The 53,609-nt window shown below is 57.8% G+C and carries 51 protein-coding genes and 4 pseudogenes; 42 read left to right on the top strand and 13 right to left on the bottom strand.

Annotated elements, in window-relative coordinates; translation table 11 throughout:
- Positions 1-1,439: Tn3 family transposase (locus DMZ65_RS16450; protein ID WP_157960648.1), on the top strand; the 1,439-nt coding region annotated here is incomplete at its 5' end.
- Positions 1,440-1,495: 56 nt separating this feature from the next.
- On the opposite strand, the pseudogene DMZ65_RS20205 reads toward DMZ65_RS16450, so the two are convergent.
- Positions 1,496-1,955 (bottom strand): annotated as a pseudogene (locus tag DMZ65_RS20205) (transposase family protein).
- Positions 1,956-2,125: 170 nt separating this feature from the next.
- Between DMZ65_RS20205 and DMZ65_RS16440 the strand changes: the two are divergent.
- Positions 2,126-2,380, top strand: coding sequence for a type II toxin-antitoxin system HicA family toxin (locus DMZ65_RS16440; protein ID WP_084355133.1), 255 nt, complete (start codon positions 2,126-2,128; stop codon positions 2,378-2,380).
- Positions 2,377-2,709, top strand: coding sequence for a type II toxin-antitoxin system HicB family antitoxin (locus tag DMZ65_RS16435; protein WP_084355134.1), 333 nt, complete (start codon positions 2,377-2,379; stop codon positions 2,707-2,709). Before DMZ65_RS16440 ends, DMZ65_RS16435 begins: the two co-directional genes overlap by 4 nt.
- A 159-nt stretch (positions 2,710-2,868) precedes the next feature.
- Here DMZ65_RS16435 and DMZ65_RS16430 read toward each other — a convergent pair whose 3' ends face one another.
- Both DMZ65_RS16430 and DMZ65_RS16425 read right to left on the bottom strand, forming a co-directional pair.
- Positions 2,869-3,099: a recombinase family protein gene (locus tag DMZ65_RS16430; protein WP_438942743.1), complete on the bottom strand. Its 231-nt coding sequence runs from the start codon at positions 3,097-3,099 to the stop codon at positions 2,869-2,871.
- 95 nt (positions 3,100-3,194) lie between these two features.
- Complete coding sequence (locus tag DMZ65_RS16425; protein ID WP_084355141.1) at positions 3,195-3,776, bottom strand: recombinase family protein; 582 nt, start codon at positions 3,774-3,776, stop codon at positions 3,195-3,197.
- Positions 3,777-3,970: 194 nt separating this feature from the next.
- On the opposite strand from DMZ65_RS16425, the gene DMZ65_RS19530 reads away from it, so the two are divergent.
- Together DMZ65_RS19530 and DMZ65_RS16420 are read left to right on the top strand one after the other, a co-directional pair.
- On the top strand, positions 3,971-4,678 hold the full coding sequence (locus tag DMZ65_RS19530; protein WP_143514696.1) for a helix-turn-helix domain-containing protein: 708 nt from the start codon (positions 3,971-3,973) through the stop codon (positions 4,676-4,678).
- A 141-nt stretch (positions 4,679-4,819) separates the two neighbouring features.
- Positions 4,820-5,113 (top strand): annotated as a pseudogene (locus tag DMZ65_RS16420) (transposase); the annotation flags it as partial.
- A 370-nt stretch (positions 5,114-5,483) separates the two neighbouring features.
- On the opposite strand, the gene DMZ65_RS16415 reads toward DMZ65_RS16420, so the two are convergent.
- Positions 5,484-5,744, bottom strand: coding sequence for a type II toxin-antitoxin system HicB family antitoxin (locus tag DMZ65_RS16415; protein ID WP_084355136.1), 261 nt, complete (start codon positions 5,742-5,744; stop codon positions 5,484-5,486).
- A gap of 66 nt (positions 5,745-5,810) precedes the next feature.
- Between DMZ65_RS16415 and DMZ65_RS16410 the strand changes: the two genes are divergently transcribed.
- The 4 genes from DMZ65_RS16410 to DMZ65_RS16395 all read left to right on the top strand — a co-directional run bounded on the left by DMZ65_RS16410 (position 5,811) and on the right by DMZ65_RS16395 (position 7,507).
- On the top strand, positions 5,811-6,062 hold the full coding sequence (locus DMZ65_RS16410; protein WP_179141569.1) for a type II toxin-antitoxin system Phd/YefM family antitoxin: 252 nt from the start codon (positions 5,811-5,813) through the stop codon (positions 6,060-6,062).
- Positions 6,059-6,325, top strand: coding sequence for a Txe/YoeB family addiction module toxin (locus DMZ65_RS16405; RefSeq protein WP_084355137.1), 267 nt, complete (start codon positions 6,059-6,061; stop codon positions 6,323-6,325). Before DMZ65_RS16410 ends, DMZ65_RS16405 begins: the two co-directional genes overlap by 4 nt.
- Positions 6,326-6,470: 145 nt before the next feature.
- Entirely contained in the window at positions 6,471-7,196 is a 726-nt protein-coding gene (locus DMZ65_RS16400) for an AAA family ATPase (protein ID WP_084355138.1), read from the top strand.
- On the top strand, positions 7,193-7,507 hold the full coding sequence (locus DMZ65_RS16395; protein WP_084355139.1) for a hypothetical protein: 315 nt from the start codon (positions 7,193-7,195) through the stop codon (positions 7,505-7,507). Before DMZ65_RS16400 ends, DMZ65_RS16395 begins: the two co-directional genes overlap by 4 nt.
- Here DMZ65_RS16395 and DMZ65_RS16390 read toward each other — a convergent pair.
- Positions 7,504-8,568, bottom strand: a complete 1,065-nt coding sequence (locus tag DMZ65_RS16390; protein ID WP_084355140.1) for a replication initiator protein A — start codon at positions 8,566-8,568, stop codon at positions 7,504-7,506. The genes DMZ65_RS16395 and DMZ65_RS16390 overlap by 4 nt on opposite strands.
- A gap of 348 nt (positions 8,569-8,916) precedes the next feature.
- Here DMZ65_RS16390 and DMZ65_RS16385 point away from each other — a divergent pair, with 348 nt between their 5' ends.
- The 15 genes from DMZ65_RS16385 to DMZ65_RS16320 all read left to right on the top strand — a co-directional run bounded on the left by DMZ65_RS16385 (position 8,917) and on the right by DMZ65_RS16320 (position 25,967).
- Entirely contained in the window at positions 8,917-9,945 is a 1,029-nt protein-coding gene (locus DMZ65_RS16385) for an IS110 family RNA-guided transposase (protein WP_116599911.1), read from the top strand.
- A 380-nt stretch (positions 9,946-10,325) separates the two neighbouring features.
- The gene (locus tag DMZ65_RS19525) at positions 10,326-10,487 is read left to right on the top strand and encodes a hypothetical protein (RefSeq protein WP_157960662.1); all 162 of its coding nucleotides are present in this window, start codon (positions 10,326-10,328) and stop codon (positions 10,485-10,487) included.
- 520 nt (positions 10,488-11,007) lie between these two features.
- Positions 11,008-11,205: a hypothetical protein gene (locus DMZ65_RS16380; protein ID WP_084354998.1), complete on the top strand. Its 198-nt coding sequence runs from the start codon at positions 11,008-11,010 to the stop codon at positions 11,203-11,205.
- Positions 11,206-11,246: 41 nt separating this feature from the next.
- Positions 11,247-12,245 (top strand): UDP-glucose 4-epimerase GalE, encoded by a 999-nt coding sequence (gene galE / locus DMZ65_RS16375; RefSeq protein WP_116599910.1) that lies wholly within the window; start codon positions 11,247-11,249, stop codon positions 12,243-12,245.
- Positions 12,246-12,262: 17 nt separating this feature from the next.
- Positions 12,263-13,318, top strand: coding sequence for a UDP-glucose--hexose-1-phosphate uridylyltransferase (locus DMZ65_RS16370; RefSeq protein WP_084354999.1), 1,056 nt, complete (start codon positions 12,263-12,265; stop codon positions 13,316-13,318).
- A complete protein-coding gene (gene galK / locus DMZ65_RS16365; RefSeq protein WP_084355000.1) occupies positions 13,308-14,411 on the top strand; it encodes a galactokinase in 1,104 nt (367 codons plus the stop codon). The genes DMZ65_RS16370 and galK overlap by 11 nt, the downstream gene beginning before the upstream one ends.
- Positions 14,412-14,790: 379 nt before the next feature.
- Entirely contained in the window at positions 14,791-16,779 is a 1,989-nt protein-coding gene (locus tag DMZ65_RS16360) for an ABC transporter substrate-binding protein (protein ID WP_157960661.1), read from the top strand.
- 79 nt (positions 16,780-16,858) lie between these two features.
- Positions 16,859-17,857, top strand: a complete 999-nt coding sequence (locus DMZ65_RS16355; RefSeq protein ID WP_084355002.1) for an ABC transporter permease — start codon at positions 16,859-16,861, stop codon at positions 17,855-17,857.
- Entirely contained in the window at positions 17,854-18,954 is a 1,101-nt protein-coding gene (locus tag DMZ65_RS16350; RefSeq protein WP_084355003.1) for an ABC transporter permease, read from the top strand. Before DMZ65_RS16355 ends, DMZ65_RS16350 begins: the two co-directional genes overlap by 4 nt.
- Before the next feature lie 7 nt (positions 18,955-18,961).
- On the top strand, positions 18,962-20,632 hold the full coding sequence (locus DMZ65_RS16345) for a dipeptide ABC transporter ATP-binding protein (RefSeq protein WP_084355004.1): 1,671 nt from the start codon (positions 18,962-18,964) through the stop codon (positions 20,630-20,632).
- Positions 20,629-22,143 carry a sulfatase-like hydrolase/transferase gene (locus tag DMZ65_RS16340; RefSeq protein ID WP_157960660.1) on the top strand — a complete coding sequence of 505 codons (1,515 nt, stop codon included), beginning with the start codon at positions 20,629-20,631 and terminating at the stop codon, positions 22,141-22,143. The genes DMZ65_RS16345 and DMZ65_RS16340 overlap by 4 nt, the downstream gene beginning before the upstream one ends.
- A gap of 16 nt (positions 22,144-22,159) precedes the next feature.
- On the top strand, positions 22,160-23,530 hold the full coding sequence (locus DMZ65_RS16335; protein ID WP_084355006.1) for an alpha-glucosidase/alpha-galactosidase: 1,371 nt from the start codon (positions 22,160-22,162) through the stop codon (positions 23,528-23,530).
- Positions 23,523-24,242 (top strand): glycerophosphodiester phosphodiesterase, encoded by a 720-nt coding sequence (locus tag DMZ65_RS16330; RefSeq protein ID WP_084355007.1) that lies wholly within the window; start codon positions 23,523-23,525, stop codon positions 24,240-24,242. Before DMZ65_RS16335 ends, DMZ65_RS16330 begins: the two co-directional genes overlap by 8 nt.
- The gene (locus DMZ65_RS16325) at positions 24,239-25,030 is read left to right on the top strand and encodes an inositol monophosphatase family protein (protein WP_328588534.1); all 792 of its coding nucleotides are present in this window, start codon (positions 24,239-24,241) and stop codon (positions 25,028-25,030) included. The genes DMZ65_RS16330 and DMZ65_RS16325 overlap by 4 nt, the downstream gene beginning before the upstream one ends.
- Before the next feature lie 115 nt (positions 25,031-25,145).
- Entirely contained in the window at positions 25,146-25,967 is an 822-nt protein-coding gene (locus DMZ65_RS16320) for a helix-turn-helix domain-containing protein (protein ID WP_084355009.1), read from the top strand.
- 137 nt (positions 25,968-26,104) lie between these two features.
- Here DMZ65_RS16320 and DMZ65_RS16315 read toward each other — a convergent pair whose 3' ends face one another.
- Positions 26,105-26,953 (bottom strand): LysR substrate-binding domain-containing protein, encoded by an 849-nt coding sequence (locus DMZ65_RS16315; protein WP_084355010.1) that lies wholly within the window; start codon positions 26,951-26,953, stop codon positions 26,105-26,107.
- A gap of 134 nt (positions 26,954-27,087) precedes the next feature.
- Here DMZ65_RS16315 and DMZ65_RS16310 point away from each other — a divergent pair, with 134 nt between their 5' ends.
- The 5 genes from DMZ65_RS16310 to DMZ65_RS16290 all read left to right on the top strand — a co-directional run bounded on the left by DMZ65_RS16310 (position 27,088) and on the right by DMZ65_RS16290 (position 33,662).
- Complete coding sequence (locus tag DMZ65_RS16310) at positions 27,088-28,275, top strand: 2-aminoethylphosphonate--pyruvate transaminase (protein WP_084355011.1); 1,188 nt, start codon at positions 27,088-27,090, stop codon at positions 28,273-28,275.
- A gap of 19 nt (positions 28,276-28,294) precedes the next feature.
- Positions 28,295-29,554, top strand: coding sequence for a phosphonoacetate hydrolase (phnA, locus tag DMZ65_RS16305; protein ID WP_084355012.1), 1,260 nt, complete (start codon positions 28,295-28,297; stop codon positions 29,552-29,554).
- A complete protein-coding gene (phnY, locus tag DMZ65_RS16300; protein WP_232825040.1) occupies positions 29,551-31,008 on the top strand; it encodes a phosphonoacetaldehyde dehydrogenase in 1,458 nt (485 codons plus the stop codon). The genes phnA and phnY overlap by 4 nt, the downstream gene beginning before the upstream one ends.
- Positions 31,009-31,134: 126 nt before the next feature.
- Entirely contained in the window at positions 31,135-31,977 is an 843-nt protein-coding gene (locus DMZ65_RS16295; RefSeq protein WP_084355013.1) for an EamA family transporter, read from the top strand.
- Between the two features lie 32 nt (positions 31,978-32,009).
- On the top strand, positions 32,010-33,662 hold the full coding sequence (locus DMZ65_RS16290) for a Na/Pi cotransporter family protein (RefSeq protein WP_332871584.1): 1,653 nt from the start codon (positions 32,010-32,012) through the stop codon (positions 33,660-33,662).
- 79 nt (positions 33,663-33,741) lie between these two features.
- Here the strand turns inward: DMZ65_RS16290 and DMZ65_RS16285 are convergent, their stop codons facing one another.
- The 6 genes and pseudogenes from DMZ65_RS16285 to DMZ65_RS16260 all read right to left on the bottom strand — a co-directional run bounded on the left by DMZ65_RS16285 (position 33,742) and on the right by DMZ65_RS16260 (position 37,902).
- Positions 33,742-33,921: a hypothetical protein gene (locus DMZ65_RS16285; protein WP_084355015.1), complete on the bottom strand. Its 180-nt coding sequence runs from the start codon at positions 33,919-33,921 to the stop codon at positions 33,742-33,744.
- 78 nt (positions 33,922-33,999) lie between these two features.
- A pseudogene (locus DMZ65_RS16280) lies at positions 34,000-34,164 on the bottom strand (transposase); the annotation flags it as partial.
- A gap of 368 nt (positions 34,165-34,532) precedes the next feature.
- Positions 34,533-34,946 (bottom strand): annotated as a pseudogene (locus tag DMZ65_RS16275) (IS66 family transposase); the annotation flags it as partial.
- Between the two features lie 32 nt (positions 34,947-34,978).
- A complete protein-coding gene (locus DMZ65_RS16270; RefSeq protein ID WP_089852579.1) occupies positions 34,979-35,590 on the bottom strand; it encodes a recombinase family protein in 612 nt (203 codons plus the stop codon).
- An 81-nt stretch (positions 35,591-35,671) separates the two neighbouring features.
- Positions 35,672-36,487 carry an AAA family ATPase gene (locus DMZ65_RS16265; protein ID WP_025031068.1) on the bottom strand — a complete coding sequence of 272 codons (816 nt, stop codon included), beginning with the start codon at positions 36,485-36,487 and terminating at the stop codon, positions 35,672-35,674.
- 2 nt (positions 36,488-36,489) lie between these two features.
- Positions 36,490-37,902, bottom strand: coding sequence for a TnsB C-terminal domain-containing protein (locus tag DMZ65_RS16260; protein WP_157960614.1), 1,413 nt, complete (start codon positions 37,900-37,902; stop codon positions 36,490-36,492).
- 184 nt (positions 37,903-38,086) lie between these two features.
- On the opposite strand from DMZ65_RS16260, the gene DMZ65_RS16255 reads away from it, so the two are divergent.
- Positions 38,087-38,686 carry a recombinase family protein gene (locus tag DMZ65_RS16255; protein ID WP_116599034.1) on the top strand — a complete coding sequence of 200 codons (600 nt, stop codon included), beginning with the start codon at positions 38,087-38,089 and terminating at the stop codon, positions 38,684-38,686.
- Positions 38,687-39,069: 383 nt separating this feature from the next.
- On the opposite strand, the gene DMZ65_RS16250 is transcribed toward DMZ65_RS16255, so the two are convergent.
- Positions 39,070-39,906, bottom strand: coding sequence for a helix-turn-helix transcriptional regulator (locus tag DMZ65_RS16250; RefSeq protein WP_116599033.1), 837 nt, complete (start codon positions 39,904-39,906; stop codon positions 39,070-39,072).
- A gap of 347 nt (positions 39,907-40,253) precedes the next feature.
- Here DMZ65_RS16250 and DMZ65_RS16245 point away from each other — a divergent pair, with 347 nt between their 5' ends.
- The 12 genes from DMZ65_RS16245 (at position 40,254) to DMZ65_RS16190 (ending at position 53,302) form a co-directional block, all read left to right on the top strand.
- The gene (locus DMZ65_RS16245; protein WP_157960613.1) at positions 40,254-41,204 is read left to right on the top strand and encodes a Rieske 2Fe-2S domain-containing protein; all 951 of its coding nucleotides are present in this window, start codon (positions 40,254-40,256) and stop codon (positions 41,202-41,204) included.
- A 21-nt stretch (positions 41,205-41,225) separates the two neighbouring features.
- Positions 41,226-42,188: a PDR/VanB family oxidoreductase gene (locus DMZ65_RS16240; protein ID WP_116599031.1), complete on the top strand. Its 963-nt coding sequence runs from the start codon at positions 41,226-41,228 to the stop codon at positions 42,186-42,188.
- Positions 42,189-42,210: 22 nt separating this feature from the next.
- Positions 42,211-43,242, top strand: coding sequence for a BMP family lipoprotein (locus DMZ65_RS16235; RefSeq protein WP_116599030.1), 1,032 nt, complete (start codon positions 42,211-42,213; stop codon positions 43,240-43,242).
- 91 nt (positions 43,243-43,333) lie between these two features.
- Positions 43,334-44,860: an ABC transporter ATP-binding protein gene (locus DMZ65_RS16230; RefSeq protein ID WP_116599029.1), complete on the top strand. Its 1,527-nt coding sequence runs from the start codon at positions 43,334-43,336 to the stop codon at positions 44,858-44,860.
- The gene (locus DMZ65_RS16225; RefSeq protein ID WP_116599028.1) at positions 44,857-45,978 is read left to right on the top strand and encodes an ABC transporter permease; all 1,122 of its coding nucleotides are present in this window, start codon (positions 44,857-44,859) and stop codon (positions 45,976-45,978) included. The genes DMZ65_RS16230 and DMZ65_RS16225 overlap by 4 nt, the downstream gene beginning before the upstream one ends.
- Positions 45,971-46,900, top strand: coding sequence for an ABC transporter permease (locus DMZ65_RS16220; protein WP_116599027.1), 930 nt, complete (start codon positions 45,971-45,973; stop codon positions 46,898-46,900). Before DMZ65_RS16225 ends, DMZ65_RS16220 begins: the two co-directional genes overlap by 8 nt.
- A gap of 21 nt (positions 46,901-46,921) precedes the next feature.
- On the top strand, positions 46,922-47,827 hold the full coding sequence (locus tag DMZ65_RS16215; RefSeq protein ID WP_116599114.1) for an aromatic ring-hydroxylating oxygenase subunit alpha: 906 nt from the start codon (positions 46,922-46,924) through the stop codon (positions 47,825-47,827).
- A gap of 14 nt (positions 47,828-47,841) precedes the next feature.
- Entirely contained in the window at positions 47,842-49,590 is a 1,749-nt protein-coding gene (locus DMZ65_RS16210) for a Rieske 2Fe-2S domain-containing protein (protein WP_116599026.1), read from the top strand.
- 10 nt (positions 49,591-49,600) lie between these two features.
- On the top strand, positions 49,601-50,239 hold the full coding sequence (locus DMZ65_RS16205) for a glutathione S-transferase family protein (protein WP_116599025.1): 639 nt from the start codon (positions 49,601-49,603) through the stop codon (positions 50,237-50,239).
- Positions 50,240-50,279: 40 nt separating this feature from the next.
- On the top strand, positions 50,280-51,392 hold the full coding sequence (locus tag DMZ65_RS16200) for an S-(hydroxymethyl)glutathione dehydrogenase/class III alcohol dehydrogenase (RefSeq protein WP_116599024.1): 1,113 nt from the start codon (positions 50,280-50,282) through the stop codon (positions 51,390-51,392).
- 3 nt (positions 51,393-51,395) lie between these two features.
- A complete protein-coding gene (fghA, locus tag DMZ65_RS16195) occupies positions 51,396-52,289 on the top strand; it encodes an S-formylglutathione hydrolase (RefSeq protein WP_116599023.1) in 894 nt (297 codons plus the stop codon).
- A gap of 5 nt (positions 52,290-52,294) precedes the next feature.
- Positions 52,295-53,302, top strand: a complete 1,008-nt coding sequence (locus DMZ65_RS16190) for a GlxA family transcriptional regulator (RefSeq protein WP_116599022.1) — start codon at positions 52,295-52,297, stop codon at positions 53,300-53,302.
- Positions 53,303-53,609: the final 307 nt, after the last annotated feature.

Genomic DNA, 53,609 nt, shown 5'->3' with positions numbered 1-53,609 from the left:
ACCCACAACCTATTCTGGCACCCCTCCGGAAGGCGCTGACACAACAATATCAGCGCACGAACGCCAATGCTGCTGCCAATCCACATCTGAAGGTACGTGCCGATGGCACCTTCCACATCGCTACCCCGGCAGCCGGGGCGGATGGTTCCAGCCCAACCAATGAACTGTTTCCTCAACGGCACGATGTACCGCTGGCACAGGTGCTTGAGACGATCAATAATCACTGCGCGATGCTCGGCGCTTTCGAACACTGGCAGCAGACCCACATTCGTCAGGCGGTCTCCCGCCCCGCACTCCTGGCTGGGATCATGGGCCTTGGATGTGGAATCGGCGTGCGCAAAATGGCAAGGATCTCGTCTCGCGTGACCGAGGGCGAACTGGAACACATCGTTAATTGGCGGTTTTCTCTCGACAATATCCGCGCCGCGAACGACGCTGTGGTCAAAGCTATGGATGAGATGGACCTGCCCAATATCTATCGGAACAAGGCGGACAAGCTGCACACCGCCAGTGATGGGCAAAAGTTCGAGGTTCGCGGCGAAAGCCTCGCTGCCAGCCGTTCGTTCAAGTATTTTGGCCAGGGACAAGGCGTCAGCGCCTACACATTCGTTGATGAACGCCACATCCTCTGGCATTCCCTTATGATCAGCGCTGCTGATCGGGAAAGCGCGTTCGTAATCGATGGCCTCATGTGCAATGACGTCGTCAAAAGTGACATCCATTCCACCGACAGCCACGGCTACACCGAAGCCATCTTCGGGATGACGCACCTGCTGGGCTTTTCCTTCGCCCCACGGATCAAAGGCATTGGAAAACAGACCCTCTACATCTTCAAGCCGGACCGCCCAAGGGATCATGATTGGATCATCGCGCCGGACAAAACCATCAATGAGACCCTGATCCGCGAAAACTGGGATGCTCTGTTACGTCTGGTCGCCACCATCAAGCTCAAGGAAAACACCGCGTCCGACATCTTCCGGCGGCTCAATTCCTATTCCCGGCAGCACGCGCTCTATCAGACTCTGAAAGCCTTCGGGCAGATCATCAAATCGCTGTTCATCCTGCGCTATGTCGATGACCTGAGCCTGCGGCAGGCCATCGAACGTCAGCTCAACAAGGTCGAACTCGCCAACCGCTTCACCCGCGCTGTCGCCGTTGGCAATCCCCGCGAGTTCACCCAAGCCGAAAAAGAGGAACAGGAGATCGCCGAGGCCTGCAACCGCCTCATCAAAAACAGCATCATCTGTTGGAACTACCTCTACCTCGCCCACCAACTCGAAAGGGCCCCGGATGAGGAAACCAAAGAAAACCTGCGTCGCACGATCGCCGCACACGCCCCAATGGCCTGGGCACACATCAACATGCTCGGCGAATACGACTTCTCTGATGATAAACTCCGCGACGCGCTCGGAATCCTCCCCCTGAAATCAGCCGCCTGACACACCCTCCAGATCAGGGGGAGATAAAACAGGAAAAATCACAACGAATTAACCGCTTACAGAGATCCCTGTGGGACCAAACGTTCCTTTATGCCGACGGACCCGATGAACTGGATTTCGCCAAGGACGCCCGGCTGCTTGTTGTAGATGTGACCCCGCTTGATGGTTCGGATTGTTTCGATCCCGCTCAAAGTCGCTTAGGTTGATCGTAAGGATCGAAAACTCTGGCGATAACCGAAAAGAACCGCGCCATTTGCCACCGACGCGGACGTAGGTCGCGTCCACGTGCCAATCGGTGCTCGCACGACGCAGATGTTTCCCGGTTCGTTTTGTTCATTCGAGACCAAATTGCTGCACCCATCTATAAACCGTTGATCGGTCAACCCTGATACAGCGTTCGGAGAGTAGCTCGACCACGTCTTGATAAGACGGCGGATAGCGCAAATACCAACGTACCGCGTAAAGGGTGATGTCACAAGGGAAGCGGTGGTGTTTGAACGGAATTTTGCGCGGTATACCTCACCTCAAAACCCCGAAACTGGCGAGGTTAGTCATTAATGCAACAAACGTGGTCTGACCCCGGACACCCTTTATATCGCTCCACTTTGGACGAGATTAGAGCTGACTGGTGCAGCGCACCACGTGGAACGCTTGCATTTTTCGCTAGCGAAGCCTATCTTATAGCGATGAACAGCAAGCACCGGAAAACCCTTGCCGCCGTCTTCACCGATCCGGTGTCTGGCACCATCGAATGGGCGGCAGTCGAAAACCTGCTGCTGGCCGCAGGGGCACGACTGATCGAAGGGCGCGGATCACGGGTGCGGTTCGAGAAGGATGGCGAGGTAGGGGCGTTTCACCGTCCGCACCCTGCCAAGGAAGCGAAACGATACCAGGTGCGCGATGCCCGCGACTTTCTGGAACGGATCGGGGTAAGACCATGAGCAACACAATGACCTACAAGGGCTATGCTGCCCGGATTGAATATGACGACGAAGACGGGATTTTTACGGGCCGGATTGCCGGTATTCGCGACGGGGTAGGTTTTCATTCCGATACCGTGGAAGGGTTGCGCGAAGCCTTCCACGAGGCTGTCGAAGACTATATCGAAACCTGCGCCAAGATCGGCAAGGAGCCGCAGAAAGCCTATTCGGGACAGGTCATGTTCCGGGTCAGCCCCGATGTTCATCGCAAGGCTGCTTTGGCTGCCGAGCTGTCGGGCAAGAGCCTGAACCAATGGGCCGAAGAAGTGCTCAATCGGGCCGCCGGGTAAGCCGCCGTAACTTCACACGGTTTCGATTTTAACCCCTTGCAAAACAGGGGAAAGGAGACAGTTTAGGGTACGAAGGTAATGTTCCTATTTCTTGCCATCTTCACACCCATCAAAACCCCCTTTTTAACATCGGCCCGAAGCGGTCGATGAAGGACCAGTTCACCGCGTGTTCGAACCTGTCGTGCTCGTCACAGAGGCGTTCACATTCCACACAACCAGAACATCGCCCTCACGCAATGCCTTGAGGCAGGCGTCCAGACCGGAGCGGTCATCTTTCTTTCCGGATGCCAGATCCGAGTAAATCTGGTTCTCTTCGACACCTGATGCGATCAGGGCATCCCGTTGCAAGTCGAGGGATTGGCTGCCGTCGACTTTTGAGAACGCGTGCATAGCCGATCAGCATGTTTCACAAACGTTCTTTTGAGATGCTTTGGAAACAGATCTGCTTTTATGACCTCTACCGCTATTTGGGCATTTTTTCGTCGTTAAACGACGCTCGCTGTTCGATTGAGCGCCCTGTAAACGGTTGGCCTTGAGACGGCGAATAGCTCGGCGAGGTCGCTGATTGAATAGTCGCCGGTGTCGTGCATGCGGCGCAGTTCCTTGTGTTGTTTGTCGGACAGCTTCGGTTTCTTACCCTTAAGCTTTCCCTTGGCGCGGGCGATGGCCATGCCTTCGCGGGTACGCATGCGGATCAGGTCGACCTCGAACTCGGCGAAGGTGGCAAGGATGTTAAAGAACATCTTTCCCATCGGATCAGTCGGGTCATGGATACTAGCTCCGATGGCGAGTTTGACGCCAGTCTTTTCAAGCTGATCCGCAATCGCACGGGCGTCAGGGACGGAACGCGCCAGTCGATCAAGTTTTGGCACCACGAACGTATCCCCTTCGCGCACCGCTGCCAGAGCTTGGGCCAGACCGGAGCGCTCCCGGTTTTTGCCAGTTAGGCCGTGATCGGTGTAAATGCGATCTTCCGGCACATTAAGATCGAGAAGCGCCGCACGCTGTGCGGCGAGGTCTTGTTTGTCGGTCGAGCAGCGTGCGTAACCGATGCGGGTTTCAGTCATGTGTACGTCCTTGGGCCAGAAATGGCCGAAGATTGTCTGGCCATGCAATGAGTGTAACGCAAAGGGCCCCTTCAATGATATAATAATCGTACCAATCAAATGAGACTCTCTTTTCCCAATAGATGCTGATGAGAGGCCGGCGGCGAGAAGCCGTCCGGTGATCGATCCCCTTTCGGACAGATCAGTGAAGCACAGTGGAGGAAGCAATACGCCGGTTCGCCGTTCTGCGGCCTCATCTGGAAGAAGACGCATCTCTTGTTGTCGTCGCCCGCGCGGCCGATATTCCGATCCGGACGGCACAACGGTGGCTGGTGCGCTACGGACTGGAAGGTCTGGGTGGGCTGGAGAGCAAAACACGATCGGACCGAGACATACGCAAACTACCCGAAAATCTGGTTGCTCTGATCGAGGGCTGGCGCTTCACAAACCCCGACCATCCTCTGCCGCAATCTGTCGGCGTGTTGACGCCGTTGCCAAGAGTCGGGGGTGGCCTGTCCCATCCTATGGCACCGTTCATTCCATCGTGCAGGCGCTCGATCCTGCGATGGTCACGCTGGCACAAGATGGACCATGTGCCTCTCGAGACCGCTTCGCGTTTGAAATCTTCACTATGTTTAGGTGCCATATCCGGTTTCCTCTATGGCAAGCATTGCTCGCAAGAAACCGAAACGGAAGTGAATCAAGTCAACCTGACAGTTTTGGGTGAAGTGGAACGGGAGAACGTCCGCCTTCGCAAGGAAGTCTGCCTGCTGCGAGAGAAGAGGGTAGTGCTAAAAAAACCGGCCGGTTTGGAGCCGCCTGTGCGCGGTAGAAACAGCCTGTGCTATCAACTCCGCCGGAGGGCTGTCAATCGGCATCCAATGTTGGATCTGAAGCAGATTTGGTGCAGCCCAACCTGCTAAGCGCTATATATCGGCAGGTTCTTCAGGAGGTTGCCGATAGCGTCACAGTTTTCACGGCGGGATTTCCTGCCAGCAGGTCTCAAAGCCAACCAGGTTGAGCTTGTCGGGAACACGGTTCGGATCCACTCGCGTTCCGCCAAAGCCACGGCGGCCCTCGCTGAAGCCCGAAGACTGACCGACCGGTTTACCGACATGGTACGCAATGCTCGCGAAGGCGCGCTGGAAGGATGGCTGAAAGAAGCGGAGGACGGGCTGCTCGGTGCCTTCGCTCGTGGGCTCCGGTGCGATCAAGCCGCGGTCGCCGCAGCGCTGAGGGAGCGATGGTCGAATGGCCAGACCGAAGGGCAGATTAACCGCCTCAAGACGCTCAAACGCCAGATGTATGGAAGGGCGAACATCAACCTGCTCAAAGCGCGGCTCGTTCAAGCGACCTGATCTGAGAGGGGCCGAAGTTGCACCAAAACTGAGTCAGAGCCACTTTTGGACGCCGATCACCCCAATACAGAGGTCAATGTTGCATGCTGATCCACGGCTTGGCACACGGCAGCTCTCGGAACTTCTCGACAATGCAGAAGAGTATTATTCGCGCAAGGCGGAACTGGTCCAGCTGCGCTCCGAACTCGCGCGAAATCAGCTGGAATGCGCGGTGCGCAGCGGACGATTGCGGAACGCGCATCTATGGTTATCCTCTGAGGTTCGATCCGATCTAATTGCGCTTTATGTGAGCGCCTCCGCTGCGCGGCTCCCTACCCTGCCGCGCGACCCATGATCTCTTGACCCACTGGTTCAGACTCTTGCCGGAGAACTAGGCCGCGAGCGCGGCCTTGCGGTACACTTCAGGATCGACCCGGAACATCACCTGACCAGAATAAGCCTTCTGCGGCTCCTTGTCGATCTTCTCGCAGGTTTCAATGTAATCCTCGACCGCTTCGTGAAAGGCATCCGTCAGCCCTTTTACAGTGTCGGCATGGAAGCCGACACCATCGCGGATACCCTTCCTACAAAAAATGAACCCCTTGACGATGTCGTCGGTGTGAATCCTTCCGTTCTCGTGAGTTTTACGCACCTTCTGCGCTTGACCTCTTTACTTGTACTCAATCTTGTACAGATAGAGGGGCGAAGGAAATTCGACATGGATGTTATGACCTACTCAGACGCACGTGCTCAACTGAAGAGCCTCATGGATCGAGCTATTCATGACAAGCAGGAAGTTGTCGTGACGCGCAAGAAGGGCGAGTCCGTTGTCGTCGTATCCTTGGACACCTGGAACGCCGTCAATGAGACGTTGCACCTCTTGTCCACACCGAAAAACGCATCTCGCTTGCGCGCGTCGATCGCGCAACTCGATTCTGGAACTGGCGAAGAGCATGAGCTGACCGAGTGAGGCTGGTTTTTTCCGATCAGGCCTGGGAAGACTATCAGTACTGGGTCAGCGCCAACGACAAGGTACGTGATCGGATCAACGAGCTGATCAAGCAATGCACGCGAACCCCTTTCAAAGGAACCGGAAAGCCGGAACCTTTGAAAGGAGATCTCACCGGCTGGTGGTCACGGCGGATTTCTCGGGAAGATCGAATAGTCTACCGGGTCAGTGGTACTGGCGACAGCCAGAGCCTAAAGATTGCGCAACTGCGATTTCATTACTGAAAACCCGTAGGGTTGAACGACCACGATGTGACGAGGTCGAACTTATCGAATCATTTATAACTATAACTATAACTATAACTTTAAATCTATAGCTATAGTCAACTATAGTGTTGACGTTAGAGTTAAACAAAAGCATTCTCCCCCCATGTATGTAATCACCTTCGCAAACCCGAAAGGCGGTTCGGGGAAAACCACGTCCGCCATGCTATTGGCCGAACAGATCGCTATTTCTGGCGGTCGTGTTGCTATTCTTGATCTGGACCCAAACGCAAACATCCTTGCCTGGTCGCAGACCCGCGAAGCCGAAGGTAGGGACGTTCCTTTCACTGTTCATGCACGACCGCAGGTTGAAGAGACCGTCGAGCTCATCGACAGCCTATCCAACGAGGCCGACTATCTCATCATCGACCTTGAGGGATCGAAGGATCAGATCGTCACGTTTGCGCTTTCGCGGACAGATTTGTGTATCATCCCCCTCGATGGTGCCCCCATGGAAGCCCGACAGGCAGCGCAAGCGGTTCGCTTAGTGCAAACCACAGCAAACATGATCCGCGCGCAAATCCACTACGCTCTGTTGTTCACACGCACCAACGCCGCATTCCAGACCACGGATGAGCGTGACGTGCGGCAAGAAATGCAGCTCAACAACATTCCGACGCTGCCAGTTCGGATAGCCAAGCGCGCGCCTTACACACGCATCTTCCGGGACGGTGTGCTCTTGTCGGAACTGCCGGGCATCGTGACACACGAAATGCAGGGCAAAACCGCGTCTGTGACCGATAAGGCCATGAAACAGGTGGCCGGAGCCATCGAGAATGCCCGCGACTACGCACAAACAGTCATTGCAACTCTCACGAAGGAGCAGGCATGAGTGGGAAATACGGTTTCTCCGGCGGGATCGACCTGCCCAAGACGACGCCAGCGCCTAAGCCTCGGCCAAAGCTCGATGACAGCTCATTAAGCGAGGCTGTGAAGGCCGGGGCCGATCTTGGCTTCATCAGCAGGGAGCCCGCGACGCGCCTTAAACCTGGCCCCAAACGCAAAGAGGCCCAGGACAAAGTTTCGATACCTGGCCCGAAGCGCGTAGTAGATGATTTCCGGGCTTTTTGTTCAACGCGCGATCTTACCCTGTGGCAGGGTCTAGAGCTGTTGCTTAAAGAACAGAAGGGAAGAAGCGGCTAAGGGTTGCCGCGTTTCTCAAAGATTTTCCGGCAGAACCCTAGGAACGCCCTGTCTGGGTTGGCCGGTGCATCGAGGCCACCGTCTGCCATCCATTCGCGCCATTCTTGCTCTAACGTGTAGATATCCCATCCCGGCGCAACCTTGCGAGCCTCCTGATACACGTCAGGGCTCAAACGGATTGCCCCGGATGCTGCAGCAAGAGCCTGCGGATTTTCCGCGTGACGGTTTGCAAATACGACCATGTTTTCGTCTAATCGGACTGAATAATCCGGCATGTGATTGTACGCCTCATCTTGAGCAACGATGTTGCCAACCAGCCGCTTAAATTCGCGCGGGGTCGAGGCCGATCCACACTTGTCTTGCAAAGCAGACAGACTGATTTTCCAATCTTTCTTAGAGCCACAGTGTTTGCGGGCGATCTCATATATGCGTCGCTCTAAGGGCTTGCGCAGCCGGAAATAATTCCGGTGGAGGGTAAGCACTTCGTGTGCTTGGATCGCGTTGAACACCCAATCAGAGAGCTGCACCTCGATTTCCTGCATCCGACCATCACGGGTTTCACGTACGATACGAGCGCGGTCGATGATGCTGAAAATATCCAATTGCTCGACATCGCCGGTCACGATGTTCGTCTCAATCTGTGTTCCTTGAAGGCGGGCGAGGGCGCTCCGTAGACCAATATAACCGCGCCCATCAGATGGTCGGTTTGTTGCTTTCAAAAGGTCGAACGCTTTCAAGCGAACTATTTTCGAAACCTTCTGACCCTTGTTGATAGCTCCCATGATTTGACTGATGCAGTAGATAAGCACATCGCGATCGTGGATCGTTGCCAGACCATCGGACGAAGGTTTCACTTCGAGATAGTTTCGCCCCGTCCCATCCTCGTATCGCCGCACTCGGTGATCTGGTTTTGTCGAAAGCGAGAAAATCGGATGCGCCATCGAAGCCATGTCACCCTTGGGTGCGGCATCAAAAATATCGCATACAAAAAAGTCGCCTTGTTCCTGCCGATCTGGCAGCAAGGGAGAGCGGTCGCTGTCTTTCGTGATTTCACACACCATGGCCTATGGTTCGTGATTTCACACACGCGGTCAAGCTCTTTCGTGATTTCACACACAAACACAAATCTTTCGTGTCTTTACACACGTTCTTTCGTGTCTTTACACACGATTTATCGTGACTCTACACACAGACTACTTCTAAAAGCCTAATAAGCTCATAGGCCTACGAACACTTATCCACAGCGTAACACTCTATATAACACATATTTAACACTAGGAAGTTTCCCATCATTTCACCCAAAGGGTCCCACCCCCAACATATCGGGGAGGGACTGATGCTGTAACCGCCCCCCCGACGTCACTCTTGTGTCAAGGTGGGTCATGTTTGATCCAATTAGGAGGACGGTTATGTCAACGCTTGTTATTGTTGGTCTCGATCTCGCAAAGGATGTGTTCCAAGTTCACGGTGCCGATGCATCTGGCAAGGTATTGTTTCGAAAAAAGCTGCGACGCGGTCAGGTTTTGGAGTTCTTCAATGAGTTACCAGCTTGTGTGATTGCAATGGAGGCTTGTGGGGGTGCCCACTTTTGGGGCCGCGAAATCGGCAAGTTGGGGCACGAGGTGCGGCTGATCCCGCCCTCCTATGTTAAGCCGTTCGTGAAGAGGCAAAAGAACGATGCGGCAGATGCCGAGGCGATTTGTGAGGCTGCGGTGCGCCCGACAATGCGGTTTGTTTCCGTGAAGAGCGAAGAAACGCAAGGCGCGGCAATGGTTTTCCGCGTCCGGGAACTTCTCATCCGGCAGCGGACCCAAACCATCAATGCCTTGCGAGGGCACTTGAATGAATTCGGGCAAATCGTACCCCAAGGCGTAGCAAATGCCTCGAAGCTCGTGGCACTCGTCGAGTGTTCAGAGTGTGAACTGCCAATGGAAGCCATTGCAACGTTTCAAGCCCTCATTGCAACACTCGGGCATTTTGAAACTGAAATTGCCAAGCTTGATGCCGAGATCACCCGCCGGGCCAAAGAAGACGATCTTGCGCGGCGCCTGATGACAGTACCAGGTATCGGCCCGCTGATTGCCACTGCAATTGCTACTCTTGCTCCGCCACCAGAAAACTTCCGGAGGGCGCGTGATTTTGCGGCCTGGCTTGGGCTGGTGCCGCGTCAACATTCGACGGGCGGCAAGCAAAGGCTTGGGGCAACGACTAAGATGGGAGAGCGAACTCTGAGACGATTGCTAATTATTGGTGCGAACAGTGTCATAATCAAACGACACATCCATCAAGAGGCTCAGCCAGGAACGTGGTTGGGTAATCTGCTGCTACGCAAGCCACCGATGTTAGTTCGGGTGGCACTCGCAAACAAAATGGCGCGCATCGTCTGGGCCTTGATGGCCCGTGGTGGTGTCTACCAGTCTCCGGTAGCGGCAGCATAAGGCTGCCGTGGCTGCGAGAACGTCGGAGCGTAAGAGGGCAAGGAGTAGTTTGGCGCAATAGTCGTGAGACAGGTTCAACAAGTCAGTATGCAACATGTGCCAATGAGCACGCGGGACTGATCTGACCTTGAACTTCGAACACCATACGGGCCCGCAGCATGTAGTGCGCTGCATCAGAGGCCGGATACATGTCAGCACCCGATAACGCGTCACTATCAGCTCCGAAATTACCTCTTGCGCAAGGGGCGGTTATACATGTTGCATTAATTGTCTGAGGGGGTGGAGATCACGGTCCGAGCCATTGATCATCGGGCGTTGCCTAAATCGAGCGCAGCGCCGGGAAGGTGCACTTTACAGCTTGGCGGCAGATCTGTCTCGAGGTGATCGAGGCCAACCTTGAGAAGCGGTCTCAAGCCAACCGCAAAGCGGTGCGGGATCGTTTCGAGCGCCAACTGGAGGGCGACTTCGAGCTCGACCAATTTTGCCGTTACAGCTGGCCCGCGCGGGCAGTGTTTACCAAGGTGCGCGACTTCTGGTCCTGATCCCCGAGGGGTTGCCAGAACAGATCATTTGACGCGTCGCGCGGGCGACGCCGAAGGCTGGAGCGGGGCAGGGCGGCCTCTCATTTGAAAAGGGAGCGCCACGCTGTTGATCAAACCCCGGAAGCGCTAATGGCGCGCCTGCCAAGGCAATCAGCAGACCGGTCGGCGATAGGTGATCAATCAGCGGGCAGGTCCGCGAGGGCCTAGGCGCACTTAAATGCCTTCACGAAGGCCTCGGATGTCCCGTTGGACTGAGGGCGCTTGTCCGTCGCTTCACAGCTTCGAGCAGCATGTCGCGAGAATCCGCCCCGCTGGTCAATCTGTGACGTGTATAGATTAGGCTTATTCTAATATAGGGATATTAGATTTTCAATTTTTTCGTGTCCATGGATACTCTGCAGCTGAATCGGTATTTGAGCGTGAGCGCAAATAGTGGCGTCACGGTTTTCGGAACGCTTCCGAGCGAAGCCGTCGCCACTGCTAGAAATCCAGCCTGCGAAACGGAGGACAGGGAACTAACATGAACTACACCAGAGAATGCAGATTCGAGGCACTCGACGGCGTTTCCTACGAAAAAACCCAAGACCACATCGACGAGCGGCGAATCGCAGAGAAACGCTGCGCTCATCGCTCAGCGCCCGACGCGCGCGTATTGCTCAGCTTCGATCCGGCCCGCGCCTACCTGTTTGACGCCGAGACCGAAGCGCGTACTCGCTGACATCACAACGGCGCATCGCGCGAAATCCATAGGATGCTCACTTGGCCAAGATACTTGTCTGTGGCGGTGCCGGCTATATCGGCTCGCACATGGTGCGCCAGCTTGTGCAGAACAACTACGATGTCGTGGTCTTCGACAACCTGTCGCAAGGCAACGCCGACGCGGTGGGCGACGTGCCGCTGGTGCAGGGCGACCTGCTGAACCGCGACGCGCTTGACGCCGTGTTTGCCGAGCACGATTTCGATGCGGTCTACCACTTCGCGGCGCTGATTGCGGTGGGCGAGTCTGTGGCGGCACCCGACATCTACTACCGAAACAACGTCACCGGCACATTGAACCTGCTGGACGCAATGCGGGTGGCCAGGGTGGACAAGTTTGTGTTCTCCTCGACCGCGGCGATCTTCGGCAATCCGCAGGCCGAGTTGATCGACGAAGGCCACCCCAAGGTGCCGCTCAATCCCTATGGCCGGTCCAAGCTGATGATCGAGCAGGTGCTGGCGGATTACGGCCATGCTTTCGGCATCCGTTCGGTCTTTTTCCGCTACTTCAATGCCGCCGGTGCCCATACCTCTGGGGAGATCGGCGAGGCGCACGATCCGGAGACCCACTTGGTGCCCAATGTGCTGCTGGCAGCCATGGGCGAACGCGACGGGCTGGAGATCTTCGGTGACGATTACGACACCCGCGACGGCACCAACATTCGCGACTACATCCATATCGACGATATCGCCTCGGCGCACCTCACCGCGCTCGACTACATGGAGAAGAACCCCGGCACCCATGCCTTCAACCTCGGCAATGGCAACGGCTTTTCCAACAAGGAGGTGATTAACGCCGCCGAAAAGGTGATCGGCAAGAACCACAAGATCCCCTACCGGATTGCGCCGCGCCGTGCGGGAGACGCCGCGGTTCTGGTAGCCGACAGCCGCCGCGCACGGGAAGAGCTGGGCTGGTCTCCGCAGACCCCCGACATTGAGACCATCATCGAGACCGCCTGGAACTGGCACCGCGCCCCAAAATTCGGGCCGTTCGCGAAATAGAGGAAAGGGAGGGTGCCATGGCAGAGCCCGAATTCACCGAAGATCCGCACCGCCGCTACAACCCGCTCAAGGGTGAATGGGTGCTGGTGTCGCCGCATCGCAACACGCGGCCTTGGCAGGGCCAGGTCGAGGCAGCCGCGGGCGACGACAAGCCTGCGCATGATCCCACGTGCTTCCTCTGTTCCGGCAACACGCGGGTCAACGGCGTGGTCAACCCGACCTACGACGGCCCCTTCGTCTTCGACAACGATTTTCCCGCGCTGCTGAGCGACAAGCCCAAGGCCGTGCAGGACGACGATCCGCTGTTCCGCGCCGAGACGGTGCGCGGCACTGCGCGGGTGATCTGTTTCTCCGAGCGTCACGACCTGACGCTGCCGGAACTGTCAGTTGCTTGCATTCGCCGGGTGGTCGATCTCTGGGCCGAACAGCTGGAGGACCTGGGCAAGGACCACGACTGGGTGGCGATCTTCGAGAATAAGGGCGCGGTTATGGGCTGTTCCAACCCGCATCCGCACGGCCAGATCTGGGCCAGCGACTTCATTCCCAACGAGGTCGCCTGTGAGGACCAGTGCCAGCGGCAACATGCCGAGGACACCGGCGAGACCCTGCTGGTCGCCTATGCCGCGCGCGAGGCCGCCGACGGCACCCGGACCGTAGTCGAGAATGAGCATTGGATCGCTGTCGTGCCATATTGGGCGATCTGGCCGTTCGAGACCATGGTGATGCCCAAGCGCCACGTGCTGCGGCTGACGGACCTCGACACCGACGAGCGCGACGCGCTGGCCGATGTGCTCAAGCGCCTCTGCACCCGTTGCGATAATCTGTTCAAGACCGAGTTTCCCTACACCATGGGCTGGCACGGTGCGCCCTTGACGGAGGGCGATCACGGCCATTGGCAGTTGCACGCACATTTCTATCCGCCGCTGCTGCGCTCGGCCACGGTGCGCAAGTTCATGGTCGGCTACGAAATGCTGTCCGAGGCGCAGCGCGACCTGACCGCCGAGACCGCCGCTGCGCGCCTGCGGGAGCAATCCGAAGTGCATTACAAGTCGGGGACAACACATGATCGATAACGCCGCCAACATCCTGCTGGCGCGGGTGGCCGAGGCCTACAAGGCGCATTTCGGCATTCCGCCCGAGGCGGTGGCTTTTGCGCCGGGCCGGGTCAACCTGCTGGGCGAGCACACAGATTACAACGGCGGCCTCGTCCTGCCGATGCCGCTCCGGCTGGGCACTGCGATGGCGGCGGGCCAGGGCGGCACGGCCGGCAAGCTGCGCGTGGCCAGCGCGGATTTCGAGAGCGAAGAGGTCCGCGATTTGTGCGAGAACGCCAGCGATGCCTGGTCGGACTACGTGCTTGGCAGCTTCCGCAACGCGCCCGGTCTGAAGGAAGGCTCCGGCCTCACCGCGATGGTCGTCAGCAACCTGCCGATGGGCGCGGGCCTGTCCAGTTCCGCGGCGATCGAGGTCTGCACTCTGCGCACCGCTGACATTCTGTTTGGCACGGAGACCGACCCGGTCACCGTGGCGAAGCTGGCCCGCAAGGTCGAGAACGAATTTGTCGGCATGCCCTGCGGCATCATGGACCAATTCGCTGTTTCGGTAGGTGAGGTCGCCCAAGCGGTCTTTCTCGACACGAGGACACTGCACCACGAACCGGTGCCATTACCTGAGGGCTACTCGTTCCTCGTGGTGCATTCCGGCGCGTCGCACAAGCTGACCGACGGTGGCTATGCCACCCGCGTCGCCGAATGTCAGGCCGCCTGCAAGGCGTTGGGGGTGGAGGCGCTGAGCAATCTCGATCTCGACGACATGGAGCGGATCGAGGCGCTGGACGAACCGCTGAACCGGCGCGCACGTCATATCGTGACCGAGAACGACCGCGTGAAGCGCGGCGCAAAGACACTGGAGGCGGGCGATGCGGCGGCATTTGCGAATTTGATGATCGCCAGTCACCACTCGCAAAGCGCCGATTACGCCGTATCCCTGCCCGAAATCGACAGGCTGGTCGATGGCGCTCTGGCGGCGGGAGCGATCGGCGCGCGGTTGACGGGGGGCGGTTTCGGTGGCTCGATCGTGGTGCTGGTGGCCGCAGAAAGGCTGGGCGACGTGCGCGACACTCTGACCAAGAATTTTCCGATGGTGCGTGTCCTGACTGCAGCCTGAATCTCAACATCCGGAGCGCGGGGTACGTAGCGCACCCTTGGTGCCTGTTTCTGCGCCGCGCAATGGGCGAGCGAGGTCTGTCGGAACGGCGCCTGTCGTATGTCGGCAGCCGGAAGGTCACTCAGAGGAAAAGGGAATGTTTACTAGCAGGTCTGCTCGGCGAGACAAGCACTGCCGTGCGGGCTGCCCCACACGGCACATCGCAGATGCTCGGCCCATATCTCACGAGCACCCTGGCAGGGAATCTAACTTTTCCGGATCAATTTCTCTCGAACATAGATGCCAGGGTCACAAAAGACTCGCAAACTCATGTCAAGTTCCGCACTCGAAGACAGAACATTATTGCATCGCGCTAAGGCCCCATCAGGGAGGAGAAACAATGCCCAAGCTTTCTTATTCTACTGTGTTTACCGCATCACTTCTGGCAACGACTGCAATGTCCGACCAATGCCCGACCGTGGCATCGCCCAGCGGCATCGCCCATCACGGACTTGATCAGGTGGAACTTTCGGCCTTTGAGGCGCAGACAGGAGACAGCCTTACTTTTCACGACAACCCTAATTTGGAGAAACTGGTAAATCGCGGCCCTCTGCCGCCTGTATCGGAACGTCTGCCTGCGGAGCCCTTGGTCATCCTGCCCTATGAAGATTGCGGGACCTATGGCGGCGAAATGCGCTACCTGGCGCGCAAGCTGGAATCGAATACGTCAGAGGGTCTGTCTTGGCGTCAGGTTCAGCTGGTACGGGTCGACGATGACCTGCGCACTATCAAGCCCGACGTCGCCAAATCGTGGGCGTGGAACCACGATTACACCGAAATTACCTTTACCCTGCGGAAGGGGCACAAGTGGTCGGATGGCACGCCCTTCACTGCACACGATGTCGCGTTCTGGCTGAACGACCTGATCAACAACGAAGAGCTCTATCCCACGACGCGCGCGCCTTGGAGTGTCGGATCTCGTGCGGAGGTAATCGATGAGGTGACGGTCAAGTTCGTTTTCGATGTCCCGCAACCGAATTTGCTGGAGCATCTGGTCACGCAGGGCCAATTCTATGCCGCCTTTGCGCCAAAACACGCGCTGATCCCTTTCCACGGGGATTTCGCCGAGGATGCGGATGCCAAGGCACAGGCCGCCGGGCATAACACATGGGCGGATTGGTTCCGGCTGCGCTGGGGCCACTGGATGGACCGCACGACGCATTCCGCGCTCGGGCTGGAGGTGCCGACGCTGGAAAGCCATATCATGGTCACCGCCCCGGAGGAGACGCACCGCGACTTTGTGCCAAACCCCTACTACCACCACGTTGACAGCGCGGGTCAGCAGCTGCCCTATGTCGACCGTCACCGGGAACGGTTCATCGACCCGAGCCTCTATGTGATCGAGATCATCAACGGCAACGTCGACCAGAAATCCCTGGGTCCGATCGAATCTTACTCGGCGCTCAAGGAAAACGAAGCCGGTGGCATCTACAAGGTAATCCTGCCTGAGGGGAACAAGGGACCCTATATCGCCTTCAACCAGACCCACCAGGACCCGGCCGTGCGCGCGATCTACGCCGACGTGCGGTTCCGCCAGGCGATGAGCATGGCAATCGACCGCGACGAGGTCAGCGAGACGCTGTTCCTGGGGCTGGGCACACCCGGCAGCGCCCTGCCTCATGGCACGCCCACCGAGAAGCCCGGCGACCAGATGCATTTTTCCGGGTTCGACCCCGAGGCCGCCGGCCAGCTGCTTGACGAGATGGGGATGAAGATGGGGCCGGACGGATTCCGCCTGCGCCCCGATGGCGAGCCCTTCTCGATCATCTGGGAGTATTCGACCCAGTTCACCGGCGCTCCGGACTTTCCGACGCTGGTTGCCGAGATGTGGCGCTCGGTCGGGATTGACACCCAACTGCGCGAGATCTCGTCGGTCGACCTGGGCGACAAGGGTCGTGCCAACGCGCTGGACATCACCATGATCTACGATCAGCCGACCTACCCGGTGCTGGCCGGCGGGGTCGACACCCTTGTCCCGCCGTTCCACATCAACGACCCGTTGATGGGCGTGCCGTGGATGGACTGGATCAACACGAACGGCTCCCAGGGCGAAGAGCCCCCGGCCTGGATCAATGATCTGGTCGCGCTCGGCCCGGAGATGGCAAGGGAAGCCCCCGGTTCCGAGGCCTGGAACGCCGCGCTCGACAAGATCACGGACATTCACCGCGAGCAGATGCCGATCATCGGGATCTTTTCATCGCTGCCGCGGGTCAGCGTGATCAACAAGGACCTGAAGAACGTGCCCGAAATCACGACCATCGGGAACACGTCCTACACCGGGTACCTTCAACCGTGGCGCGTGGATCAGTGGTATTACCCTGCTGATTGATCCCATGTGCTGACAAAGACCTGCTGGCGGTCCACAAGGTGGCACCGCCAACACCTGAAAACGCGAGGCAGCAGGGATAATGTTGTTTTTCCTATACAAAAGACTCCAGTCAGCAGTGGTGGTGCTCTTTGCATTCTCCTTTGTCGTCTTCTATCTGGTTCAACTTCCGCCGGGCGACTACGCTGACGCCTGGGCCGCGGCACGGGCCGCCGCAGGCGACCGGGTCACCCCCGACGAAGTCGAGAACATCCGTCAAACCTATGGCCTCGACCGCCCCTTCCTCGTGCAGTACGTCTCCTGGATCGGTAGCGTCCTGACCGGTGACCTGGGATATTCCTTCGAGTTCCAGAAGCCCGTTTCCCACGTGCTGTCCGAACGGCTTCCCCTGACCCTGGCGATTTCTTTCGGTGCCCTCTTTGTCGTGTATGCTGTGGGCATCCCGCTCGGTATCTACAGCGCGGTGCGGCGGCAATCGGTGGTCGATTATTCCGCAACCTTCATCGGCTATATCGGCCTCGCCACCCCGAATTTCCTGTTGGCCCTGATCCTGGTTTATTTTGGGCAGAGGTGGTTCGGCCTTTCCGCCGGTGGTGTCCTGTCGCCCGAATTCTTGGGCGAACCCTGGACCACTGCGAAAGTCGTCGATTTCCTGACACATCTGATCATCCCGGTCCTCGTTCTGGGTACGGCCGGTACCGCCGCTCAGGTGCGCACCATGCGATCCACCATGCTGGATGAGCTCAACCGGCCTTATGTGACTTCGGCCCGGGCTACGGGGCTGCCCATGCGCCGCGCCGTTCTTAAGTACCCAACGCGCGTTGCCCTGATCCCAATCGTGGCGACCATCGGATGGGAATTGACCAGCGTAATTTCTGGCGCGCCGATTGTCGGTATCGTGCTGTCCCTGCCAGATATGGGGCCGGTTTTCCTCCAATCACTCGTCAACCAGGATATGCCCTTGGCCGGATCGATCCTGCTGATCTACTACTTGCTCGTCGTGATTGGCACGCTCATCTCTGACCTGCTTTTGTTCGCACTGGACCCCCGGATCCGGCAAAGCGTGGAGAGCGCACGATGACCGCTATCGACATGAACCCGACCGAGCTGTCGCGACTCCAGCTGGCCAGGCGCGTTTTTCACGGCAATCGCCTCGCCTCGATCAGTCTGAAACTGTTTGCTCTGCTGATTGCCCTGGCGGTCTTCGCGGAATTCATCGCGCCCTATTCCCCACAAGAGCGCAACCGCGCTTACAGCGACGGCGCGCCGATGGGCATCACTTTCGTCAACGAGGAAGGAAGGCTGCAACCCTGGCCCCTAGTGCCGGCACGGATCACCAGCCGTGATCCAGTCACATTGAAACGCGTGGTGCGTACCGATGACACCGAACGTTGGAACCTTAAGTTCTTCGTACGCGGTTCGAACTATGAGCTTCTTGGCCTTTTCCAAAGCGATTTGCACCTGTTCGGTGTCTCCGGCGACGGATACCTGCACCTGTTCGGCACGGACCGCCTAGGCCGCGACATCTTTTCCCGAACCCTGTTTGCTTTCCGCACCAGCTTGTCTATCGGGGTTGCCGCGGTCCTCACGGCATTCGTCCTTGGGGTCGCGATCGGCGGTATGGCGGGCTATCTGCGCGGCTGGTTTGACACTGTCATCATGCGGATCATCGAATTTATTCAGTCGATCCCGACATTGCCCCTTTGGCTCACCGTTGCCGCCGCCGTGCCGCGCGACTGGACGGCGATGCAGGTCTATCTGGTAATGACCGTCATCCTCGCGCTGATCGGTTGGACGACGCTGGCGCGCAGGGTGCGATCGCGGGTGATTTCGATGCACACCGATGAGCACGTCCTCGCCGGCAAGCTGGCGGGATGTTCGTCAACGCGGCTTTTCCTGCGCCACATGTTGCCCGCCTTCACAGGATATCTGATCGTCGATCTCACCCTCGCATTTTCCACCATCATGATCGCGGAAACATCGCTGAGTTTCCTTGGCCTTGGCCTGCGGGAACCGGTGGTTAGCCTCGGAGTGATGCTTCTGCCCGCCCAGTCAATTTCCGCCATCATGCTCACGCCCTGGTATCTGATCCCCGGCCTGTTTGTCGTCGTGGTCGTACTGCTTCTGAACTTCATTGGCGACGGCGTCAGAGACGCAGCCGACCCAGCAAATTACTGACGCCATCATGACACACGTACTCAACATAAAAGACCTGACCATCTCGCTTGCGGGAAGGCCCGAATTCCAGTTGGTCAGCGACATCAACCTGACCATTGCCCGGGGAGAAACCGTGGCCCTTGTCGGCGAAAGCGGCTCGGGCAAGAGCATGACGTCGCTCGCCGTGCTAGGACTTCTGCCTCCATCGACGGCGATAAAAAGCGGAGAGATTGCATTCGCCTCCGAACAGTTCGGCCAGTTGGATCTATCGCAAGTACCTGCGCGTCGCATGAATAAGCTGCGCGGTCGCGAACTGGGCATGGTGTTCCAGGAACCGATGAGCGCCTTCTCGATGGTCCACAAGATCGGGGAACAGGTCGGGGAACCGTTGACACAGCACTTCCGGATGAAAAAACCGGCCGTCATGGCGAAGGCAGCGGAACTGTTGGACCAGGTCGGCATCCGTGAGCCAGAGATTGCCGTTGAACGTTATCCATTCGAGTTTTCAGGCGGCATGTTGCAACGTGCGATGATCGCCCGTGCCATCGCCTGCAGCCCGAAACTGATCATTGCGGACGAACCCACGACCGCGCTCGACGTGACAATCCAGGCGCAGGTCTTGAGGCTGTTGTCACAGGTGCAGGAAAGGGTCGGGGCAGGCATGCTTTTTGTCACCCATGACCTGGCCGTGGCCGCTCAGGTATCGGATCGCGTTCTGGTCATGCAGAACGGAAGGCTGGTGGAAGCCGGGACCACCCGCAGTACGCTGCGAAACCCGCGCCATGACTATACAAAAGCCCTGGTCGCGGCCGTGCCCCACATGGCCGTGCCGGGGCGCGTGGCGCGCGACGAAACCACGTCACACGATCCGATCCTGACGGTCCGCGACGTCGAGGTGAAATACCCCGGGGCCTCGTCCTTTACCGGCAAGAAGGCGTTTCCGAAACGCGTACTCTCGAATGTCTCCGTGACCATGCAGCGCGGCAGCATTATGGGGCTGGTCGGTGAAAGCGGGTCGGGCAAGACCACCTTGGCGCGTGCCGTCTTGGGATTGGTGCCCACCACGAAAGGTGAGATCGAGTTTCACCCTAGTCAGGGCGAGACCCAGACAATCACCGGCCTCCGACCGCGCGCTTTGAAGCAATATTGGTGCAAGGCGCAGATGGTGTTTCAAAACCCCTATGCATCGCTCAACCCCTGGCAGACGATCGAGGAGACACTGGTCGAACCGATTGTTCAGCACGGGTTGGCTCGCGGGGCCCAGGCCCGCGACCGGGCCCGCGCCATGCTGGAAAAATGCGAAATGCCGGGCGACGCGATGGGCCGTTTCCCGCATGCCTTCAGCGGCGGTCAGCGCCAGCGGATCGCCATTGCCCGCGCCCTTGTCGTCGCACCGGAACTCGTGGTCTGTGATGAGCCGTTTTCGGCGCTCGACGTGTCGACACAGGCGCGCATCATAGCTCTTCTGAAACAGCTCCGGGCGGAATTGGACCTGTCGATCCTGCTGATCTCCCACGACCTGGCCGTGACCTCCAGCCTGTGTGACGAAGTGGTGGTGATGGAGCACGGCAAGGTGGTCGAACACGGCAGAAGCCCGGAAATATTTGTGAGTCCCAAGGCCAGGTACACGGCCAACCTGATTGCTGCCGTGCCGCGGCTGAACCCCTACGAAACACCTGCAAGCGAGACTGCAAATTGAGCATCAGAAAGAAGAACATCCTGCTGATCTATGCCGACCAATGGCGTCACGATCAGTTCGGATCAAAACGATCTTACACACCCAACCTCGATGCCTTGGCACGAGAGGCGGTGTCCTTTCGTCAGCATTTCACGCAGGTTCTGCCCTGTGCGCCGTCGCGGGCGAGCCTGTTCACAGGGCTTTATGCCCAGACCCACCGCGTCCTCAAGAACCGCACGCCCTTGAACGCGCGGCACAAGACGATTGCACACTACCTGCGTGACAGCGGCTACGCACCGACGTTGTTCGGCTATACCGACACCACGCTGGACCCGCGTGAGTTTTCTGAGGGCGACCCGCGCCGAGGCCCCGGCTACCAACCGCTTCCCGGGTTCGAAGTCGGCTGTCACCAGCCCGACAACAATCCGCATGAATGGTTGGCCCACCTTCGCGCCGAGGGTGTTGAGTACACCGACCATTCTGATGTCTACGACCCGGACCGGACGCGCGCCAATGCTACCGGCGGCGCAGCGGGTTACCCTGCCAAGTACCGCGCCGAGGACAGCGATACGGCCTATCTGACTGATCGACTGATGAGCTGGCAACGCGAGCAGGCCGAGGGGTGGTGCGCGGCGCTGTGCTACCTCCGCCCGCACAACCCCACGATCGCGCCGGAACCATACAACAGTCTGGTCAATCCTGCGGACCTTGCCCCGCCGATCCGCGCCGAGGACGCCGCCGAGGAAGCCGCGGCGCATCCCTACCTGGCCCACCAGATCGCGCAGGGTGACGCGGGTGCCAGCGTGCATCAGGATTTGGCAGGGCGCATTGCCGAGGTTGACGAACAGGACTGGCGGTCGATCCGCGCCATCCACCTGGCCCTGATGGCAGAGATCGACGCGAACCTTGGACGCCTTTTCGATCAGCTGAAACAGACCGGACAATGGGAGGACACGCTGATCCTATTCTCCAGCGATCACGGCGAAATGATGTTCGACCATTACCTGTGTCAGCAGGCGTCCTGGCACGATCAATGTACCCATGTGCCGCTGATAATCCGCGCCCCGGGTGCACAGTTCCGCGCCAGCGCGGGCCATGCCGTCGAGGCGTTGAGCGAGGCGGTCGATACCATTCCAACGCTGCTCGACTGGCTGGGTTGCGAGGTGCCCGGTCACCTTGATGGCCGGTCGCTGCTGCCCTTCCTCAAGGGCGAAAGCCCCGCAGACTGGCGCGATCACGTGGTCTGGGAATTCACCTACCGCAACGCGGTGACGTCCGAATACCTGAGTGCGCACGGACTGGATGACGATGACTGCGTGATGACCGTGATCCGCGACAAGCGCTTCAAACATGCGTTCTTTCCCGGGTCCGACCCGGTGCTGATCGACCTCGAGAGCGATCAGCATGAGCTGCGCAACATCGCCTCGGACCCGGAATACGCCGCCGTGGAACGCAGATACCTTGCCCGGCAGATGCGCAACCGCATCCGGCACAGTGACAGAATCCTGCCGCCTCCGCCGGCACCGAAGTGAACAAAGGAAGATAGCTATGACCAAGATTGCATTTATCGGTGCCGGCAGCACCGTATTCGTCAAGAAGATTCTCGGTGACGTGATGCTGATGCCCGAACTGGGCCAACTCGACATCGCGCTGATGGATATCGACGAAGGGCGGCTGCGGACCTCGGAAATGGTGGCCAGCAAGATCGCGAAATCCGTCGGCGCGGATGCCCGTATCTCGGCGACGACAAATCGACAGGCGGCGCTGGAGGGAGCGCATTTCGTGATTGTGATGATCCAGGTCGGGGGCTATCGCCCGTCTACGGTGATCGACTTTGACGTGCCCGACAGAGTCGGCCTGCGCCAGACCATCGCCGACACGCTCGGGGCGGGCGGCATCATGCGAGGGCTGCGCACGGTTCCGGTGCTACTGGACATCGCAAATGACATGCGCCGCTACTGCCCGGATGCGCTGATGCTGCAATACGTCAACCCAATGGCGATCAACTGCTGGGCGCTGAGCCGCCTAGCACCCGACATCAAGGTCGTCGGGCTGTGCCACTCGGTTCAGAAAACCTCGGCCATGCTGGCCGAGCACCTCGGCAAGGACATTGCTGATATCCGCTTTGAATGCGCAGGCATCAACCACATGGCGTTCTTCACCCGGTTCGAGCTGCGCGACGCAACCGGGTACAAGGACCTCTACCCTGAGATGCAGGCCTTTGCCCATTCGGATGCGGTGCCCGACGATGAACGCGTGCGATATGATATCCTGCGGCGGTTTGGCTATTTCGTCACGGAATCGTCCGAGCATTTCTCGGAATATGTTCCGTGGTACATCAAGTCCAATGCGCCAGAGCTGATTGAAAGGTTCAATATCCCGCTGAACGACTATCCGCGCCGCTGTGAGAAACAGATCGCGCGCTGGGCCAACATGGAAAAAGACCTCATTGCCGCAGACACCATCGCGGTCGAGCAGAGCGAGGAATATGCCGGCCAGATCATCCGCGCGTCGGTCACAGGCGAGCCGGTGGTGATTCACGGCAACGTGCCCAACCGCAACCTGATCGACAACCTGCCCGCCGGTACCTGCGTCGAGGTGCCCTGTCTGGTCGATCGCAACGGGGTGCAGCCGATACGGGTAGGGGCCCTGCCCGCGCATCTTGCCGCGATGATGCTAACCAATATCGCGCCGCAGACCTGCGCGGTCGAGGCGCTGGTCTCAGGCAAACGCGAGTATATCCACCAGGCGCTGGCCCTCGATCCGCATACCGGCGCAGAGTTGTCCCTTGAGCAGATCTGGGCGCTGACCGACAGCCTTCTGGCGGCGCACGAAGGGTACTTGCCCCATGGGTGGAGCGAGGCAGAAAACTCGGCGCTGGCGGCTTCGGACACAGAAGGTCTGGTCGTGAATGCGTAGTCCCGCGCAACCACGGGCACTGGTATGCCATCGCGGCAGCACGCTGTTCGGGCCGGAGAATTCTCTGCGCTCGGCGGCGGGCTGTTTTCGAAACGGATACGACTACGTCGAGATTGATATCCAGACCTCGGCCGACGGGCAGCCGGTAATCCTGCATGACACCACGGTGGACCGGATGACCGACGGACAGGGCGCTGTGGCGGACATGCCTTTGGCTGAGTTGAAACGGCTTTGGCTCACCGATGCCTCCGGCGAGACGTCCGACGAACGCATTCCAACGCTAAACGAGATGCTCTCCATGGCCGGACCAGGATACGGGTTCATGGTCGAGATCAAGCAGGCCGATCCCGGGCTGGTGGCGGCAGCCGTAGATCGGTTTGGCCTGACACCCAGATGTTTTTTCTGGTCTTTTGATCCATCTGTATTGACCTGGCTCAAGAAAACCCATCCAGAACTGCGGTTAATGGTCCGGGCCCGAGACCATGCCTCGGTCGATCAGGCTTTGGCAGCCTATGCGGCTGATGTCATCGAGTTCGAAACGGATTTGCACGACCGCGTCCTTGCAGACGAGGCACGTAACGCCGGGGCCAGTCCCATGGTCTATGCCCAATACGGTACCGATCAGGAGGTCTACACACTGAACTCCTGGGGCATCGATCTGATAAACACCGACCGGCCCGACAGATTTGTTAGTCGTGGAGACCCGATGTGACTCCCGAGATTCGCAGTGAAATGGCGGCCGAAATCACTTGTGCTGCTGGACGCCTCGCCAGGGCCTATTTCGCCGACCTTGGAAATCTTTGCGTGTCCCGCAAGGGTCACCAGGATTTCGTCAGCGCCGCCGACCACGCGGTGGAACTGCTCATGCGCGAGCGTTTGCGCTCTGAATTTCCAGACGACGCGGTGATCGGTGAAGAACACGACCCGATCGAAGGCACGTCTGGCTTCACCTGGGTGATTGACCCAATCGACGGCACGACGAACTTCGTCTCGGGCATTCCGGCCTGGACGGTGGTGCTGGCTGGAGTTCAGGACGGCAGAACGGTTTGCGGCGTGATCTACGACCCCTGTCACGACGAGCTGTTTGTTGCGATGGAGGGGAAAGGTGCTTGGATGAACCGAGAGATTTTACAGATCGGTAGAGGAACGGATCTCCTCAGTGGCAGCCTTGGACTTGGATATTCGAACCGTCGCGATGCACGCGGCGTTGTTCGTCTCATCGAATTGCTCCTGGCACGGGGCGGCGTATTCGTCCGCAACGCGTCCGGGGCTCTGTCCCTAGCTTATGTCGCCTCCGGGCGCTTTCTTGGCTACATCGAAGAACATATGAATGCTTGGGATTGCTTGGCTGGGCAGTTATTGATCTCTGAAGCGGGCGGTCGGATCGAACATCAAAGCACGGCTGATATATTAAGAGATGGCGGCCGGATAGTTGTAGCCGCGCCGGGCGTTTTTGAAGAGGTTCAAAAATTGGCTGACTCGGCGTTCAAGGATAAATGATGCAGCGGGGCAGTTGAGGCTGGGATGGTCACATCGATATGTCGGTACAATGATTGACGCGGGCGATCTGCATCCTTGCCTGCGGTGTGTCCGGCGCAGCCGCTAGGATAAAGCGATGTTTCTTTCACCCGGGGACCAGACCGGCCAATTTCGCGCCATTCGACGCGTGCCCACGGTGATGCCGCGATCCCATTGGCACATGCACCTTGAAATCGTGTTTTGTGCCGGCACTCCCATCACATATGAAATGACCAGTGACATGATCGCGGTGGATACCGGGCAAGTCGCGGTCTTCTGGGCGGCCTTTCCGCATCGTGTCGCGGAAAGCGACATCCACGGTGAGGTCTATGTGGTCAATATCCCACTGGAAAGCGCGTTCCAGTGGAATTTCCCGGTCCAACAGATATCCGACTACTTGGAAGGACAAGCCAAGGTCGCATTTCCTCCTGAGAACTATGGAAAATCGACCTTCCATCGATGGTTCAAGGACATCAACTCTGGAGAGGACGAACTCCTGCAAATCGTTCAGCTCGAGCTGCTTTCCTTTATCCGACGGTTGGATTTCGAGGCGAGCGATAACACCGAGTCGTACGGCTACAAACGCTCGGCATCGCGGCAGTTCGGCGAACTGATGCGTCGGGTGATCGAACAGATGCAACAGGATGATGGTGCCAACGTGTCGGTCCAATCTATCTCCGATGCGCTAGGCATGAATCCCAAATACCTGACCACAAAATTCAAATCCAATACCGGTGTCACACTGGGGTCCTACATCCGGCGCTCCAAGGTGGCTGCCGCACGGGCTCTTCTGCTTGATACCGACTTGAGCGCAACCCAGATCGCGCATGAGGCTGGATTTGGCTCCCTCAGCCAGTTTTATTCGGTGATGAAGGCGGAGACCAGCCTTACTCCGAGCCAGATCAGGAGCCGTAGCTAAGGGTTTGTAACCATCCGGCAAACCCGGCGCGGTTCATCTGGACTTCCTTACGTCGCTGCCGTGGGTTTAGGGCTCTCGCGGGGCCCACTTCACGACAAGATAGCCAATCTGATTCCTCCCTCTCTTCCGTAGACCACTCAACAGTTCATGAAGGACCTGATAATCCGCAGGTTCTTTCGCTGCTTTAGGTGGATCAGCGTCTCTGACATCGCCAAGTCAGTATTTGTCAGGGCGATCTTGATCAGCCTTGGGTCGCTGCCGAATTCAGCTTCAGATACGAAACCAATGCCGAGTCCGGATCCTACGATCTCAAGCATCGCTTCGCGCCCCTCAGCGACCACAGTCGGCACGAGGGTGATACCTTTTTGTAAAGCCTCCCTGTCCAGCTTCTGTCGGGTTTTCGAGCCCTTTTCGCGCAGGATCAGCGGGTATCTCTTCAGATCCGAAAGCCGGATCTGATCGATCCGGTCGCTCAGAAATGCCTTGGCCGCCACCGCCACGATCGCCGAATTGCCCAAGCTTACCATGTGCATGTCGGAGCCTGGGTCTTGGCTACCCACGACCCCGATCTCTGCGTCATAGTTTCTCAGGCTTTCCACCACGTCCTCACTGTTTCCGGTCAGCACCGAGATGGAGACCTCTGGGTATTTCTCTCGAAACCGCACCAGGCGGTCGGTGAGGTGAAAGGCGCTATCCACCATGATCCTGAGATGACCCTTCAGCGCCGCCCGGCGTTCCGAGAGCAGGTCATTTATGCGTTCCTCGACTTCGAATAGCTGTTTTGTTGTCAACAACAGCTGCTCGGCCAGAGGTGTCAGGGTGATCTGCTTGCGTTCGCGGTTGAAGAGCAGGACGTCGTGATCGCTCTCGAGCTTGCGCACTTGTTCCGACACCGCCGGTTGGGTGAGCGAGAGGCGTTCGGCGGCGCGGGAAAAGCCGCCGCTCACCGCGACATAATGGAATGCCCTGATCTGGCTGTAATTCACTCGCTGACCTTCCCTATGATGTACGCCCTTGTTATATAGGGTCAGCCTTTTATACCATTGCTATTAACAATTTTTCAAATACTTCGGCCGGACATAGACCTTGTGAGAAACATCGTCAGATCAAGGAACCTGTCATGTGTACTGCCGTGGCGAAGATAAATGCACCCAAGCTGGGCGAGCCATATCTGCTCACGCCCGGGCCGTTGACGACGTCTTTCGAAGTCAAGGAGGCTATGCTTCGCGACTGGGGCAGCTGGGATGACGATTTCCGGGCCATGACCCGCGAGATGCGTAGCCGGTTGCTCGCGCTGCTCGGAGAGGAGCGGGCGGAGTACGACTGCGTGCCTATCCAGGGCTCTGGGTCCTACTGCGTCGAGGCGATGCTGGGGTCTTTCGTTCCTGAGGACGGCAAGGTGCTGGTTCTTGCGAACGGTGCCTACGGTCTGCGGGCGGCCCAGACGATGGAGTACCTAGGCCGGGATTTTCACTTGGTCAACAAGGGCGACTACCTGCCGCCGCGCGGTGATGAGGTCACCGCGATTCTGAAGCGGGATCCGGACATCACGCATGTGTTGATCATCCACTGTGAAACCAGCTCCGGCATTCTGAACCCGGTCGAAGAGTTGGCCGACGCTGCGCATGCCGCGGGACGCAAGGTGCTGATCGACAGCATGTCCGCCTTCGGTGCCGTGCCGCTGGATACCTCGCGCGTCAAATACACGTCAATGGTCAGTTCGGCCAACAAGTGCATCGAGGGTGTCCCGGGCTTCGGCTTCGTGATTGCCCGCAAAGACGAGATCGAAGCCGCCAAGGGCAACAGTCATTCGCTTTCTCTGGACGTATATGCGCAATGGGCGACGATGGAGAAGACCGGTCAGTGGCGATTCACCCCGCCTACCCATGTGGTCGCGGCCTTTCTCAAGGCGCTTGAGGCGCATCGCGAGGAGGGCGGCGTTGAAGGTCGCGGCGCGCGCTATACCCTCAACCGCGACGTGCTGGTCGAAGGCATGCGCCGGATCGGGTTCGAGACCCTTCTGGTCGACCGCTGGCTCAGCCCGATCATCGTGACATTCTTTTGTCCGGCAGATCCGAAATTCGATTTCGTGCGCTTTTACCAGAGTATGAAGGACAAGGGCTTCATCATCTATCCCGGCAAGCTGACCGTGGTGGACAGTTTCCGCGTCGGCTGTATCGGGCAAATGGACGAGCATGTCATGCGCCAGGTCGTGACCGCCGCGAAGCAGACGCTCGAGGAAATGGGCGTGGCGACCGCGGCCCCGTCGCAGGCCGCGCTGGATGAGCGCAAGAAACTCGCAGCATAGTACTTACAAGGATATCGATATGACCATCACCTCCACGGTCGAGGCGAACGACCGCACCTATTCGGCACCCGGCACCTGTGCGATCGCGATCTGTCTTGACGGCTGCGAACCAGAGTACCTTGATAAAGCGATCGCCGACGGCTTGATGCCGACGCTCAAGCGGATGAAGGAGCATGGCACGGATCGGTTGGCACATTCGGTCATTCCCTCCTTCACCAACCCCAACAACCTGTCGATTGCCACCGGGCGACCGCCCGCCGTTCACGGTATCTGCGGCAACTATCTCTTCGAACCCGACACCGGCGAGGAAGTAATGATGAATGACGTGCGCTTCCTGCGCGCACCGACAATCTTCGCCAGATTCTATGAGGCCGGGGCCCGGGTGGCCGTCGTCACCGCCAAGGACAAGCTGCGGGCGCTGCTGGGCGCCGGTCTGAAGTTCGACGAAGACCGCGCCAGATGTTTCTCGGCCGAGAAATCTGACAGCTCAACACGCGCCGAGCACGGTCAGGATCAGGCCAGCAAGTGGCTGGGCATAGCGCAACCCGAGGTCTATTCGGCAGAGCTTTCGGAGTTTGTGTTCGCCGCCGGCGTGAAACTTCTGGAAGAGTGGAAGCCCGACGTGATGTATCTGACCACCACGGATTACGTGCAGCACAAGTACGCCCCCGACCAGGCTGAGGCCAAGGCGTTCTACGAGATGTTCGATAAGTATCTTGGGCAGCTCGACGCGCTGGGAGCGGCCATTGTCGTGACCGCCGATCACGGCATGAAGCCCAAGCACGACGCCAACGGCGACCCCCAGGTGATCTATGTCCAGGATTTGCTTGACGCGTGGCTGGGCGAGGCGGCGGCGCGTGTCATTCTTCCGATCACCGATCCTTATGTGGTGCACCATGGCGCGCTCGGAGGATTTGCCACCGCCTACCTGCCAGAGGGCACCAATGTGTCCGAGATCATCGCCAAGCTCGCGGCCCGGCCCGAGATCCTTGAGGCCATGACCCGCAGCGAGGCAGTCGAGCGTTTCGAGCTGCCTGCGGACCGGATCGGTGACATCGTGATGATCTCGACCGAAAACATGACCGTCGGCACCTCCGAGCACCGTCACGATCTGGCCGCCCTGAACGAGCCTCTGCGTAGCCACGGCGGGCTTACCGAGCAGGAGGTTCCGTTCATCTGCAACCGGGTTCTGGACTTGCCCTCGACCCCGGTGCTTCGCAACTTCGATGCTTTTTACTATGCAACGAAGGCCGCCGCATTCGAAGATGTCACGGCATGAACACGATGACGAATCCGCGCATCCGCAGCGAAGGCATGCGCATCGGTGGCGAAGTCGTCTTTACCGACGACGTGGTCGAGGTGCTCTTTCCCTATACCGACGAGGTGATAGGCACCGTGCCCGCCGGGACCGCCGAACACGCCCGCCGCGCGTTCGAGATCGCGGCGAACTACCGGCCCCGGCTGAGCCGTTATGAGCGTAGCCAGATCCTGCAACGGGCACGGGAGTTGATCGGCGAGCGACGCGACGAACTGGCAAAATGGCTGACGCTGGAGCTGGGTATCTGCCACCAGCATGCGATCTATGAAACCAAGCGGGCCCAGGACGTCTATCAATTCGCCGCCGCCGAGGCGATGAAGGACAATGGCGAGATCTTTTCCTGCGATCTCACGCACAACGGCAAGGCGCGCAAGATCTTCACCAAGCGCGAGCCAGTCCGCGCGATTTCGGCGATCACGCCCTTCAATCACCCGCTGAATATGGTCAGCCACAAGATCGCGCCGTCGATTGCAACCAACAACTGCATGGTCTGCAAGCCGACGGAACTGACGCCGCTGACCTGCATTGCGCTGGCGGACATCCTCTACGAGGCGGGCCTGCCGCCGGAAATGTTCCAAGTGGTGACCGGCATGCCTCAGGACATTGGCGACGAGATGATCACCAACGAGAACATCGACATCATCACCTTCACTGGCGGGGTGCCGGTCGGCAAGATTATCGCTGCCAAGGCAGGCTACAAGCGTCAGGCGCTTGAGTTGGGTGGGAATGATCCGTTGATCATCTGCAACGATCTGTCCGACGCCGACCTTGAGGAAGCTGCCACTATCGCCGTGGCCGGTGCCACCGGCAACTCCGGCCAGCGCTGCACCGCCATCAAGCGCATTCTGGTGCAGGAGAGTGTGGCCGAGAAGTTCGTGCCGCTGGTGCTGGAGAAGGCCAGGAGGATCAAGTTCGGCGATCCGCGCGATCCCGAGACGGAGCTGGGCTGCGTGATCCATTCCCAGGCGGCCGAACTGTTCGAGAACAGGGTGCTGCAGGCCGAGAAGGACGGCGCGAAGATCCTTTATCACCCGGAACGCCGCGGCGCTCTCCTGCCGCCGATCGTCGTGGATCATGTGCCCCACGACAGTGAGCTCGTCATGGAAGAGACCTTCGGGCCGATCATCCCGATCGTACGCGTTTCCGATATCGATGAAGAGGTTATGGCGATCTCGAACTCGACGGATTTCGGCTTGTCCTCGGGCGTTTGCACCAACGACCTGAACCGGGCTATTTCCTATATCAACGGGCTTGAGGTCGGCACCTGCAATATCTGGGAACAGCCCGGCTACCGGATCGAGATGTCACCCTTCGGCGGCATCAAGGACAGCGGAAACGGGGTCAAGGAAGGTGTCATCGAAGCGATGAAATTCTTCACCAACGTCAAGACCTACTCCCTTCCATGGCCCGAATAGCGTGAATATCGAGCTGACAGGCCGGGCCCCCGCGACCCGTGCCTTGCCCACGGCCCTCACGGCCCCCCGTTCTTTCCTGCCACATGCCGGCCGGCCCGAAACGGCCATGCGAACGAAGACCGCGACATGAGCGGCGAAACCTTTTTCATCGTGGTCTTCGCGGCCTTCCTGCACGCCTTGTGGAATGCCATCGTCAAGGGTGCCGGCGACAGGACGCTGGTCTTGGGCCTCGTCGCCTCGGGCCATGTCGTGCCGGGGTGCGTGCTGATCTACCTCTACGGCATGCCCGACCGCGCGGCCTTCCCGTATATCGTGGCGACCACCGTCATCCACTGGGGGTACTACATCTTACTGAACATGGCCTATCGCACCGGAGACCTGAGCGTCGTCTACCCGATCGCGCGCGGGTTCGCCCCGGTCCTGATCGCGCTGGGGGCGGTGATCTGGGCCGACGAATACCTGCCGTTGACGGCTTGGATCGGAGTCTTCGCGGTGTCCGGCGGGATCATGCTGCTTGCGAGCGAAGCTTTCGCCAGTCGAGCGGCCCGCAGCGGACTGGTGGCGGCAGTGGGTCTTGCCGCGGTGATCGCAAGCTATTCGATCGTCGATGGCATCGGGATCCGGGTCTCGAACAATCCGGGCAGCTATATCGGCTGGATTTTCGCCGCCGAGATTTTTGTGGTGCTCTACGTCTTTGGCACGCGTTGGTCGAGGTTTCGCGCCATGTCGTCCAAGGCGATCTGGATCGGGCTGACCGGCGGCATCGTCTCGGGCGCGGCCTACGGGCTGGTTCTGCTGGCCAAGACGACGGCCCCGCTCGGCATCGTGTCGGCCCTGCGCGAAACCTCGGTCATCTTCGCTGCCTTGATTGGTGTTCTGTGGTTTGCCGAGGGACCGCGGGGCAGCCGGATCATAGCTGCCGTGGTCGTGGCTGCGGGCGTGGCCCTTTCGGTCGGCGCAAGGGTCTGATCATGCAGATCCTAGCCTTCGTCATCGAGCTGATGGGCGCGACGATGCTGCTACTCTATGCGGTGCGCATGGTCCGGACCGGGATAGAACGCGCCTTCGGACCGTCCTTCAAACGCGCCCTGACCGCAAGCCGCAACCGGGTGAGTGCCGCCGCATCGGGGCTGGTGCTCGCGATCATCTTGCAAAGCTCGGCCGCGGTTGCGCTTCTCGTCTCCGGTTTCACGGCGGTCAGCGCCATATCCTTCGGCGCGGGACTGTCGGTGGTATTGGGGGCGGACCTGGGCTCCGCCTTGCTGATCCAGGTGTTCTCCTTCGATCTGAGCTGGCTGGTGCCTGTCTTGCTGGCATTGGGGGGCGGTCTGTTCGTGAAATCGGAACGCAGGCCCCTGCGCCAGGCCGGGCGCATCATCTTGGGCATCGCCTTCATTCTGATTTCGCTAAGGTTCCTGCGCGAGACCATGGATCCGATACGCGACAGCTCTTTCCTGCCGGCAATTGCCGACTACTTAGCGCGCGATTTCGTGACGGCCTTCATTGTCGGCGTCAGCCTGGCCTTTGCTATGCATTCGAGCGTCGCAGTGATCCTGATGTGCGTGACGATGGTCTCGATCGGAGCGATTCCTGTGCCGGCCGGAGTCTCGCTGGTTCTGGGGGCCAATCTCGGCAGCGCCCTGATCCCCGTGTGGTTGACCCGATCCATGGAGAACCGGGCACGGCGCGTGCCTCTGGCCAATATCGTCGTCCGGGGCAGCGGCGCGATCATGGCTCTCTTCGTTCTGAACGAGACCAGTATCCTGCCCTATATCGGCTCGCTGGATTCGGCGCAGACGCTGATCAACACGCATATCCTGTTCAATGCGCTGCTGCTTACGCTGATCGTCTTTTCCAACTGGCTCGAGGTGCCGTTCAGGGCGTTATTGCCGGACGATCCGCCAAGCATCGACGATCAGTCGCCGCTCTATCGCAGCGTGCTGGACGACACGGTTTTCGACAGGCCGCATGTCGCGATTGCCAGCCTGCGCCGCGAGGTTCTGCGCATGGTGCAACTGGTCGAGACGATGATGCGGCCAGTCATGGATCTCTACAGCAAGTTCAATGCTGATACGGCGCGTAGCGTGATTGCCAAGGACACTCACGTGAACGCCGCCCTCGACGAGATCCGCCGCTACGCCGCTGCCCTGCAGCGCGTTTCCCTGAACAAATCTGACACCAAGACAGTGCGCGAGTTGACCGAATACGCCATCGCCGTGGAAGCCGCGGGTGATATCGTGGCGAAACGGCTGGTCCCGTTGGCCCGGGAGAGATCCGAAAAAGGCGTGCGCTTTTCCGAGGACGGCGCGGGCGAGCTGAACCGGATGCACGATCATGCGCTGGCCAACATCGTCCTTGCGTCTAATCTGCTGGTGTCGGATGATCTAGAAAGCGCCCGGCTGCTTCTGGAGGAAAAACAGGAAATGACGCGCCTGGAACGCAAGAGCCGCAAGCGACATCTGAAACGGTTAAGCGAAGGTGTCCAGATCAGCTTTGCCTCCAGCGATATTCATCTCGAAACGGCGGGCGGCATCAGGGACTTCAACAGCCACCTGTCTTCGGCAGCCTATCCGCTGCTCCATCGTGGAGGCCAACTGCTTGAAACGCGGCTCATCGAACAGAACTACGAAGACCTCGAAGTGCGCCAGCGTTAGATCGCATCAATGGGGGCGTATCGCGAATGCTGTGGAAATTCCCTGGCGGCGCGGTCCGAGCATGTGAAGGTTCATCATCTCAGGCGACAAGGCCAAGGGGCATTGGCTCGAGCGACCGAGAAGGTGTCTCCCAGCCATCGACCTTGCCGCCGGGCACCAGCAGCGCCCAAAGCAGCATCGGCACGGTTTCGGGGATTACCGCTTGCGCCGAAAGAGGTGACCCGGCGGCATGACAAAGACGATCAGAAGCACAGGTCACATCGTTTTTGCAAGGCGCTGATCAATGCTCGAAAAGCAGCAGGTCTGACACAGGTCGGAATGGCCGAGCGCCGCGCTCGAACACACCGGAGGCGCCTTCGAGCAATGCCCGCTTCCATTGATGGATCATCGTCGGATGCACCCCGAACCGGCTCGCCAGCTCGGCTGCGGTTTCCTCGCCCTTCAGGGCCTCCAGCGCAACCTTCGCCTTGAACGCCGGCGCGTTCTGCTTGCGTTTTGACATCTCTGATCTCCTTCTCGTCGAAGATCAGCAGACTGCAAATCGTAGCTTATGTCTGTGTCCGAATTTCGGGGGGTATGTATGAACTGCCTTCCCCTGCAAGCGTTTTGTTGATGTCCCTTTGACCCTGCTTCTATGTATTCGGTCTTTCAATGGGGCCATTCGATTTGCCCCTGACCAAGATGGGAAGTCGCGCGTCCTGTGTCTCGTTAGCTCATCGGCACTCTTGGGGGGCCATGCTCCCCGTCAGACTGACAAGACGCCGATTGGTCGTTGGTCCATCTCCTCCTCGCTCGCAGATTCCTATTTGTTGCGCGGTTGCGTGTCTATGCGCCCACAAGCGCCGCGGGGCGATATCGCTCGCCTTTCGTCAATACGGCCCAGGCGGCTCCGCCTTCATCGTGACCGGCGAACAATGCGTTCTTGCGATTCAGGGCAATTGGGCGAACCAGATTTTCCACGTTGTTCGAGTCGATCTCGACGCGGCCATCGGTCAGGAAAGTTTGCAATCCGTCCCAGTTGTTTGCGATGTAGGCCAGCTTTTCGCCGAGCCGTGACTTGGCCGAGACGCGCAGGCGCTCTGCTTGCAGCCAGGTGCCGAAGGCCGCGACCAGCAGGGCGGAGCGGGCTTGTCGGGCGGACAAGCGCTGGCCGGGGGATGTGCCGCGGATGTCTTTCTCGATGGCGTAGATTTCGGCGATCTGGCGCAAGCCCTCGGCCGCGATCTCAGACCCATCGCGGTCGAAGATTTCTTTCAGCTTGCGGCGGGCATGCGCCCAGCAATGGGGTCGTTTGCGGGAGAGTGTGAAATCCTACGCTAAGCGCCGAGCAGCCGTTTCCCATTCTCGCGCAGGTTTCCCTCTGGGTCGACATACCGATAGAGCGTTACCGGTCTGATCTTCAGCTCCTTGCACAGCTCGGAGACGGAGGTATCGCGGTTGGCCATCGCGGCCTGCGCCATGCGCAGCTGGGCCTTGGTCAGCGCGAATTTGCGGCCTCCCTTTCGTCCCCGGGCCCGTGCAGCGGCGAGGCCCGCCATCGTCCGTTCCCGGATAAGTTCGCTCTCGAACTCGGCGAGTGAGGCGAAGATACCGAAGGACAGCCGCCCGTGGGCGGTAGTCGTGTCGATCTGGGCGCCCTGTCCAGTCAGCACCTTCAACCCGATGCCGCGCTCGGAGAGACCGGCGACCGTCTTCACCAAGTGATGCAGGCTGCGGCCCATCCGGTCGAGCTTCCAGATCACCAGCACGTCGCCGTCCCGCAGGGCCTTCAGGCACGCCTCGAGACCGGGCCGCTCGTCCTTCTTCCCGGAAGCTCTGTCCGAGTAGATCTGATCTTCGCCAACGCCCGCTGCGATCAGGGCGTCCCTCTGCAGGTCGAGCGACTGGCTTCCGTCGGCCTTGGAGACCCGCGCGTAGCCGATCAGCATGTGTCGCAAACGATCGTTTGAGACATTTGGCGAAAATCGGCGCTGTGATCCCCAGCGTTATCTGGCGGTGTTCCTTCAGCGCTAAGTGGCGCCAATTACCAGCGTGGAGCGTGCGGCCTCGACGACGTCGTCAGTAACGAGTGATAGCTCGTTGATCTTTAGGATGCGTTCTATTTGGACAAAGAGGCGATGCAGCAGCCGGAAGTTCCCGCCGGTGATGCGGGCAATGGATGCGATCGCTTGGTGATCAGTAAAGTCGGCGGCGTCCAGTTGCAGGCCGAGTTTTCGCCAGTGGCGGGTGAGGACGAAGGTCAGTTCATCCCCCTTCAGCGCGCGATAGTGGTGTGCGAAGCCGATCCGGCTGTAGAGCTGCGGATAGCGTTCCAGTTTTCGTTCCAGGCCGGGCATTCCGATCAGGATAACGCCGATACCGGTCCGGTCGAAGATATCGCGCACATGTTCAAGACTTTGCGTCGAAAGTCGTTCGGCCTCATCGACTACCAGAACTTCTATAGACCCTTGAGCATGGCGTTCCGGAATAACCATGCTCGGATTGAGCGCCAGATCGATGGAACCTTCTGCGCGGGTTATAAGACGGCGTAAATCTTCCCGAACCTCCCGAACCGGGCCGCCGACTGTCGGTGTGTAGAAAACTGTGCGTGACTTGGCCAATGCCTCATAGGCGATGGCGTCCGATGCGTCGCGTGGCCCCCACTCCGTCAGGAGCGCTTCGGCCTTGTCCCACCGGGCGAAACGCCGCGCCGACATCGTTTTTCCGACACCAGCCGTGCCGAAGCAGATTCCGATATACCGGTGTTTCTGCACCGCAGCTGCGAACTCGACAAAGCGGCGATGCTCTTTCGTGGCGATGAATGTGCCATTGCGCTGTCCCGTCATTGTCAATCATCAGACTGATAGGTTCGGAGTTTCGACTTGCGTTGCGGTCGAGGCGCGGTCTCGGTCGTCCTGCGGGCTGTTCCCTCCGGGAAATATTCCGCAACGACGCCGACCCGTTCATTAACCTGCTGGCGCAGGGCCCGCCGCTGCGCCGCACGGGCTGTCTGTATGTCTTTCAGCGTGATCGTCTCATGGGCATGTTTCGGGCTGATGGCGCGGCACAGGAAGCGGTTCTTGTGGAAGACGCGGATCTCACCAAGGTCGCGCGGATCATATCGGATCGTGACGCTTTCGCCGACATAGGGAGCAAGGATCGTGCTCATGAAGCGCAGCCCTTGAAAATGCACACCGTCGCGGCGCACGAGCCGAGGCTTTGCGACCATGACGAGTAACAGGTCGAGGTCGTCAATAGTGTTGGGCATTTGAGGAAGCCAACCGTCGGCGCACCACGACGTCAGCGGCGGCAGCCCCGTTTCGCGATGAGTGCGAGAATTGTAGGTCTCCGTGATCCACGCGCCGATGACGGCATTGAGATCGGCCAGCGACAGTTTCGGCGATGTTGCTGGTTTCCCGTTCACGACGTTGCCGGAGAGCTCCGGAAGCAGTTCGGTGTTCAATGTGCCGAAAAAACGCTCAATTTTTCCGCGCCCCTGCGGTCGCGCTACGGCGGAATGGATGATCTGGAACCGCAGGCTGGCAGCTGCCTGTTCGAGATGTTCTGATGTGAAGTCGCTCCCGTGATCGACATAGAGAATTTCTGGAATCCCGCAGATCGGCCAGTCCGGATTCAGCTTGCGCCAGATGGCCTGTCGAAGCGCCAAGGACGTTTGCAGAGCCGACGGTGCGCCGAGAAATACTAGGTATCCAGCGATTGCGCGGGAATAGTCGTCCATAATCGCAGTCAGCCAAGGCCGCACCGATTTTCCGTTCGCGTCGATGATCAATATATCCAGCATCGTATGATCCGCTTGCCAGAGCGCATTCGGTGCGCTCGCTCTGTGTCGGTGGATCAGCTCGAAGCGGTCTCGATAGGCGCACGCCCCATCCTGCGCTAGCGTGACCATCGCAGGACCGAGTGCCTGTACGATGGAATGAACGGTGCCATAGGATGGAACTGACCAATCCCTGCTTTTGGCAACAGTTTCAGCGCGTCGATAGATTGCGGCACAGGACAGCCGGGGCTTGCGAAGCGCGAGCCCCTCGATCAAAGTGATCAGTGGCCCGGGTAGCTTGCGAGTGCCGCGATCAGATCGCGCTCTGACCTTCAATCCGTCCAGACCTTCCAGCCTGTATCGCGACAACCAGCGTTGCGCCGTCCGGATCGGCACATCGGCCGCGCGGGCGGCAGTGGTCAGAGAAACGCCCTCTTCCAGATGGGGTCGCAGAGCGGCGAACCGGCGCATCGCTTCGTCCATTCTGCATCTCCAATCTGTCCGAAAGGGGAACGCTGAGCGGACGCCGTCTCGCCTCGGGCCCACACCTTATATTTAAGGGGAAAATCGATTCTCATTTAGCTGGTACGGTGATAGTATCATTTAACGGGCCTTTTTCGTTACAATTCTACATGGCTCCAGAATAATTTTTCCGAAGGACGCCCCCATGTCTGAAACTCGTATTGGATACGCCCGATGCTCGACCGATAAACAGGACCTTGCCGCTCAGAAGGCAACCCTCCTGCATCTCGGTGTGGCTGAGGACCGCACCTATACTGACCATGGCTTGACCGGAACGAACCGCGAGCGGCCAGGACTGGCGCAGGCCTTGGCCGCCGTAAGAGCCGGCGACACGCTGGTGGTCCCAAAACTCGACCGGCTGGCAAGGTCGGTTCCGGACGCTCGCTCCATCGCAGACGAGTTGGCAAAGCGCGGGGTTAGGCTTGCCTTAGGGGCGTCGGTCTATGATCCGCACGATCCGATGGGAAAGATGTTCTTTAACATTCTTGCCACCTTCGCCGAGTTCGAGGCTGACCTGATCCGCATGCGCACCAAAGAGGGCATGGCAGTCGCCCGCGCTAAGGGGAAGCTGAAGGGCAAGAAGCCCAAGCTGTCGGATCGCCGCCAGACAGAGTTGCGGCGCATGTATGACACGGGCGACTACTCCATCAGCGATCTGGCAGAACTGTTCGATGTTTCGCGGCCGACAGTCTATCGCGTCCTACAACGGACGCCGAGCGCCGAAGTATCCATCGAAGCGCGCTAGCTGACCTTCGCCGCGCTCTACATCAACAACTGCTCTGCGGACAAACCGGAATTGTGCGGCTGCAGATATTGCTCACGCAGAATATTGTCGCGCTTGCAGCGACATGGGTGCGGCGATGCGGTGGATTTCACCAAACCGGTCTTGCGATGCGTTGGAACCGAGCGAAATCAAACTCGCCGTTCACGGCACCTCTCCTAAGACCGCTTTTGGAAGTTCACATTTGCTGCAGCATGTATCTATGGGCTCTGTAACAGGGCTCAATGCGAGCTCAATTTCCTCGATGTCTCTCGTGAGCTGATTTAGTGTTGTGATGAAAAGTGTTTCGAGACACAGAACTCGCTGATATCTAAACCTGCTGACCTGCAGGACGATCCAACACACAGTCAGAACAAAGTATCTACAACAGAGTCCTCAGTATCGCTTGGCTGAGTGAATCCCAAGTCCTTGCGTAGTTCTGCAGGTGACATTCCGAAGAGTTTTTTTATCGTTCTGGAAAAGTGAGGCATACTTTTGAACCCACATTTGAAGGCGATTTCGGATTGCGCGAGACCAGATTGAATTAGGAGTTGTCGCGCGGTTGAAGCCCGCACTCGCCATAAATAGCGCGAGGGCGTAATTCCTATATGCTTTTTAAAGGCGCTGATCAGATATTGCTGCGTAATACCTGAATTACGGGCGATTGTCGGCATATCTAGTTTTTCGTCAGAAATATTCTCCTTTATAAATCGACGAGCAATAAGGATCGCTTTGGGAATTTTTCTGTCTGCCTCGGATTGATGAGCTTCAACCAGAAATGCACGAAGGGCAGCGTGACCAATCGCATCTCGCATTGCATTAAGTTCTGGTCCAGAAGAATGACCTGCTTCTAGTCCGATCTCCTGCAATTGAGCTAGCCTTTGAGTTGTCGACACCGTCTCGTAGCCGTGACACATCTGGCGAAATTCAAGTTTCTGCAGGCGCGGTAAAAACCCTTCGCACCAAATCGCAGTCGTGCACTCGCCCTTGCGATAGTGAAATTCAAACTTTTCATTTGCAACGGCAACGCCAGTTTGTCCTGCCGCGACTAGAATTTCGGCGTCTTCCGTACGCATGATGCAGCAACCTTGTTCAACCGTTAATAGTGACAGGTACGGGCGCAAGATAGGGCCGAAGACACCTCCGTTAGGGTAAGTCATTTTGCCGAAGGAATATCCGCGAACGTAGTTGAGTAGCTGGTCCATAAAATCAATCAAAGATCAAAATGCCGAATAGTGGTTCTGTGACATGGCGACGCAAGTGATCACCATTCAGACACAGAGATGGGTGGTGGCAAAGATTAATATGCACTGGATATTAATTTCAGGCAACAAAAGTCGCGATTCAGTCATTTTAAAGTTGATTTAGGTCAACAACATTGTGGGCATCAATAGCCTCTTCAAGCCTCCAAGGGGCTGCCAGCCAATTTCGCCAGTATGGAGAATAACGGATGTTCCAAGCCACAAATCACTCAAAGTACGCAGGTGATCTGCCACGAAACTGTACCTTTGATGAGAGCGATTGGCGGATTTTGGCATCGTTCTGGCATCCCGTGGCTTTTGCTCATGAGATCGAGGACAAACCGGTCAATGCGCGGCTGTTGGATGTTGATCTGGTGATCTACAGGACGTCGGAAGGTATCTCGGTTGCACGTGACATCTGTCCTCACCGCGGCACACGGCTAAGCGGTGGCTGGATGGATGGCGACACCCTGGTATGCCCCATGCATGGGTTGTGTTTCGATCATTCGGGTCAATGCACCAAAATTCCGTCCATAGCCGATCCGAATGCAAAAATTCCGCCAAAGATGCGCCTGATGTCGCTGAAATCCGAAGTGCGCTATGGTATCGTCTTTGCCTGCCTTTCGGACGAACCCGCACATCCGTTGCCTGTCTGGCCCGGGATTGAAGACGAGAGCCTGAAAAATCTCTACATTCCAAGCGGTACTTGGCATGCCGCGGCAAGCCGACATGTCGAGAATTTCAACGATGTCGCCCATTTCCCGTGGGTACATCAGGGTACTTTCGGCGGCAAGACGGCAGATCCAATCCCTCCTTATAAAGTCGAAAAGACGGATTACGGCCTCAGCTTTCAGTTGCCTTATCTGGAAGGAGGCAATCGTTTTCCGGATGATGTCGAGGGGAGTGAGCGCCAAGTGACTTATACTTATCAGCTGACGCTGCCATTCTCGACCATCATCATCATCGCGCCAAATGACAGCGATTACCGTCAGTATTTTGCGGACACGGTCTGCCCTGTCTCTGCGCATGAAACTCGTATTTTCCAGGTCTGCACCGATACGACAAGCGATCCGGATGCCGATTTCCTTGTGAAAGAGTCCTTGTTGATCAACGACGAAGACAAGCCGATGGTCGAAGGCCAGCGGCCAGAGGATTTGCCGCTGGATCTGACCGAGGAAATCCACATTCCGGCGGACCGGATGTCTGTCGAATACCGCCGAACCTTGGCCAAGCTTGGCCTGGGCGCGCCGATGGCAAGCTGAAGACGGTTGGAGGTCCGAAAGATGAACAGCGGTTTGCTCGAGGTAAAAGTTGCTGCGAAAACGATGCTCGCAAAGGATATCGCCGGGTTCGAGCTTGTTCATGCAGACGGTTCCTCCCTGCCCGGATTTACGGCGGGTTCTCATATAGATGTGCATTTGGGTGATGGCCTCATCCGGCAATACTCATTGTGGAATGATCCATCGGAATCACATCGCTACTGTCTGGGCGTTCTGAAGGAAGAAGCCGGTCGCGGCGGTTCGGCGGCCATGCATGAACTGACCGTGGGCGCAACGCTTTCGATAAGCGTGCCGCGCAACAATTTCGAACTGAACGATTCCGCCAAGCACTCACTGCTCCTGGCTGGGGGTATCGGGATTACGCCTATCCTCGGCATGGCGCAGGCGCTGCATGAACGGGGCGAAAGCTTTGCGTTGCACTATTGCGCCCGTTCGCCCGAACGTATGGCATTCAAAGGCATGGTCAAATTGTCCGGGTTTGCAGAAAACGCCCATCTGCATTTTGACAACGGTCCCGCCAAGCAAAAATTCGATATCGATGCGCTTAGGCAGCCGCCCGAAGAAGGGACGCACCTATATGTCTGCGGACCCACCGGGTTCATGGATGCCGTACTGGCATCGGCAAGTGATGCCTGGCCTGCCTCCAGCCTTCATCGCGAGTATTTTACCGCAGACCTGCAGGCTGTCGACGGCGAGGACCGGCCCTTTCAGATCAAGCTGGATTCCACCGGAGATGTACTCGACGTACCCGCCGACCGGACAATCGTAGAAGTGCTGGCTGACGCCGGTATAGAGATTCCCACATCATGCGAACAGGGAATTTGCGGAACCTGCCTGACGCCGGTTCTGCAAGGCACACCGGATCACCGTGATCTAGTGCTGACAGAAGAGGAACATGCCGACAACGATCAAATGACGCTTTGCTGCTCGCGTGCGTTGACCGATCTGCTGGTTTTGGACCTGTGAGAAACCTAAACGGGAGGAAAAAATGAAAAAACGTAAATTCTTGTCGATAGCCGGCGCCAGTGCCATCGCACTGTCCTCGGTCTTCGTTTCGGCACAAACGGCCGCCGCTGACGATCCGACGGATCTTAACATCGCGATCATCCTATCGGCGGGGATCGAATCCCCCTGGGACGGCACTCTGATTGACTCGCTTGAACGCGTGAAGGCGGAAAAACCCCATGGGCTTGACATGAACTGGCAATATACCGATCCGCTATGGGGTGACGACGCGGGTGAAGCGATGCGCCTCTTCGCTGAATCGGGTGAGTTCGACGTCATCTGGGCCCATTCGACATATTCCGACCAAGTCAAAAAGCTGAAGGACGAGTTTCCGGATATTCTTTTCGTCGTGGTTGGCTCGGGCAACGAGGGATTGGGCGGCAACCAATACTGGGTGTATAAGCGTATTCACGAAGCCTCCTATGTTCTGGGTGTCATGGCCGGCAAACTGACCGAAAGCAACACGCTCGGTGTCGTGGGGACATTCCCGGCAGACGACGTGAACGATGAGATCAACTCGTTCTTTGCGGGAGCTCGGTCGGTCAACGAAAACATTGTCCAGAAAGTCGCCTTCATCGAGAGCTGGTATGATCCGGGTAAAGCGGCAGAAATGACCTCCGCCCAGATATCAACGGGGGCTGATATCATCTTTTCTCTCGCGGCCAATTTCAAACCCTGTGAAGAGGCGGAAATTTTGTGCTTTGCCAATTTCGGGGACCAACACAGCTATTCACCTGAAACGATCGTATCCAGCGCGCTTGCATTCTGGGACCCTGACGTGAACTGGATCATCGACGAATGGTGGGACAAACAGGTGAACGGCGAACCCTACGACGGGAACACCGACATCATCTGGCGTGGCATGGCTGATGGTGGAGCTGGTATCGCCCCTTATCAGGCGCTTGCAGATAAGGTGCCGGACGACGTGAAGGCCTTGGTCGATGCGACGATCGCCGAAATAAAATCCGGATCGCTCGTCGTCGACGTCAACGTCAAAAATCCGGTTTCAAACTGATCGGCACTCCCTGCCGATCTCGCGCCCGCTCATAACCTCCTCCTCCCTGGGCGGGCGCAACTTATCGAAAAGCCATCGGAACCGAGTCATCATGTCCACACTTCTGAAAGCCGTAAATCTAACAAAACGCTTCCCAGGTGTCATCGCCAACGAGGACGTGAACTTTGAGCTGAAGCCGGGTGAGGTACACTGCCTCTTCGGTGAAAATGGTGCGGGAAAATCCACACTTTCGTCATGTCTGTTTGGCTTCTACCAGCCAGAAGGCGGCCACATCGAATTTAATGGCAAGCCCGTGGCCTTTCGGTCGCCACGCGACGCCATTCATATCGGTATCGGAATGGTCCATCAGCATTTTGTGCTGGTTAGCGAGTTCACCGTTCTCGAAAACATTGTTGTGGGCACACACGAGGCGGGATGGAAACTACAGATGCAAGAAGCCAGGGCAAGGGTCGAGGAGCTTTGCCGGGAATACGAAATCGATCTGGATATTGATGCCAACGTGCGTGATCTGGCCGTCGGTCAGCAGCAGTGGGTTGAGATGCTCAAGGCGCTCTATCTCGACGCCCGGGTTTTGATTCTGGATGAACCGACGGCGGTGCTCACACCGGAAGAGTCGCGAAAACTTTTTCGGATCATCGATCATATGTGCGAGTTGGGCCTGTCGATCCTGCTCATCAGCCACAAGATGGTCGAAGTCATGCGGTCGGATCGGGTCACGGTCCTGCGCAAGGGAAAGGTCGTGGGAACGGTAAAGCCGTCGGATGTTACCCCGGACGAATTGACACGCATGATGGTGGGGCGGGACGTGGATTTACGGGTCGCGCGCGACCGCTCTGATGACCGCGACCGAACAGAGCCGCCGGTTCTGATCGTGGAAAATCTTGTCTATCGCGACGGGCGGGGAAAACTGGCGCTTGACGATGTCAGCCTGGCAATCAGGAAAGGGGAGATATTGGGTCTGGCAGGCGTGTCGGGCAATGGGCAGAAAGAGCTGTTTGAATCACTTTCAGGTGTCCTGATCCCTGACAGCGGCAGCATCATATTGGGTGGTGAACAGATCAAAGGCCTGCCCTCGCGCCACTACATGGATCGAGGTGTGGGACTGGTGCCCGATGACAGGTTTCGCGAAGGCCTGATCCCGGAGTTCAATATTCGCGAAAACATGATCCTAGGGTGGCAGCGCCACGATGACTATACCAAGGGTCCATTCCTGGATCACAAGCAGATCGGCACGATCGCTGATGGCCTGATCGATGAGTTCCAGATTACGACACCATCCGGATTGACGCCAGTCAATCACCTGTCGGGTGGAAATGCGCAAAAGGTAATTCTAGCAAGAGAATTTGTGCATTCCAGAAAGCTGCTGCTGGCCAACCAACCGACACGTGGCCTCGATCTCGGGGTTATCGAGTATGTCTACAAGCAGATCATTGTCAAGCGCGACGAAGGCTATGCCGTTCTATTGGCCTCAGAAGAACTTGAAGACCTCCTTAATCTATCGGACCGGATTGCCGTGATATCAAGCGGACGGATAACCGGCGTGGTCGATCCGCAATCAACCACGATAGAAGAAATTGGCCTCTTGATGGCAGGCGGGCAACAGGGGGTCGCAGCATGACCAGCATCAATGAACCGGCTGAAAACCTTTTCCCGGAGCCGGTGCCGAAATGGCGGATCGAGCGTCGGGTAAATCCCAAGCGGTCCTGGACTTTTGCCATGTATGCGCTGGCGACACTCTTCGGATTGTTCCTATCCGCATTGCTGCTTTTGACGAGCGGGGCGGATGTTTTCAAAGCCTATTCCGCGCTTCTGAAGGGCGCCTTCGGTAGTGAGAAAGCCCTTTATGCCACGATGGCGAAGGCAACACCGCTGATCCTGACCGGGTTGGCGACCGTTGTCGCCTTTCGCGCCCAGGTCTGGAGCATTGGCCAGGAGGGTCAGGTCTATGCCGGGGCGATGGGCGCCTATCTTGGTTGCCTTGTATTCATTGGGCTGCCGGCATGGCTTTATGTCTGTCTTATCATCCTCAGCGGCATGATCGGCGGCGCGCTGCTAGGAACAACCGCAGCGATTCTGAAAGACCGGTTCGACGTAAACGAAATCATTTCGACCGTCATGATGAATTACCTGATCGTGTTCCTGTTGTCGTATCTGATCGGAGGCGGCCCCTGGACCGAGGTTTCCACGACAGTCGTCTATCAGCAAACCGGCCCGATTCCGGCCGCGTCGGAACTCCCCTATCTGCTGGGCAGCACGAAACTGCATTTGGGATTTATCCTTGCGTTGACCGCAGCATTGGTTTGCTACGTCCTTCTGGAAAAAACCCCCTTGGGATACGAAATCCGCGCGATGGGGTTCAATCCGATCGCCCTGGCCTATCGCGGCACGAATATTGGCCGGACCATCATCATCGTTATGGCAGTAAGCGGTGCGATTGCGGGACTGGCCGGGGTGTCTGAAATCTTTGGAACTGCCCACCGCCTCCGCGCCGATACGCTTTATGGCCTGGGCTATACCGGCATCATCATCGGCATGATCGGAGGATTGCGTCCGCTTGGCACGGTCGTGGCGGGCATCGTCTTCGGCGGGCTTGCCAGCGGGGGTCTCTACATGAAGCTGCTGGCTCAAGTGCCGGATGCATTGGTCCCGGCCATGCAAGGCATCCTGCTGCTCGCCTTCCTCTGCGCGGGAGTTGCAGCACGCTACAAACTCGTGAGGACCGAGAAAGATGTCTGAGTTGTTTCAGGAAGCCATTCTTGTCAGCATTCTGGCCGGAACAGTGCGCATCATGACGCCCATTCTGTTTGCTGCCATTGGCGAGTTGGTCACGCAACGCGCAGGTATCTGGAACATGGGCGTCGAAGGCACCATGCTGATGGGAGCGTTTACCGCCTACATCGTTGCAACGGCAACCGGCTCGATATGGCTCGCTGTCCTTGCCTCAATGGTCGTTGGAGGCCTCGTTGGTCTTCTGACCGCGTTTATGACGGCAACGATGCGCGTAGACCATTTCATCACGGGTCTGGGGATTAACCTGCTGGTCGCCGGCCTGACGCTTTACTGGTTCCGCATCTATATCAAGGGGCGGGCGCAACCGACCTTTGACGGTTTCGAGAATGTTCCCATTCCGGTCCTTTCTTCGATCCCTTGGCTGGGGGAAATTCTCTTTTCGCAGCGGTTGCTGACTTATGTTGCATTTGCCGCGGTGCCTGCCATCTGGTTCCTACTCTATCGGACACGTTGGGGGCTTGAACTGCGCTGCCTCGGCGAAAACCCCAAGGCACTGGATATTAAAGGACTCAGCGTCACCGGGCGTCAATACATTGCCGTGCTGATCGGGAGTGTAATGACAGGATTGGGCGGCGGGTTTCTGATGCTGGGCTTCTCCGACCGTTACCTAGCAGATATCACGGCAGGACGTGGTTGGTTGGCCATCGTAGCCATCATTGCCGGAAACTGGCTGCCTCGTGGCGTTCTTGCCGCCGTGCTTGTCTTTGCGCTGCTCGAAAGCATTGCGACACATGTCCAAGTACTGGGGCTCAATGTGCCGCACCAGATCTTCCTGGCGATGCCGTATCTTGCCTCGATCCTGCTGTTGATGGGGTTGCGCAGAAAATCCAGCCAACCCTTGCGCTTAGGCATTCCCTATTTCCGTTGAGCAATGAATGGAGCCCACGACATGACCGAATTGAAATGTACAGACCCAGTGATCCTGAACCAGTGGCATCCGCTTAGTTCAATCGACGAAATCACGCCGGGCTTAATCCATTCGACCATGCTTCTGGAAGAAAATATTTCCTATGGCATGGACACAGACGGAAATGCTTATGCTTGGCCATTTGATAACCAACTTCCAACGCGGAGCCGGTTAACCTCGAAAACGGTCCGCAATCCGCTACCCATACATATCGCGCACGGCTACGTCTGGACGTCGCTTGGAGAGCCGCCTGAAACGCTGTTCTCATTTGAGGAATATTACGAGGCCGATCGTATAAATGTGCCGACGGGTGTGTTTGGCGTGAATGTTTCCGCTGGCCGTGCCGTCGAGAACTTTTTGGACATGAGTCACTTTCCTTATGTTCATACCGGCATTCTTGGGGAAGAGCCGCATACCGAGGTTAAGGAGTATGCAGTTGAGGTTTCAGAAACTCGTGACGAAGTGTTGGCTACACAGTGCCAATTCTATCAACCAAAGGCCGCGCTAGCTTCTGAAGGCGGTGCGATGGTCGATTACACGTATCGGGTGCCGCACGTAAACTGCGCATTGCTCTACAAATCCAGCCCCAACGATGCGTCACGCAGTGACGTGATCTATATGTTCCTGCAACCCATGAGCCAGGATTGGGTGCGCGCGCATACAGGGATGTGCGTCATCGATGAAGACAACACCTACGAGAGTATTCGGTATTTCCAGCAGGTGATCTTCGGGCAGGACAAGCCGATATTGGAAAACCAGTATCCGAAGCGGCTTCCGCTGGATCCCAGATCCGAAACTCCAATTCGAGCCGACAAAACGGCCATCGCGTTTCGACGCTGGTTGAGTCGGAAGGGTCTGCGCTACGGCGTGATCCCTGCAGCAGCATAGAAAGAGGGTATGTCATGACGACAGATCTGACTACTTGGCACCCGATTGCATCAAGCACTGATCTCCCGATGCGGCACATTTATCATGGACAGCTTTGGGGGCGCGAAATGGCAGTGTGGCGGGCCGACGACGGCCACGTCAATGTCTGGGAAAACCGGTGTTTGCACCGGGGCGTGCGCCTGACGGTCGGCCTGAACGAAGGTCGTGAGCTGAGGTGTCTCTATCACGGCTGGCGCTACGCCAACCGGACGGCTGGCTGCACTTACATCCCTGCGCACCCGGCTGATGCACCAGCGCGGACAATCTGTAACAACACGTATTCAGCAGTGGAATCACATGGTTTGGTTTGGTCTGCCGTTGATCCGATCGGAGAATTCGAAGCGCCAGCTGTGTTGAATGGCAATGACGTTTTGGCGCTTCGACCAATACCGGTAAAAGCCGCCCCTGACATTGCTTTGAAACATGCTAAGTCTTATCGCTTTTCTCCAATTGGCGAGGGGTGCGCCGATGTCACTTTGGTTGAAGAAACTGATAATCACGTCCAATTGCACGCTAAGCAAGACCAGTCAAAAGCAACGCTTCTGCTGTTTGTCCAGCCGGTGGATGCCGGGCGATCCATCTTGCGTGGCGTGTTAACAGACCAGCCAGCCGACGCCGGCAACATTTTGCGCCATCATAATCGCAGGATGCAAGCGCTGCGCGATGTCATCGAGGCGGAAGCCACAATGCTGCCGGTCCCGGAACCAATTGAAGTTCAGTTTTCGAAGGTCGACGAAGAACTAGCCAAAATGCCAGCCCGCGCGAAATCTGGTCCAAAAGCTGAATTGCGTGTCTCTGTGGCGCATAAATGGGATGCCTCTGAAGGTGTCGCGGGTTTTCGGCTGGAGGCGCTGAATGGACAGCTGCCCACTTTCCAACCCGGAGCGCATATCGACCTGCATATGCCCAACGGGATGTCACGCCAATATTCTCTGACCAATGCACCTGGCGAAACCGATTTTTATCGGATTGGCGTCAAGCGGGAACCGGACTCACGCGGCGGTTCGGAATGCATGCACAATGCTGTTCAGGCAGGAGATGTGCTTGCAATCTCTGCGCCCCGCAACAATTTCCCGCTTCGGCGCGATGCATTGAAAACAATTCTTGTTGCCGGCGGCATCGGGATCACGCCGATGCTGGCCATGGCCCAAACCCTTCACGTTCAGGGGTTGGGCTATGAGCTGCATTATTTCGCGCAATCCGAGGCGCATTTGTCCTTCCCGGATGTGCTGAAAACATTTGGCAGCAATCTGATCCCACATATTGGACTTGATCCGGCATCGACGGGCGGCGCGCTGAAGGAATTGCTGTCCGGCTACGACTACGCGCACCACCTGTACATTTGCGGCCCCGGCCCAATGCTTGAAGCCACCCGAAAAATCGCTGCCGAAGCCGGTTGGCCCGAAGACGCGGTGCATTTCGAATACTTCAAGAACACCAAGGAAATAGACGACAGTTCCACTTTCGAAGTGGCGCTTGCACGGTCGGCACTCACGCTGCAAGTGCCAGCAGGCAGGACCATTCTTGAAATTCTTCAGGAAAACGGGATCGAGGCACCCAGTTCCTGCGAGCAGGGGGCGTGCGGCACCTGCCTGACAACGGTAATCGAAGGCGAGCCCGATCATCAGGACGTCTATCTTTCCGACAGCGAGAAGGCGTCGAACCAGAAAATCATCACCTGCGTGTCACGAGCCAAGTCAAAGCGGCTTGTGCTGGATATCTGAGGAGGCCGAAATGAAACTCTATGACTACGAGCTTTCGGGGAATTGCTTCAAGATCAGATTGTTCCTGAACATTCTTGGTATCGAATATGAAAGCCAAACCGTCGATTTCTATCCGGGGCTTGAGCATAAATCGCCCGAGTTTCTCCAGTTGAATCCACTAGGACAATTGCCGGTCATCGAGGATGAGGGCAAGGTCCTGCGCGATGCCCAGGCCATACTGACCTATCTGGCGGTAAAATATGATGCGAGCGGCCTATGGTATCCCGTCTCTGACCCTGGCCGCTTGGGAGAGGTTGCGCAATGGCTCGCCTTTGCCGACGGCATCACCGGAACGGCTTCGGCTGCGCGACTGCATGATGGGCTGTTCTATGAACTGGATGTCGAAGCCGCGCGCGCCGGTGCCCATCGTTTGTTCCGCATCCTTGACGAACATTTGTGGTTTGCCGAACGGGTCGGCCGCGATTGGCTTGTGCCTGGCGACCATCCCACGATCGCGGACATTGCTTGTTTCCCCTACGTGGCGCTCTCGGAGGAAGGGGGTATTTACAGACAGGGTTACCCTGCAATCCGGCGCTGGTGCGACCGGGTGAAACGGATACAGGGCTTTGTCGGCATGTCCGGCATTTTCACGACAAGCCACGCGGCCTGAGATCACTAAATCAATGAACTTAATTAGCAGGAGAATCGCTATGCGAACACGTGCGGCAGTTGCCGTTGAGGCGGGCAAACCGCTGGAAGTTATGGAAGTGAACCTCGACGGCCCCAGGACGGGCGAGGTTTTGGTCGAGATCAAGGCGACCGGTCTTTGTCACACCGACGAATTCACCCGCTCGGGTGATGACCCCGAGGGGATCTTCCCAGCGATCCTGGGCCATGAGGGCGCGGGTGTTGTCGTCGAGGTGGGTGAAGGTGTCACCAGCCTTGAGGTCGGTGATCACGTGATTCCTCTCTACACGCCCGAATGCCGTGAATGCGATTACTGCCTAAACCCCAAAACCAATCTCTGCCAGTCGATCCGCGCGACGCAAGGCGCCGGGCTGCTGCCCGATGGCTCGACCCGGTTCTCGATGCTCGACGGCACGCCGATTCACCATTACATGGGGTGTTCGACCTTCGCCAACCACACGGTCGTGCCCGAGATCGCCCTGGCCAAGATCCGTAAGGACGCGCCTTTCGACAAGGTCTGCTACATCGGCTGCGGCGTGACCACCGGCATCGGCGCGGTGATTAATACCGCTAAGGTCGAGATCGGCAGCCGCGCTGTCGTCTTTGGCCTGGGCGGCATCGGGCTCAACGTGATCCAAGGCCTGCGCATGGCAGGCGCCGACCAGATCGTTGGCGTGGACCTGAATGACGACAAGGAAGTAATGGCCCGCCAGTTTGGCCTGACCGATTTCGTGAACCCGTCGAAGGTCGATGGTGACATGGTCACGCACTTGGTCGAACTGACCGGAGGCGGAGCGGATTACACGTTCGATGCCACTGGCAACGTAAACGTCATGCGCACTGCGCTGGAAGCCGCCCACAAGGGCTGGGGCGAAAGTGTCATCATCGGCGTGGCCCCTGCCGGCGCCGAAATTGCCACTCGCCCGTTTCAGCTGGTCACCGGTCGGGTCTGGCGCGGCACAGCCTTCGGCGGCGCGTCGGGGCGGACGGATGTGCCCAAGATCGTCGACTGGTACATGGACGGCAAGATCGAGATCGACCCAATGATCACCCATAAGCTGACACTCGACCAGATCAACGAAGGCTTCGAGCTGATGCACAAGGGCGAAAGCATCCGCGCCGTCGTGGAATTCTGATCGATGGAACTGATCGAAAGTACGACATGCTTCGGCGGAAAGAACGCGGTCTACAGGCATCCATCTGATGCCTGTGGCTGTGACATGACTTTTGGCATCTACCTGCCTCCACAGGCCGAGACATCTTCAGTGCCGGTACTCTGGTACCTGTCGGGTCTGACCTGCACCCACGAAAACGCGATGTCCAAAGCTGGGTTGCAGCAATTTGCTGCCCGGCGCGGGGTAGCGCTGGTCTTTCCAGACACCTCTCCGCGCGGCGAGCATGTAGCCGATGACGAGGCCTATGATCTGGGCAAGGGCGCCGGGTTTTATGTGAATGCCACCCAAAAGCCCTGGGCCTCGCATTTCCGAATGTATGACTATGTCGTCAAGGAACTGTTCCAGATTATCTGCAGCCGCTTCCCTGTCACCGAAAGACACGGGATCACCGGCCACTCCATGGGCGGACACGGCGCGCTGACACTGGCGATGCTCAACCCCAGGAAATATCAATCCGTTTCGGCGTTTGCACCGATTGCCAACCCGACGGCCTCAGACTGGGGCAGCAAACAACTGGCAAGCTATTTGGGGGATGATAAGAAACTCTGGGCTGACCACGATGCCAGCCTTCTTTTGGCAGACAGGGGCTGGTCGAAAGACATCCTGGTGGATCAGGGCGCTGACGATCAGTTTTACGCCCTGCTGAAACCTAAAACACTAACAGCAGCCGCCGAAGCAGCAGGCGTGCCGGTCACTTATCGCGAGGCAGCTGGCTACAACCACAGCTACTATTTCGTCGCCTCCTTTGCCGAAGATCATCTCAATTGGCACGCTGATAGATTGATGTACCGATCAAAGGTCTTCCGCGCCGACCAACGCTTTGACAGAAGCGGGACGAAGCGTCGCTTTGAACGGTAAAAAAGATGAAGCACACAACTCACGACTTTTCAATAACGCAAGAGACAGGGGGGGCGCAGAGCGACAGCACAATTGCGATTGTTGTTCTCGATGGGTTTTCTACACTGAGTCTGGGTGCAATTGTCGAACCGCTTCATTTTTTCAGGAAAAAATTCCCCAGTATCGCGCCCAAGTTTCTACTAGTCGGCGGGCGCGATAAAGCCGTCAGATCGCAAAGCGGCGTTGCGTTTTTTTGCGATGAAACGCTTGCTGAGTTTTCTCTCCGATTGAGCAAGAGAAACGGGGTGTTAGCCATCTGCTTTTGCTGTGATTCTTACCAGCGGTTGGAGGAAAGTTCTGATATCCTGAGCCTGCTAAGGCGGTCCAAACGGTCTGGTATGGCGCTTTATGGGATCGGGCGCGCGTCGTGGATATTCGCGAAAATGGGGCTATTGGATGGGCACAAGGCTACCACGCATTGGTCCTCGCTGGTTGCGTTCTCTGAAAGCTTTTCTGATGTGTCCGCCAGGAACGTTCTATTTGTCTCCAACGGATCGACGACAACATGTGCCGGTGAATTGGCGGCCCTGGACATGATCATCCACTCTATTGCCAAGATCTCGCGAGAAGCCGCGCAATACGTATGCAATCAACTGCTGATTTCCTATCCGCGCGACCCTGACATCCGTCAGCCTGGATCTCAGGTCGACAGGCTTCGGCATGTCCCTGAAGCTCTGAGGGCTGCAGTCAGGCTAATGTCACAAAACATTGAGGAACCACTCTCAAAAGAGGAAATAGCAAATACGTGTGGGACGTCCGTAAGAAGCATTGAACGGCAGTTTGAAGTGCATCTCGGCAAATCGCCAATGCAATTCTATACAAGCCTGAAACTAGAGCGCGCTTACGAGCTGATGTCTCAGACCAACTTGCCTCTAAGAGAAGTTTCCATCGCCAGCGGATTCCGATCGTTCGGGAATTTCTCAAAACAATTCAAAAGAGAATACAGGTGCACACCATCCAAGTTCCGGCGGTAAACGTCAAATCCAGCGGTTGGTGAGCTTGCAGCTACGTCTTGACCGGTGATCTGTGAGCCTGCGTAATGATTCTCGTTTCGGTCTACATGGATGGCCGATCTTTTATGTTGCCTTGCAGCACTGAGAAATACGCAGCCGCGGAAATATTAGTGCTGCGAGCGCACGCTGCGAGATTTGCAAACTTCTCCTTTGGGCTCAAACCGGACTTTTGCCGCGCAAAGCGCGGATGACAGCTACGCTGCTTCCAGCACCAGCCTACGCCACTTGGCCATAAAGAAAGTGCGCCAAACATCGCGGAAGATCACAC

It is taken from the genome of Primorskyibacter marinus (assembly GCF_003313245.1).
Classification (GTDB): Bacteria; Pseudomonadota; Alphaproteobacteria; order Rhodobacterales; family Rhodobacteraceae; genus Primorskyibacter; species Primorskyibacter marinus.
Note: the sequence above shows the minus strand (reverse complement) of the source record. Positions and strands in the feature narration are given on the sequence as shown.

Bases quoted from the DNA above. Each gene is read 5' to 3' on its own strand.
- DMZ65_RS16440 (WP_084355133.1), top strand. From the start codon at position 2,126: ATGAACAGCAAGCACCGGAAAACCCTTGCCGCCGTCTTCACCGATCCG.
- DMZ65_RS16435 (WP_084355134.1), top strand. From the start codon at position 2,377: ATGAGCAACACAATGACCTACAAGGGCTATGCTGCCCGGATTGAATAT.
- DMZ65_RS16430 (WP_438942743.1), bottom strand. From the start codon at position 3,099: ATGCACGCGTTCTCAAAAGTCGACGGCAGCCAATCCCTCGACTTGCAA.
- DMZ65_RS16425 (WP_084355141.1), bottom strand. From the start codon at position 3,776: ATGACTGAAACCCGCATCGGTTACGCACGCTGCTCGACCGACAAACAA.
- DMZ65_RS16410 (WP_179141569.1), top strand. From the start codon at position 5,811: ATGGATGTTATGACCTACTCAGACGCACGTGCTCAACTGAAGAGCCTC.
- DMZ65_RS16400 (WP_084355138.1), top strand. From the start codon at position 6,471: ATGTATGTAATCACCTTCGCAAACCCGAAAGGCGGTTCGGGGAAAACC.
- DMZ65_RS16395 (WP_084355139.1), top strand. From the start codon at position 7,193: ATGAGTGGGAAATACGGTTTCTCCGGCGGGATCGACCTGCCCAAGACG.
- DMZ65_RS16390 (WP_084355140.1), bottom strand. From the start codon at position 8,568: ATGGTGTGTGAAATCACGAAAGACAGCGACCGCTCTCCCTTGCTGCCA.
- DMZ65_RS16385 (WP_116599911.1), top strand. From the start codon at position 8,917: ATGTCAACGCTTGTTATTGTTGGTCTCGATCTCGCAAAGGATGTGTTC.
- DMZ65_RS16380 (WP_084354998.1), top strand. From the start codon at position 11,008: ATGAACTACACCAGAGAATGCAGATTCGAGGCACTCGACGGCGTTTCC.
- DMZ65_RS16370 (WP_084354999.1), top strand. From the start codon at position 12,263: ATGGCAGAGCCCGAATTCACCGAAGATCCGCACCGCCGCTACAACCCG.
- galK (WP_084355000.1), top strand. From the start codon at position 13,308: ATGATCGATAACGCCGCCAACATCCTGCTGGCGCGGGTGGCCGAGGCC.
- DMZ65_RS16360 (WP_157960661.1), top strand. From the start codon at position 14,791: ATGCCCAAGCTTTCTTATTCTACTGTGTTTACCGCATCACTTCTGGCA.
- DMZ65_RS16355 (WP_084355002.1), top strand. From the start codon at position 16,859: ATGTTGTTTTTCCTATACAAAAGACTCCAGTCAGCAGTGGTGGTGCTC.
- DMZ65_RS16350 (WP_084355003.1), top strand. From the start codon at position 17,854: ATGACCGCTATCGACATGAACCCGACCGAGCTGTCGCGACTCCAGCTG.
- DMZ65_RS16345 (WP_084355004.1), top strand. From the start codon at position 18,962: ATGACACACGTACTCAACATAAAAGACCTGACCATCTCGCTTGCGGGA.
- DMZ65_RS16335 (WP_084355006.1), top strand. From the start codon at position 22,160: ATGACCAAGATTGCATTTATCGGTGCCGGCAGCACCGTATTCGTCAAG.
- DMZ65_RS16330 (WP_084355007.1), top strand. From the start codon at position 23,523: ATGCGTAGTCCCGCGCAACCACGGGCACTGGTATGCCATCGCGGCAGC.
- DMZ65_RS16320 (WP_084355009.1), top strand. From the start codon at position 25,146: ATGTTTCTTTCACCCGGGGACCAGACCGGCCAATTTCGCGCCATTCGA.
- DMZ65_RS16310 (WP_084355011.1), top strand. From the start codon at position 27,088: ATGTGTACTGCCGTGGCGAAGATAAATGCACCCAAGCTGGGCGAGCCA.
- phnA (WP_084355012.1), top strand. From the start codon at position 28,295: ATGACCATCACCTCCACGGTCGAGGCGAACGACCGCACCTATTCGGCA.
- phnY (WP_232825040.1), top strand. From the start codon at position 29,551: ATGAACACGATGACGAATCCGCGCATCCGCAGCGAAGGCATGCGCATC.
- DMZ65_RS16295 (WP_084355013.1), top strand. From the start codon at position 31,135: ATGAGCGGCGAAACCTTTTTCATCGTGGTCTTCGCGGCCTTCCTGCAC.
- DMZ65_RS16290 (WP_332871584.1), top strand. From the start codon at position 32,010: ATGGGCGCGACGATGCTGCTACTCTATGCGGTGCGCATGGTCCGGACC.
- DMZ65_RS16270 (WP_089852579.1), bottom strand. From the start codon at position 35,590: ATGCTGATCGGCTACGCGCGGGTCTCCAAGGCCGACGGAAGCCAGTCG.
- DMZ65_RS16265 (WP_025031068.1), bottom strand. From the start codon at position 36,487: ATGACGGGACAGCGCAATGGCACATTCATCGCCACGAAAGAGCATCGC.
- DMZ65_RS16260 (WP_157960614.1), bottom strand. From the start codon at position 37,902: ATGGACGAAGCGATGCGCCGGTTCGCCGCTCTGCGACCCCATCTGGAA.
- DMZ65_RS16255 (WP_116599034.1), top strand. From the start codon at position 38,087: ATGTCTGAAACTCGTATTGGATACGCCCGATGCTCGACCGATAAACAG.
- DMZ65_RS16250 (WP_116599033.1), bottom strand. From the start codon at position 39,906: ATGGACCAGCTACTCAACTACGTTCGCGGATATTCCTTCGGCAAAATG.
- DMZ65_RS16240 (WP_116599031.1), top strand. From the start codon at position 41,226: ATGAACAGCGGTTTGCTCGAGGTAAAAGTTGCTGCGAAAACGATGCTC.
- DMZ65_RS16235 (WP_116599030.1), top strand. From the start codon at position 42,211: ATGAAAAAACGTAAATTCTTGTCGATAGCCGGCGCCAGTGCCATCGCA.
- DMZ65_RS16230 (WP_116599029.1), top strand. From the start codon at position 43,334: ATGTCCACACTTCTGAAAGCCGTAAATCTAACAAAACGCTTCCCAGGT.
- DMZ65_RS16225 (WP_116599028.1), top strand. From the start codon at position 44,857: ATGACCAGCATCAATGAACCGGCTGAAAACCTTTTCCCGGAGCCGGTG.
- DMZ65_RS16220 (WP_116599027.1), top strand. From the start codon at position 45,971: ATGTCTGAGTTGTTTCAGGAAGCCATTCTTGTCAGCATTCTGGCCGGA.
- DMZ65_RS16215 (WP_116599114.1), top strand. From the start codon at position 46,922: ATGACCGAATTGAAATGTACAGACCCAGTGATCCTGAACCAGTGGCAT.
- DMZ65_RS16210 (WP_116599026.1), top strand. From the start codon at position 47,842: ATGACGACAGATCTGACTACTTGGCACCCGATTGCATCAAGCACTGAT.
- DMZ65_RS16205 (WP_116599025.1), top strand. From the start codon at position 49,601: ATGAAACTCTATGACTACGAGCTTTCGGGGAATTGCTTCAAGATCAGA.
- DMZ65_RS16200 (WP_116599024.1), top strand. From the start codon at position 50,280: ATGCGAACACGTGCGGCAGTTGCCGTTGAGGCGGGCAAACCGCTGGAA.
- fghA (WP_116599023.1), top strand. From the start codon at position 51,396: ATGGAACTGATCGAAAGTACGACATGCTTCGGCGGAAAGAACGCGGTC.
- DMZ65_RS16190 (WP_116599022.1), top strand. From the start codon at position 52,295: ATGAAGCACACAACTCACGACTTTTCAATAACGCAAGAGACAGGGGGG.